Raw genomic sequence first — 55,459 nt, 5'->3', positions numbered from 1 at the left:
CTCGAAGGTGATCCCCGACACCAGCTTCTCCGGTTGCGGCGCGCCGTCGGCCACCGCGACCGCGTAGGCCAGCCGCAGCGTCTCCCCCGCCTCGACCGGCACCTCCGACGCGAAGAACGGCGCCGGGCACACGCACGCGAACGGCGTCGCCCGCACGAACCACATCGTCGGGTGCCCCGGGTTTGTCGGCGCGTCCACGAAGACCAGCGTCGACGAGCGGCCGTGCCCGTCGTGGCGGCCTCGGTAGGCGAGCCACGGCGCGCGGCTGCCCATCAGCTCGTCACCGCCCGCGCCTGTCGGCAGCAGGACCTCGCCGTCGGTGAACGAGCGCGGACCGCGCCACATCAGCCCGCCGTACCCGGCGTTCGGACGGCCCTCGGTGGTCGGGCTGCCGATCGCGATCGGCGCCTCGGACACGTTCGTCATGCCGGTGGCGAAGGTCAACGCCCACCCACCGTCCACAAGGGACAATTCGAGGGTGCGGACCTCGGTGAACAACAGCGAACCGTCCGCCGCGTGCCAGTCCAGCCGCTGCGTCACCGTGCCGCCGTCGACCGACAGCGTGCGGTGTGCCTGCGTGCCGTTGTTGGCCAGCTGCACGTAACCCTTGTCCCGCACGAAGGTCGGGCCGCCCCAGAAGTTCTGCGTGCCCACGTTCGGCAGCGACCACGCGAGGCCCTTGTGCCAGACGTGGTCGTGCGGGCGGTAGATCGACACCACGTCGCCGGTCAGCGTGCGGACCGGGTGGAAGTACGGCCGAGGCGACTCGAGGTCCGGCTCGGGCGGCCGGTAGACGTACCGGCACAGCTCGATCCCGTCGTGTGTCGCCAGCAGCGCGGCCCCGTCGTCGGTCAGTTCCACGGCGCACCCGTCCCGTCCATCCGGTGGTAGAACGGAGAATCCGGCCTCAGCGTACCCCGGCGGACCCGTTCACCCGTGAAGGCCGACGCGTAGATCGCGGCGATCAGCTCGACCGTCAGCCGCGTGTCCGGCAGCGTCACCGGTGGTGCGGCACCCGTCTCCAGCGCGTCCAGCACCACAGCGAACTGGGCCTTGTGCCCGCTCGCCACCCCGGCCGGGCCGGGCGCCCACGCCGCCGCGACCTCGGACTCGTGCCCAGGCGCGGCCGTGACGCGCCAGTTGTGGTCGGCGTAGCCGTAGACGTGGTCCAGCTCGATCGTCGCGTGCTCGTAGTCGAACCGCAGGTAGCTCTGTTCTCTCGGCGACACCACGCTGTTCACGATCGTCGCCACCGCACCGCTGGCGAAGGTGACGATGGCGCACGACAGGTCCTCGGTCGCGGTCGGCTTCGCCTGCCGCGCCGCGACCGCCACCACCTCGGTCCACTCACCCATCACCGACAGCAGCAGGTCGAACTGGTGGATCCCGTGCCCCATCGTGGGACCGCCGCCCTCGACCTCCCAGTTTCCTCGCCACGGCACGGCGAAGTACTCGTCGGGGCGGTACCACAGCGTGTGGCACACGGCGGTGACCTGGCGGCCGAGCCGGGGGTCGCCGGCCAGGCCGCGGAGGCGGACGGCGCCGCTGCCGAACCGGTGCTGGAACACGGTCGCGAAGAACGCGTCACCCGCCGCCGCCTCGATCGCGTCCAGCTCGGCAAGGCTGCACACCGGCGGCTTCTCGCACAGCACCGACACCCCGCGGGACAGGCACGCAATCGCTTGCGGCGCATGCAGTCCCGGCGGCGTGCACAGCGTGACGAGGTCCGGTTGCTCGTGGTCAAGCAGCTCGTCCAGGTTCGGGTACACCGAGGGCACCGACCACTTCGCTGCGTACGCGCCGAGCGCGACGGCGTCGATGTCGGTCGCCGCGACGATCCTTGCCCGGCCTGCCTGCGCGGCCAGTGCCTCCCCGTGGAAACCCGCGATCACCCCGGTGCCCACGACCGCGCACGACAGCTCCATCAAGTCACCGTAACGCGCGTGTCACGCTCCTCGTCCGGGCCGATCTCCCGTTCCGGGCCGTCGATGCCGGCGGGCAGCACATGCCGCACGTCCGCGCTCGACGCGCCCAGCCACAGCTCCACGTCGCCCGGCTCCACGACACGTTTCCCGGACAGCCCGGTGAACGCGGTCGCCTCCGGCGGCACCTCGAACCCGACCCGCCGTGACTCGCCCGGCGCCAGCCACACCTTCGCGAACCCGAGCAGCCGCCGAACGGGTCTGGCGACCTGCGCGACCGGATCGTGCAGGTACAACTGCACCACCTCGGCCCCGTCGCGCGCACCCGTGTTGGTCACCGTGACCGAGACGGTCAACCCGTCGCCGGTGACGTCCGTCCACTCGAAACTCGTGTACGAAAGCCCGTGCCCGAAAGGGAAGGCCGGTGTCGGGTCGACCGAGCTGCTGCCGTTGCGCATGGCCAGCGGTGCCCCGAGGTACGGCGACGGCGACGCGAACGGGTCGGCGGGCACGCTCACCGGCAGCCGCCCGGACGGTGAAACACGTCCGGTCAGCACCCCGGCGACCGCGGGACCGCCTTCCTCGCCGGGAAAGAACGCCTGCACGATCGCGGCGCACCGGCCCGCGTACTGGCCGAGCGCGTATGGCCGCCCTGTCAACAGGACCAGCACCACCGGGGTGCCGGTCGCCAGCACCGCGTCCAGCAGCGCGAAGCCCGGTATCCGGAGGTCGGAGGCGTCGCAGCCCTCACCGGACGTGCCACGCCCGAACAACCCGGACTGGTCGCCGAGCACCACCACGCACACGTCGGCGTCCCGTGCCGCGGCGACCGCCTCGTCACCGCCCTCGGCGTACACGGCGGCAGGCAGCGCGGACCGCAGCGTCGGGATCTCGACGCCCTTCGGCGCCGACGGGATGTGGCGCGGAAACGTGTAGCAGCCGAGCATCGCGGCGTCCGTGTCCGCCTGCGCCCCGACGAGCGCGACCTTCACGTCGTCGCGCAGCGGCAGCACGCCGTCGTTCGACAGCAGGACAACGGACTCCTCGGCGAGCGTCCGCGCGATCGCCCTGCCCGCGGGCGGGTCGAAGTCCACAGTGGACGGCGCGGACGGCGCCCAGTCCGCGTCGAGCATGCCGAGCACGCACTTCTGCCGCAGCACGCGCGTCACCGCGCTGTCCACCAGGGACTCCGGCACGTCCCCCGCGAGCACCGCGTCCAGCAGCGGCGTGCCGAAACACCGCACCTGCGGCAGCTCCACGTCCACCCCGGCCGCGAGCGCGATCCTCGCCGCACCACGGGCATCGGCGGCGAGCCCGTGCTGCTTCTCGATGAACGTGACGCCGAAGTAGTCCGAGACGACCGTGCCGTCGAACCCCCAGTGTTCCCGCAGCAACCCGGTGAGCAGTGCGTGGTCGGCGACCGGCGGCACCCCGTCGACGTCGGCGTAGGAGTGCATGACCGACTCCGCGCCTTCCTTCAGCGCCGCCAGGAACGGCGGCAGCAGCACGTCCGCGACCTCACGGGGACCGGCCGCGACCGGCGCGAAGTTGCGGGCGCCACGCGAGGCCGAGTAACCGACGAAGTGTTTGAGCGTCGGCATGATCCCGGCCGACCGCAGGCCGCGCACGTACGCCGTGCCGATGGCCGTGACCAGGTGCGGGTCCTCGCCGATGGTCTCCTCGGTGCGGCCCCAGCGCACGTCCCGCGTCACGTCGAGAACCGGCGCGAGCCCTTGGTGCACACCGACTTCCCGCATGGTCGCGCCGACGGTCGCCGCCATCCGCTCGACCAGCGCGGGATGCCACGCGGCGCCCCACGCGAGCGCGGTCGGGTAGATCGTCGCGCCGTGGGCCATCAGCCCGGAGAGGCACTCCTCGTGGACGACGGCGGGGATGCCGAAGCGCCCCGCGCCCATGATCTCCGCCTGTAGCCCCGCGAGCCGTCGCGCGCCATCGGCGGGTTCGACCGGCGCGGTGCCGAACGGCCGGGTCAGCTGGCCGAGCCCGTTCTTGATCAGCTCGGGCCAGTTGAGGTCGTCGTCCACCAGCTCGTGCTGGAACGGCGCCACCTGTTCGTCCGAAGTGGACTGATTGAGCCACACCCCGTACAGCTGGCCGAGTTTCTCGCGCAGCGTCATCCGGTCGACCAGGTCGGCGACCCGCTCGTCGACCGAGCGCGTCGGATCCCGCCACGGCTCGTCGCGCATCGCGCACTCCAATCCCGAAAGTTTCGACCGGCCAGAACCGGTTGAATTCCAAGCTAACCGTGACATGTACCGGTAGCAAGGGATTGACCTTGGTGTGACGCGCGTCGTAATCTCCTGCCAACTACCGGATGTACTCCGAAACTTACGGCAGGTTGATCGCGCTGTGGCGAGCGGCTGTCCGCCCCGGCGCGCGGGCCACTTCCTGAAAGGCGCGCCCATGGTTCCCCAGCGGCTACCCAGACGATCCTTCCTCGGGCTTCTCGGCGCCGGTGTCGGCGCGAGCGTCCTCGGCACCAGCGCATGCGGCACCGATGCCACCTCGGGCGGCGGTGGCGGCACGTTCCAGGTGTGGGTTCTCCAGGAGGAGAGCCAGAACGTGGCCCACCAGGGCGCCGTCGACCGGTTCAACAAGAACTCCGAGGTCAAGGCGCGGATCGTCGCGTCCCCCAACGACGGCTACGCCGACAAGCTGCACGTCTCGATGGGCAGCGGCAACAAGCCCGACGTGTTCTACAACTGGGGCGGCGGCAGCATCCGCACGTACGCGCGGGACGAGCTGCTTGTCGACCTGACCTCGTACTTCGACAAGGACAAGGCATGGAAGGACAGCTTCCTCCCGTCCGTCCTCGAAGCCGGGACGATCGACGGCAAGTACTACGGCGTGCCAGCACGCGGCATGCAGCCGATCATCCTGTTCTACAACAAGAAGGTCTTCTCCGACCACGGCGTGCGGCCGCCAGGGACGTGGACCGAGCTGATGGCGGCCGTCGACCGGTTCAAGTCGAACGGCATCATCCCGTTCGCGCTGGCGGGTGGCGACTCGTGGACCGAGCTGGTGTGGCCGGAGTACCTGGTCGACCGCATCGGCGGCGCAGAGGTGTTCAACCGCATCGCCGCCGGTGAGAAGGACGCGTGGCGCGACCCGGCCATCACGAAGTCCATCGACATGATCCGCCAGTTGGTCGACCGGGGCGGCTTCGGCGACAGCTACGCGTCCGTGCGGTGGGACGGCGCGGGCGCGTCGACGCTGATCGCGCAGGGCAAGGCGGCCATGCACCTCATGGGTTCGTGGGAGTACACGAACCAGGTCACCGACCAGCCGGAGTACGCGAAGAACGACCAGGGCTTCATCCCGTTCCCGACCGTCGATGGCGGGGCGGGCGACCCGAAGGCCATCGTCGGCAACCCCACCAACTACTTCTCGGTCAGCAAGGACTCGAAGAACGTCGACGCCGCGATCGAGTTCCTGAAGCAGGAGATGTCCTCGGACGCCTACGTCGACCAGTGGCTCAAGGCTGGCGACGTGCCCGCGGTGACCGGCCTCGAATCCAGGATGGACAAGGCGGCGGACCCGGCGTTCGCCAAGGTGGTCTACGACATGGTCAACGACGCGCCGACGTTCCAGCTGTCCTGGGACCAGGCCATCGACCGCGCGCAGGCACAGCCGATGCTCGACGCGCTCGCGAAGGTGTTCCTCGGCCAGTTGGACGCGGCCGGGTTCGTCAAGGCGAACGAGGACGCGGCATAGATGGCTGTCGTTGTGGAGACGCGGGCGCCCGCGCGACCGGCGCCCGCGCCACCGCGCCGGGGAAAGGGGCGGGTCAACCGCCCCGGAGCCCTGTACCTGCTGCCCGCGCTGGTGTTCTTCGGCCTGTTCGCGGCGCTCCCGCTGGTTCTGGTGCTGTACCTGTCGTTCACCGACTGGAACGGCATCGGCACGCCCGGCTTCATCGGCGTGGACAACTGGGTGCGGATGATCGAGAACGAGGCGATCTGGGACGTCACGTGGACGACCCTGTTGCTGACCGTGCTGTGCTGGGTGACGCAGACGCCACTGTCGATCCTGCTCGGCGTGTGGGCGGCGGGCAAGCAGCGCAACCGTGCGGTCCTGTCGGCGCTGTTCTTCCTGCCGCTGCTGCTGTCGACCGCCGCGATCGCGTTGCTGTACAACCGGTTGTTCGACCCGTATGTCGGCATCGGCCGCGGGTTCGAGCCGCTGCGCAACATCCTCGGCACCACGAGCGGTGCGCTCACCGCGATCGTGATCGTGGTCGGCTGGCAGTTCATCCCGTTCCACACGCTGCTTTACCAGGCGGCGGCGAGGAACATCCCGAAGGTCCTGTACGACGCGGCCTATGTCGACGGCGCCGGGGGCTGGCACCAGTTCTGGTACATCACGCTGCCGCAGCTGAAGAACACGCTCATCACGTCGTCCACGATCATGATCGTCGGGTCGCTGACGTACTTCGAGACCATCTTCCTGCTGACCAACGGCGGCCCGGCCGCGTCGACCCGCACACTGCCGCTGGAGATGTACTTCCGGTCGTTCCGGTCCTACGAGTTCGGCTACGCGTCGACGATCGCGTCGGTGCTGGTGATCGTGGCGACGGCGATCTCCCTGCTCATCGTGCGGTTCTCCGGGTTCGGGAAGATGCGCAGCACGTTGGAGGGACTGTGAAGGCCAGGCCGAACTACGCTGCGGGCGCACTGTCCGCGATGTGGCTGGTGATCGTCGGGATCCCCATCTACGTGATGATCTCCTGGAGCCTCCAGACCAGGGACAGCTTCCTGGACAGAGGCCCGCTGGCGATCCCGGGTTCCATCACGCTGAGCAACATCAGTGAGGTGCTGGACAGCGGCTTCATGCGCTACCTGCTGAACACGGTGATCGTCACGGCGGCGTCGGTGGCACTGACGCTCGTGGTGGCGATCCCGGCCGCGTACGCGATCGTCCGGTCGATGAGCTGGTTCTCCGGCACCATGTTCCGGATCTTCCTAGCCGGCATGGCCATCCCGGCGCAGGCCACGATCATCCCGCTTTACCTGATCATCAACCGGATGCAGCTGTACGACTCACTGACCGCGATCATCCTGCCCACGGTGGCGTTCGGCCTGCCACTGGTCATCCTGGTCCTGGTCGGCTCGCTCAGGGACGTGTCGACCGAGCTGTACGACGCGATGACGGTCGACGGCGCCGGCCCGTTCCGGATCCTGTGGCAACTGGTCATCCCCATGTCCAAGGGTGCGATCGCGGCGGTCGGGACGTACACGGCGCTGGGCGCGTGGAACCAGTTCCTGTTCCCGTTGGTGCTGACACAGGACCCGTCGATGCGGGTCCTCACCCTCAGCCTGACCAACTACAAACAGGAGTTCCAGATCAACGTGCCGGGGATGATGATGGCGGTGATGATGACCGCGTTGCCGGTGTTCGTCCTGTACCTGGTGGCACGCCGGTGGCTGATCGCGGGCCTCGCCGGGATGGGCAGCAAGTAGGATTCCGAAAGTTTCGGACCGTTTCGGGGAGTGCGACGTGGCGAGAGAACGCAAGGTGACGATCAACGTCATCGCGGCGGAAGCAGGCGTGTCGGTGCCCACTGTGTCCAGGGTGCTGAACGGCAGGTCAGACGTGTCCCCGACAACCCGTGCGCGCATCGAGGCGCTGCTGACCCAGCACGGCTACCAGCGCAGAGGCTCCCGCCGGGGAGAGCACGCGGGGCTGGTGGACCTGGTCTTCAACGACCTGGACAGCCCGTGGGCGGTGGAGATCATCCGAGGCGTGGAGGACGTGGCCCACGCAGCGCAGGTGGGCACGGTGGTAAGCGCCATCCACCGCCACTCGGCCGCCACCCGCCAGTGGCTGGACAACCTCCGAGCCCGCAAGTCCGACGGGGTCATCCTGGTGACGTCCACCCTCCAGCCCTCTCACCAGGCAGAACTCCGCCGCCTCAACGTCCCGGCCGTGGTCATCGACCCGGCGGGCGGCCCGGCGCTGGAAGTCCCGACCATCGGCGCGACGAACTGGGCGGGTGGCCGAGCGGCGACAGAACACCTGACGTCGCTGGGCCACCGCCGAATCGGTTTCATAGCCGGACCCGCGTCACTGCTGTGCAGCCGAGCCCGCCTGGACGGCTACCGAGCCGCTCTCGACGCGGCGGGCCTGCAGGTATCGGACGAACTGATCCAGCCGGGCGACTTCTACCACGAGTCGGGCTTCCGGGGCGCGACAGCGCTGATGTCCCTGCCGGAGCCCCCGACCGCGATCTTCGCGTCGAGCGACCAGATGGCCTTCGGCGTGTACGAGGGCTTACGCCAACGAGGCCTCCGAGTCCCGGACGACGTGAGCGTGGTGGGTTTCGACGACCTCCCGGAGGCGCGCTGGGCATCGCCCCCACTGACCACGGTCCGCCAGCCACTGGCGGAGATGGGCACCCTCGCCGCCCGCATGCTGCTACGCCTGTCCCGAGGCGAGGAAACGGACAGCCCCCGGGTCGAACTGGCAACGGACCTGATCGTCCGCAACAGCACCGCCCCACTCTGATCAACGGTCCAGCTCCGCGGTAGCCACACGCGCGTTGATCTCGACACCTTCGCGCAGGTGCTCGGGCAGGTCGGCGCGCTCGATTAGCCACGCCAGCCAGTCGGGCAGCAACGACTTCACCGCGAGCGTGACCGGGTGATCCGGGATCGAGTCGCGGATCAGCGTGGCCTGCACCGCGATCCGGCCTGGTGACACCGCGTACCAGGTCTCGGGTAGCGCACCTTCCATCCACTGTTCCACCAGTCCGTCCACGCCCTCGGGATCGGGCTGTTCACCACGCTTGCCGGCGTACCAGGACGTGAACTCGTCGGCCATCGGAGTGAGGTCGAGATCGTGGTACAGCGATCCGGCCGAGGGCAGCGACGTGCCACGCGCCTTCAGTGCCTCGGCGAGATCGCGGACGCGACGCTGCGCCCGGAACCAGTTGTCCATCACGACACGGGACTCATCCCCGAAGATCGAGTCCTCGCCGATGTCGAGGTGTGTGAGGCACAACAGCTCCGATGGCTCCGCCACCGGTCGCGGCGTCGTCTCACCGGCCGTGTCGCCGATGTCGGCGAGCCACGCGGCCGCGGCCTGGTCGACGTCGTCGAAGACATCCGCGCGGACCAGCCTCACGATGGCGTCGGCCGCGTCGATGTCGAACAGGAACACCAACGGGGTGCCACCTTGCCCGTAGGAGAAGCCTGCCAGCACCGCGAACCGAGTGCCATAGGCGTCGCGCATCCGGTACACCTCGCCGGTCGCGACCGGCGACAACAGATCATCCAGCCAGGCGGGGCCGCCTGCGTTGCGCAGCTTGCGCAAGGCCGCCACCGCGATCGACGCACACGCGGGAGTGCCGACCGAAGCGAGGCCGTGCAGCAGTAGGACCGCGTCTTCTCCTGCCTGTTCCCGCGTCGCGCTGATGAGTTCCTCGAACCACCATGAGAACCAGAGCCCATCGTGATCTCCCTGGACGACCCGGTGCAGTTCGGCACCCAGCAACTCAGCCGTCATCTGTTCGAGCTCACGCGGACCGTTCGCCGAGCCGAGCGTCACGGCCCCGTCGAGCACGGTCTTGATCGCGGGATCGAACCATGCCGGCCGCGTCCTGCCGCCCAGCCCGAACAAATCGGCCATGGCAGGCATCACGTCGGCGACGCTCAGCGACCGAGCCGCACGCGGCGGCGTGGGACCACGCTTCTTGGCCTTCTTCGACTTGCGACCACGAGACACCGGAGACACGCGTCGACGATAGTGATCGCGCCAGAGGTAGGTCATCGCGACTCGCGCTCGGGTGAGTCCTTCGCGTCCAGCAGATCCAGATAGCCCTCCACGGCCTCCCACAGGGAGTTCTCCGGATACCGGTCGTTGCCGCGATTCTCCCGCCGCCAGTCGCGTTCCCAGTAGTTCGCGTGCACCTCACGCAGGCGGGACAGCGCCGCGTCCAGAGCCGTGGCCGTGTGGGCACGCACCTCACACGGATCAGCCGACAACCGAGGCAGGTCGGAAAACCGGCGCTCCGACAGGGCCCGCAACACGTCCTCGTCGGGACCATCGACAGACCAGAACCGCACCGGCTCACGGATGTAGTGGTTCCACACCGGATCGTGCCGGGAGCGCCACCAGTACGCGAACGCACCCTTGTTGAGCCTGAGCGTGTCGACGAGCCATTCCGTGCCACGCGGGTGGGACTCCCACGGCACCTCCTCGGACGGCAGGTTCACCACCATCGCGACTTTGACGAGTTCAATCGGGTCGTCGCCGTCCAGCACCTCGCCGAACACGTAGGACTCGCGCAGAACCAGCTCGTTGCCCGGCGGCCACGTCGTGGTCTGCTGACACGCTTCGGCCAGCATGCGGAGCCTCTCCACGGCACGCTGGTAACGCATGTCCACCGTCCTCTCAACGTCCGACTGTGATGAAACCAGCCTGTGACGAGACAGCCAGACGGCGGTTGGCGTCATCGGGATCGAAACGTGCCGGGTCGAACTGGTCGCGGCTGTCCAACCCGAGCCAGTCGAGCATGGACTGGTGCTCCTCGTGACCGGGATCGGCGAGGATCTCGACCAGCTGCTGGTATCCGCCCACCCCACCGGAGTCCTCCGGCGGACAGGCGCCCTGGCCCGCGACACACCACGGACAACGCTGACCGTCCTCGGTGACGGTCACTTCCTCGACGAGGATCTCGTGATCCCAGGTGTCACCGAGGTCGTAGGTGTACTCGATGCGGCCGCCCGGTGACACCAGCTCGTTCAGCTTCGTCGCGTGTTCGTCGTGGTACTCCAGCTCCGGATCCGGCACTCCGTACTGGGTCTGCCCGTCGCTGAAGACGTGCATATGCGCGTTCTGCCAGCCCATGACGGCCTGGATGACGCCGTGCAAGCGATCAAGCCGGATCGCGGCCGGCACCAGCACCCGCCGCCACACCGGCGGCTCGTCCGCGTCCACCAGGGTGATCTTGAGCTGGTAGACGGGTTCACCAGCGTCCGGCTCGTCCAGGAGCGTGCGCATACCGGACAGGCCGAGCGCGGTCATCGCCACCGTCTCGTCCTCGATCGTCACCGCACCCAACCGCCGCAGGACATCGAGCACGAACCTGACGTCGCGGTCGTTGCACTGACGCCACAGACCGAGCTGGAACTCGGTGGCATCGTCCAGAACGTACGGCGCGGTCACGACATCCCACACCATCGCGCACAGGCGGTCGACCGGCTGGCCGTCCTGGTACAGCAAGGTCAACATCGCACGGGTGCCGCTCACGAACTCCGTGCGCAGCGGCGACTCGCCGGGCCCGGCAGGCAGAAACGCCTCACCCATCCGGTCGAACGTCGTGAACAACGTCAGCCACAACGCCCGCTGGTCATCGAGGAGAGCCGCGTTCTTCTTGACCGCCACCAACCGGTTGCCAGTCCTGCGGACGAGCCGCGCCGCCTTCGCCCACTCCACAAGCAGCGTCAGGTTGTGCAGCTCCTGGCTCGAGTTGGTCCGGTACACGCGATCGCCGATGGCGGGATCGAGCACGTCGCCGGTACCCAGTGATTCCACCAGTGCCCGGGCATCGGTCAGGGTGATGCGCCCCGTCTGGGTCAGCTTGCGCCCCGTGCCCACCCCGCGCACGAATGCCCGCACCTGCTCGACCAGCTCCGACTCCATGCCGGCAGCCTAGGTCCGCCCCTGCTCACGCGGCCGCTTGGCCGCCCGCCATGCGAATTGGGCCAAATGGACTAGTCTTCGACGCGTGCCGATCGCCCTGTGTCCCAGCTCTGGCCGTACGTGTTGACGGAGGGAAGCTCGATGGGGCCTGCGGGTATCCGTCGTGTATCGGCGACGCGGCTCGGTCTGGCCGCCGCCATGACCGTGCTCGGTACGACGTTGTTCCTTACCGGTGGGGTATTGCCGCAGGTGGCCAGTGCGGCCACCGCACCGGTCGAACTTGGCACCGCGGGGACCTACTCGGTGCTGGCCGGGTCGACGATCACCAACACGGGTCCGACCGTGCTCGACGGTGACCTCGGACTGAGCCCGGGCACGGGATTGACCGGATTTCCGCCCGGTGTGGTGAACGGGACGACCGAGGTCGCCAACGCGGCAGCCGCGACGGCCAAGACCGACCTGACCACGGCGTACGGTGACGCGGCAGGCCGCGCCACGACGACCACCGTGCCGACCGAGCTGGGCAACACCACCCTGACCGACGGCGTGTACGACTCGGCCGACGGCACGTTCTCGATCACCGGCGTCCTGACCCTCGACGGACTGGGTGACGCCAACTCGGTGTTCATCTTCAAGACGGCGGCCACCCTCACCACCGCGTCCGGCAGTGCGGTGAACCTCGTCAACGGGGCGCGCGCGGACCATGTCTTCTGGCAGGTCGGCGATTTCGCGACGCTCGGCGTGGACTCCAGCCTCGCGGGAAGCGTCCTCGCCCTCACGTCGATCACCGCCGGTTCCGGGGCGGACGTGACCGGACGGCTGCTCGTCATCGACGGTGGGGCCACTCTGGAAGACAACACCATCTCCAGCATCTTCGAACTGTCGATCACCGCGACGGAAACGGCGTTCCTCGGCGTCGGGGATCCTGGCGACACGATCACCGGCCAGCTCGGCCCGGTGACGGTCGATGCCGTCGGGATCACCTACTGGACGGCCACCGTCTCCACGACGAGTTTCACCATCACCGGCGGACCGACGACCATCGCGAACAGCGCCGTCAGCTACTGGGCGGGACCGGCGACCACGCAGGTCGGCACCGACACAGCCACCTCAGGACAGCTCACGGAGGCGGAGGCGGTGGTTCTGGACGGCGAACCAACCGCGTTCACCATGGTGTCCGGTGCCAACGACACGACGGTGAGCTGGAACCCGACGCTCGTCATCTCCGTGCCTTCGTCCGCGGTGGCAGGCACATACACCGGCACGGTGACACATTCCGTCGCGTAACGGCAGGTCGGTGCACCCGGTTTCGCCAGCATACGTCGCCCGAATGGGGTCCAGTTTGAGTGTCAATATTACTCGGCGCGACAATTTAATCAGCATATTCACTCGGCTCGGTACGATACCGAATGCCTCTATCGCTCAAATCTCCCTCGACGATTCCTTGTCATATGCTGATCGGCGCCCCGAAACTCCGTGGGGGCACCGCTTCGTGCAAACCTTGAGAAAACAGAGGCACATTGCATGCGTATCGCAAAATTCTTCGTCGTGGGCGGTTCAGCCGCCGTGCTCATTGCCGGGGCGGCGATCCCAGCCGCCGCCCAACCCACGGACACCACGAACGTGACGTTCGAGGTTCTGGCCGGCACCCTCGACATCGTCACACCCGAAGCCGCCGACCTCGGTGAAGGTGCTCCTGGCGAAGACATCGCGGGTCCGCTCGGACCCGTCACGGTCGACGACACCCGATCGAGCGTCGATGCCTCGTGGGAGGCGACCGTGACCGCCACGGCCTTCCAGACCGGCGGCGGATCCGACCCCGAGACGATCACTCCCGAGGAGATCGACTACTGGTCCGGTCCCGCGACTGGCTCTGTCGGCAACGGGACGTTGACTCCTGGACAGGACGACGCCGCGGCGGCGGCGCCCCTCAGCGCGACGGTGCCCCTCGTTGCGTTCACCCACGTTGGAGGCACGGGTAACAACACGGCCACCTGGGAACCGGGACTCATCGTGCACCTCAGGCCGGAGAACATCGCGGGCGTCTACAACGGCACGGTGACTCACTCCGTTGCTTAGGTTCCGACTTCGGTCGATCGGTCTGGCGGTCGTCGCCCTGTCCTTCGCGGGCACGGGACTGACCGCATACACCGGAACCGCCCAGCTGGATCCCGACACACATGGTGTCGGGATCCAGCTGTTGGACGCGCCGGTGAGTCGCCGCCACGATCCCCGCGCATTGCGCTACATCGTGGACCACGTGCCACCGGGCACGCTCATCCAGCGCCACATTCTGGTGACGAACAAGTCCAGTGACCGGCGGATCATCGAGGTATACCCGGGGGCCGCGGCCGTGCAAGGAGAGCGGTTCCGCTTCGGAGAAGGCAGGGCCGCCAACGATTTGACCTCCTGGATCGGCGTCGAGCGGCCGCGGCTGGACCTGGCCGCCGGGGAGGAGGCGAAGCTGGCCGTGACGATCCAGGTGCCCCCGAAGGCCTCGTCAGGCGAACGATATGCGGTGCTCTGGGCCTCGACGGTGCCCGCGGCGGCCGGCCGGCCGACTGCCAACGTGACGCAGATCCAGCGAGTCGGCATCCGGATCTACCTCGACGTCGGTCCGGGGGGAGAACCCGCGTCCTCGTTCACCATCGGTCAGCTGATGCCAGCCCGTGACGAACAAGGCCATCCGTCGGTCGCCGTGCACGTCGACAACACCGGAGGGCGGGCGCTGGACCTGACCGGTTCGGCCACTCTCTCGGACGGTCCAGCAGGCATGGCGGCCGGTCCGTTCGCGGTGAAGAAGGGCACGACCCTCGGCAAAGGACAGTCCGGCACCGTCACCGTGTGGTTCCCCCGGGAACTGCCGAACGGCCCATGGACGATCCGGGTCGAACTCAACAGCGGGACGACAACGGCCGATGTGACCGCACACATCAGCTTTCCGGATCCCGGAATGGTCGGCGAACCCGGCAGCCTTCTGACCAGCCCGTGGCTCATGGCGGGTTTCGCTTTGCCGTTGGCCGCCGGCCTTGCCTACCTGATCCACCGCCGGACACGCGGATCCCGTCCCGGGAAAAGCGGCCAGGAAGGGGCACGATGAGGCGCAGAGAACCCGATCCGAACAGAGCGGTTCTGGAGCCCGCCGCGTGGAGACGAACCGCGACCGGGATCGTGACCGGGATCGTGTCGATGACCTGCCTACTGCCCATGTCGGCGGTTGCGAACGCCGAGGTCGGCCGCCCGCAGACGGCAGCTCGCAGCGCTGCCGCGCAGCCGACCCCGCCCACCGCCACCGACGACAGTGATGTGAGCTTCCGCGTCGTTACAGGCGGCGTGGGTGAGCCGCCTGTGACGACGACACCGCCACCGTCATCGCAGGCCCCTCCTGGTGCTCCTCCCGGTGCTCCTCCCGGCGCTCCACCCGACGCTCCACCCGACGCTCCACCCGACGCTCCTCCCGGTGCCTCTCCCAACACTCTTGGCAGCACAGGGCTGAACATGCCGGTGGCGGAACTGGTCGGCCTGGCAATGGCTCTGCTCGTGCTCGGCCTTATCGCCGTCGCGATCACCCGCACCAAACGCAAACGACAACGAAGGACAACGGAGACCGCTGAGCCCGGCTTCGACGGCGAGTAGACACGGTCTGAACGACAGGAAGGGCCAACACGAGTCAGTGGCACGGCGCTGCCTGTTGCTACGTCAGCCTCGGCTTCACGGATCCACGCAAGCTCAGGACACGGGCATGACATAGCCCAGCTTGCGCACCGCCACGCGGAACTTCAGCTCCGCGTCGGGCGGGACCACGAGGTGACGGTCGCCGACGAGCCGGCAAAGGGAACGCGTCGCGCGATCGCGAGCGATGAGCGTCGCCAGCGCCGGGTCGGCGCATTCGATCACGCGCGCGTGCCCGAGGTCAGTCAACTGCCCGGCACGACGGGTGACATCGCCGACGAGAACGTCCAGCGCGCTGGGCAACTCGTTCTCGGCACGCTGGGCAAGAAACGCGGTGAACTCGGTCGGGTCACGTCCGCTGTCCACCGCGGCCAGCAGACTCGCCGAGGAGATCGTCCACACCCGATCCGCGGTCTGCTTGGCATATGCCGACAACAGCAGCTCACCACCTGGGTCGAGCGAGCCGGTGACAACGACGTCGAGGTTCGGCAGGACCTTCAGAACCTGGGCCTGGCCGGTGGCGGCCGGTGGCTGGTAAGTGTCCACCAGGCCCAGGGCGAAGCAGCCCAGGGCGTTGAGCCGAACCGCCCGCAGACCGTCGTAGCGGCTCAGCGTGTCCAGGTCGTCGGCACCCCAGTTATCCCGGAAGTCGTCCCGCTCGCCGGCGGGATGCACATACTCCAGATCGACCAGACCCAGCGTGCCCGCATACTCGAACAACACCGCCAGCGTGTAGCGGCCTTCCAGGAGCTCCCACCGGTGGAAGCCGTCATAGCCGAGGCTGCCGTACTGCGGGTCTTCGAGGTACAGCTTCCACAACGCCATGTCATTACGGGCGATCGTGGGACTCAGGCGCTCACGCCGCATGGTGGTGAACAGCCCATCCACACCGATCCACTCGTCGGGCGAGCAACCGGCCAACGCCCTGGCGACGATCTGCCGGCGCGGCTTGGCGGCGCTCAGCACGTTCTTGCTCCGCTGCCCCTTGATCTCCTCGATTCGGCTGAACTCGTCAATCACCGCGTGAGTCAGCCACCGCTGCCACAACGCCCGAATCACCTCGGCAGGTGGCGTGCTCAGTGCGGCACGTCCCTTCGGAGTCAACCGCAACCGCCCACCGTCGATCCTGGCCAACCCGCCCGCCTGCAACACCAGCGGCCACGCGAACGCCGCGATCGGCTCATCCAGGTAGAAATCGCCGTCCACCAGACGTGAACTCACCGTGCGGATGGTCGCAGCCGACGGCCGAGCGGTCTTCTCACTGCACCGCACCTGGCCGGCCGCACACAACTCCAGCACGGCCCGCAGGTTCAGCAGGGCTTGCTGCTCGGTCAGCCGCACCTGATGCCCTCCGATGCCGCTCATGCACCAGACCAGTGACGGTAAGCCTCGATCCACTCGGCCCCTTCAGGCGGTGACGTCGGCAGGGGCAGGTCAAGGTTCGGAATCCGCTGCCGCGAACGACCCCGCGTGCACACCGTCACAATCGTTTCGTCATCGGTCAGATCGACCTTCGCCACGGTGACGTCAACCCCCAGCACGCTGGTCTGGAACGGCACAGCGAGATGATCCTCGAGCATCGTGTAGAAACCCGTCACACACTCGCTGTCGTGATAACAGTCAACCATCGCCTCCGCGACCATGGCATCCAGCGCTTTACGACTCAACGACTTCACCAGGCCGAGACTAGCGAGCCGTCACAACGACGCCGAACGCACGTCGCCACCGTTAGATCAGCTGTACGTGCGTCGTAGCAGTTCAGTGAGCTTGCCTGTGAGCAACTGAGGAGTGCCCGGCACAGCCGTGATCGCACGCTCGCCTCGACCGAACGAGGCGTACACCGCCCAGCGACCGTGCTCCAGGTCAAGCACGGAGATCCACTCTTGGGACCGAGTCCGGTTGCCGGAATCGTCACGGCTGGCGGCGTAGAGACGGGCGACGGCATGGCGCGGTGCCCGCAACAGCGTATTCAGTCGGCGAACCTGTTCCGGCAACGTCGCCGCCGACCGGCGCATGACGCTCCCCACGGACTTCCTCCGGGCCGAGGAGTAATCCGCCTCGCGAAGGGTGATCGACTCACCGTGCCCGGCCCGCGCCTCCGGCAAGCGTCGGAGCAGGGACTCGGCGAGCCTCGTCGAGTCAGCCCGCTCGACCCGCACGCGGTCACCGGTACGAATCAGCGCGGCTGAGATTCGCCCGACGCCCGCGACCAAGACCGCCGATATCTCGTCGCCGCGCTTCATCCATCCGTAGTACTCGGTGCGGGCACTCCGATGCACCAGGGCCAGCGTGTTCCGCAGTTCCCCGAGCTGGTCCTGATCATCCAGGCCGGCCCCGGTCAAGTCCTCGCGTAGCGCCCGCTCGGCGTCCCTGGCGAACCGGGGCGAGACATACAGCTCACCACCGGCCAAGACCGGGTGCGGGTCGCCGAGGTTGTCACGCCGCACCAGGCTGAGCAGCGCCCGCCGCGACACCTCCACCCCGCGTCTGCCACTCACCTATTCGTTGTCCTCGTACAGTGGGTCACCAATCACCTGCGGCGCGGTCAACAGCTCGTTGCCGAACGTGCTCTCCGGATCCGCCTCGATCAATACCTTGCGCTGATGCTCGCTGTCCTCGTCGCCCTTACCACGTCCGGCCGCGCCCCCAGGCACGCCGCTCATCCCCGCGCCGCCTCGCCCGCCGGACGCCCCAGCGAGGCCGCCGCGCTGGGCGGCTTGCTCGGCTGCCAACGCACCCGCACCGGCTCCCGGCCCACCACGCACTCCCGGTCCGCCACCGGCACTTCCACCACGTCCGCCGACCGCACCAGAGCCGGGGCCAGCACCACGCCCGACAGGACCACCCGTGCCGCCACCGGTCCCAGGTGGCGCGGCCCCGACCACCGGCCCGGCACCGACCAACCCGACAGGTGAACTGGTCGTGGGACCAGGTTGCGACATGTGCGGTACGACGCCGGGCCCTGGCGTGGTTGAGGGACTCACCTGCGAGGTCTGCGTGCCACCAGGCACACCGTGACCGTCGACTCGCGACCCGACTCCCGGTGAACCACCAGACGCGCCTCCATCACCCGAGCCGTCTTCTCCCGGCTCCGGGTCACCGCTCAAACCATCCTCACCGGAATCGCTGTAGCCATCGCTGTCGCTGGTCCCGCCGGGACCACGGACCGAAATCTCGCCGCCCGCGCTGGTGATGGTCGAATACTCACGGGCCAGCGGTTCTTCGTGGCCCAGGCTCGTCGTGTCATACCTGCCGAACACGTCGATGTTGTGTTGCGCGTCCGACTGGTAGCTCCGAATCTCCTTGTCGAGGTCGGTCTCCCACGGAATCACGTCGTTGAGAACCGTGCTCTCCGGAGGCTCTTCCGGCACCGGCACCACGCTGTTCGACGCCGAATGGAAGCCCTCAGTCTGCCGATTGAGCAACTCCTTCGAGATGTGCAACCGGACGGCACCCACAAGGGCGGACTCGGCCAACGGACCGGCCGCACCATGCGCCGCATCGCCGGCCTGACCATCCCATCCCGACTTCATGTCGGCGGCCAACGCTCGGATTTCTCTCGCCCGATCCTCTTCGCGCTGCCACTCCTGGCTTGCGGCGTCGCTCGCATCACTCAGCCGACCACTGCCCGGCCCGTTGGTGAGCTGTTCGTAGATCTGATGCGGAGTCAAACCCCAGAACGGAACGTCATCACGACCACTCATGAGTTCGCCTTCATCGTCTGCAACACCAACGCTGTGACCTGAACCGCTGCATCACACGGATCAGTCTTTCCGATCTTGGCATCGGATAGCTTCGCACTCAGGGAAAAAGTGACCTCATCGCTAGTTCCAACCGTAATCGGACATTCGCCACTATCGCGAAGATCACGAATGTCGGCCACTACCGCAGGGAACCCTTCGATGGGTTCAAGTTTGATCCAGAGATCAAACTTTCCTGCCTCGTTTCCCGCGTAAACGGCGGTCAGCCCACGACGCCCCGGATCACCAACTTGAAGGTTAATATTCGCGCCAGATTCGCGGTTCCGCCAGTTGCAGGAGGGACCGAAGGCCCCCTCCCCTTGCTCCCCGGGGGGAACGAGACCGGCCTGACGCACTTGGTCGTCTGTGAGCGCTAGGCACGGCTGTTGCTCGAACTTCGCGACGTCGATCGGGTTCTCGACCTTGGGTGCGCCATTTGCTGGCAGGTCGTCCTCACCTGAGCCGCTGGAGGTTGTGGGCACCTCTTCGCTCGTCGTCGTCGACTCGCCGGTATCCCTCTCCGGTCGGGGTGTGCCCGCCTGACTGTCCGAACAACTCGCGAGTGCCAGGGCAAGGGTCGTGATCCCAAGCAGTATCACCGCACGAGAGTGTCGCATTACAAGATGCCCCCGCCGCTGTCGCCGGTCTTGTTGATGTCCTCAGCGGCGGCTTGGTCAACGCCGAGGTACTCGTTGAGGGCTTGCTGGAACAATTGGGCTTGGGCTCGGCACTCGTTCTGCTGGTGGATCAGGTAGTCGTAGTAGGAGCTGCCACCCTGGTTGGCGGCGTTCGCCACAGACTGGCTGGCGTAGTCCAGCCCCGGACCTTCGACCACTGACATCCGCCGCGCGTTTCGAAGTGAGTCTTCGTAGCTGTCGGCCAGGCTGGTGTAGCGGGTGATGATGCGACGCATGGTGGGCTCGTCGCAGGAGAACCCGCCGTTGGAGATGACGCCCTGCGCGCTTCCGGTGATTCCGCCGAGTGCGGAGGTGATTCGCCCCAGGTTCTGCTCGCCCACGATGCCCCTCGCCGCAGTGTTACTTACCGCTTCGACAATGAACACGGTAACGCACCGAGACACGCGAACAAGCCGAAACGACTCGTCTCGGCTAACGCCCTGCGCAGCAGCAGTTGTGAGCCGGCAGCGTCGTGCCGGCTGTTTGTCTACGTCTGTGCGGCACCACCCCCATCGCTCCGGTCAAGCACGACTTGGCCGCGACAACTCCGCGCCGCTGAGCTGAGCTCGTCGGCCAACTCGGCCCAGTCGACAGGTTCTCTGGCCATCACGCGGCGGTTGTGGTCGAGGATGGCCCGCGCCAGTGCGGCGAGTTCGATGACGAGGTCGACCTGGTCGGGCCTGGCCGCCGTGATCCGCTGGCGGGCTCTGGACTGGGCGGCCGCACGCAGCCATCTTGGCAAACCAAGCCGAGTCACCCACCAGAAGTAGTGCAGGGCGAGAGTGGCCTGGCCCCATGTCCTCTCATCTGCTGTTCGCGCGGTGGGCCCAACGCAGCACACCCGAACTCTCGGGTCGGAGGGTTCCGGTCGGGAGGGCGTTAGAAGGAGAACGGGGCGCAGTCAGGTCCGGCTGCGGCGTCCCGCATCGCGGCGGACACCATCACTCCGGCGAACGGGTCCGCTGCCCTGACCGCAGCGTCCGGCCAGACCTTGCCAAGTACTTGTCCAAGACGCTGTTCGCTCGCGTCCGTAGGCAGCGCATCCAATTCGTCGCGGCCGCGGACCAGCGCGTCCCGAAGGTCGGTCAGCTCGTTACCTAGCTGGGTAACGGCCGTGTCCCCACCGTCGACCGGTGCGGGTGGCATGGCAGCGAGTTCGTCGAGCGCTGCGTCGACCTCGCCAGCGGCGGTGTCAAGTTGGTCTCGCAACTGTTGGCGTAGCGGCTCGATGTCCTTGGCGCTGGTCCACAACCCAGTACGCAGGTCACTGGCGGTTGTGCAAAGGTCCGCCATCCACTCCGCCGCGCCGGGTGATGGCCTGCCCTCGGTCGTGGTGCGTGGCATCGTCGAGTCCGCCGACGTCGTACAGCTCGCCGCGGCGACCAGCACTACCAGCCCAAGTACAAGTCGGCTCATCGCCGCCTCTTTTTGAGGATGGGACGCGGCTCCTCCCATTCCTCCTCGTTGTCCGGCCGTGGCCGAGAGCGGGACCTCGGCGGTGCGGGGGCAGCGGCCTCCCGGCTCGCATCCTCGGCGAACTGCTCGGCACTGCGCTCGTGCTCGGCCAACTCCTCTGCAGACAGCTCGTGGTACCAGGCGGTGAATCTGCCGACCTGCTCGTCGAGCACCGCGGTAGCCCGTGGGTCGGCCATCGCGCCACGCAGGTTCATCCGCCCGGACAGCACTTCGCGAGCCAGGTCACGCAACTCGGGGTGGCGGGTCTGCTCGGCGAGCTGGTCCAGTTGCTTGCGCGCGGCGGCCTTGTGCGCTGGGGAAAGGGCAAGGTCAGCCAGAGGGTCGAACGGACGGGTGCTCACAGCTCCCCCTTCTGTCGAGGCCGGGACGGTTCAGGTGCGATCCCGAGGTGGTCGTACTCCACCGCTGGCATCGGCAGCGGGGTGATCTCACGCAGAGTGATCTCATCTGGGGAGGTGGCCATTCCGACAAACCCGGTGATCAGTGTCTGGATGGTGGCGATCGCGGAACTCGCCTCCCCCCACAGCTTCATGATCTGCGAGCACTGCCAAGCCGCGACACTCCAGGAGATTCCCGCACCAATTCCGGTCCAGGAGAGTGACGCGGCGGCAAGTACGGCGAGTCCGGCCACGAAGGCCGCGTCCATGATGGCCTTGATGATGTCGGCCAGTGTCTTCGAGCACAGCCACACGTTCCGCGCGATTTCCACATACTTCTCGTGTAGTACACGAAAGACGTCAGCGTGGCTGTGCATTGCTTTACCGGCATAGTCGAAATAGTGCACCGCCGCGTCGCCGGCTTTGCCCTGCCAGTCCGCAGCCAGCCAGCGCAGCCCGTTGTCCAGGTTGTCGCCGATGTCATCAGCCGCGCCGGCGAGTTGGTCCCACATGGTCCCGCACCGGGCGAAGCCCTTCCAGTCACCGACGACGAGCTGGTTGACGTACTCCATAGGGTTCACGCCGATGGTGTCGTTGAGCACCTGGTTGATCCACCAGGTCGGGCTGAGGTAGTCACCCAGTGTGTTGAACAAGGCCATCGGATCGCTGAAATCGGGCGGCTCTCCCGGTTCGGTCAGGTGAGCCAGCGGATTGCGGATGTCGTCGCCCGCGACCGCCTCGGTCGGGCCCTGTTCACCTGGTCGCTGCGTGCTGACTGGCCCGGGTGCGCCGACCTGCGGGCGAGGTGAGGCGGGATAGGTGGCGTCCAGATTTGCTGCCTCGGTCTGGTCGACCGAGCGGTAGTGCGCGGCCGTGCGACCGAGTTCGTCAGCGCTGGCGCCCAGGTGGTGGAAGCCCTGCGCCATGCTGGTCAGCATCCGGTCGACGGTCTGTGTATGCGCGTCGAGCAGGTGCTGGATCCACAGCCCTTCGGTGTTCTCCAACTGTGATTCACCGGCGAGGTGGACATTCGCCAGCGACAGGTTGATGCCGTTGCGTTCGACGAGTTTCGCGTAATCGTCAAGCGCCTCCGGTCGGACGACGAAGCCCACGATTCCCCCTGTTCGGTCGTGTCGCGATGTTAGGTTCGCACAGCGGGTGGTGCGCCGCGGGAGGAATCAACTTGGCCGTGCGAATTGTCGCCCTAATGGAGGATGCGGTGAACAGTGACGTGTGGAGGCCACTGCGGCGCCGGGTGTCCGTGTTCACCGCTGCGGGTGGGCCGCTGTTCGCGGCTTACGTGATCACGCACAGTTCCACACTGGAGGGGATCGTGGTCGGGGTGCCACTGATGGCCGCCGGCGGGTTCGCAATAGGCGCATTGGTCGCCGGGACTGGGCGCCCCGCGGTCACGAGGGTGTGGATCGCGCTCGCGCTGGTGGTACTCGCCGTAGTGGCCTCGATCGTGTTCGCAGCGATCGGAGCGTGATCACTACCGGCTGACGCGACCTCAAGTTGTGGCTCCGTCGGACAGCGTTCGGATGATGGACGCCGTGATGACCCGGTAGCGAGGCACACCGCCGCCATGTTCCTTCTCGTACTGGGCGTCTCGGACCGCACCGCGATGGACGTCATGGGCTGGTCGAAGGCCGACATGGCGAAGCGCTACATGAACGTCCCGGACGAACTCTGGCGACCGCATCGCGGACCAGGTGGGCGGCCTGCTCTGGCCGTGGCCATACGACGGAGATGGTGCGCGCTGGTATCCGCAATCAGAGAAGTGCCAACTCAGGCAGGAACCAGACCAAACAACAGTCTGATGTCGCCTATCGCAAGCTCAACTACTGCACTATTTTCACATCAGCCAGGAAGGCAGCAGCGACGTTATCGGGGAGGTTGTGATGAGCGTCTGGACGATCGTGGCCATCGCGTCCTTTGCCGTGGCAATCGCGGTCTTCGCCATTGTGTTGGTGTCCGCACCAGATCGTCCCAGCACCGCCACTGAGAACGTGGGGCAGGCGCGAGATGGCACGGTCGGCAGCAACGCTTGGGCTCAGCAGGTCATGAGCAAGACGCGGTGCCGATCCTGTAGGAAGACCGGATACGACATGGAGAATCTCGTACTCGGCCCGCCACGGAGTTGGTACCGGGGGCGGTGCCAGAGTTGTGGAGAGGCCCGCGACTTCGAGTTCCCGGCGCCGGAGTGAACACGACGACAGTGAGCATCACCTCAAGCCCTGGACTGCACGACTGAGACGGAAGCTGAGACGGAAGCTGAGACGACAGAGGAGGTGTCCACCGGACACCCCCTCTGACCTGCGCGCCCGAAGGGATTCGAACCCCTAACCTTCTGATCCGTAGTCAGATGCTCTATCCGTTGAGCTACGGGCGCTTGTTCAGTTGTGGGCGGAGGCTCCGGGATTTGAACCCGGGAGGGGTTGCCCCCAACCGCATTAGCAGTGCGGCGCCATAGACCAGACTAGGCGAAGCCTCCCGGAGACCGCTCGGCAGTACCTTACACACGCCTGCCTCGCGGCTCCAAACCGGGTGGCTACCTGGGGATGAACGCTGACAGGGAGTCCGGGTTGGCCAGTGCGTCCAGGCTCACGGCGCGCTCCGGGGCCACGCCCGCGAGGATCTTCTTGACCGGGACCTCGCACTTCTTGCCGTTCAGGGTCCTGGGGACGTCGGTGACCACGATGAACCGGTCGGGGACGTGCCTCGGGGACAGCGCCGACCTCAGTGCCTTCCTCAGGCTTGGCTCCACGTCCGGCAGTGCCGCGCCCGGGGCCAGCACCAGGAAGCACAGCAGTTCGCCTTCTACGTCGGAGGAGGTGTCGATCACCAGGGAGTCCGCGACCTCCTCGAAGCCTTCGACCACCCGGTAGAACTCGCTGGTGCCCATGCGGACGCCGCCGCGGTTGAGGGTCGAGTCCGAGCGGCCGTAGATCACCGCGGAGCCTCTCGGGGTGATGCGGATCCAGTCGCCGTGGCGCCAGGTGCCTGGGTAGGGCTCGAAGTACGACTCGCGCAGCCGTTCGCCGGAGGGGTCGGCCCACAGGTACAGGGGCATGGACGGCATCGGTTTGGTGATGACCAGCTCGCCCACCTCGTCGCTCAGCTTCTCGCCATCGGGGGACCACGCCTCCACTGCCGCGCCCAGTGACCGGCAGGACAGTTCACCCAGCCAGACCGGCACGTCCGGGGCTGAGCCCACGAACGCCGTGCACAGGTCCGTGCCGCCGGACACCGAGCAGATCTGGACGTCCTTGCCCAGCTCGTCGGCTATCCACTGGAAGCCCTCCGGGCTCAGCGGGGCGCCTGTCGAGCCCAGGGCGCGCAGCGACGAGAGGTCATGGTCTGCCGCCGGCTTCAGGTGTTGTTTCAGGCACGACTGGATGTACGGCGCCGACGTGCCGAAGTACGTGACCTTGTGGCGGGCCGCCAGTTCCCACAACGTGTTCAGGTCGGGGTGCGCGGGGCTGCCGTCGTACATCACCACCGTCGCGCCAACCATCAGGCCCGAGACCAGGTAGTTCCACATCATCCAGCCCGTGGTGGTGAACCAGAAGAACCGTTCGCCTGGGCCGAAGTCGCCGTGGAGCGCCAGCTGCTTCAGGTGTTCCACCACGATGCCGCCGTGACCTTGGACGATGCCCTTCGGGAGCCCGGTCGTACCTGACGAGTACAGGACCCACAGCGGGTGGTCGAACGGGACCGGGTCGTAGGCCATCTCGACGCCTGGACGGACGAACTCGCGCCACGGGGTGGTGTTCGGCGCGGTCGCCTCCGACGACAGGTAGTCGATCAGGACCGTGGCCCGCAACGTGGGGATCTCGTCCTGGAGCTTGTCGATCGTGGGGCGGACGTCGAAGGCCCGGCCGTTGTAGCGATACCCGTCGACGGCGAAGAGGACCACCGGCTCGATCTGCGTGAACCGGTCGGCGACGGCCCGCACGCCGAAGTCCGGCGAGCAGGACGACCACGTCGCGCCGAGGGACGCGGCCGCCAGGAACGCCACCAGCGTGCGTGGGGTGTTCGGGGCCAGCGCCACCACCCGGTCGCCTCGCCGCACGCCCAGGTCGACCAGCGCGGCCCGGACCGCGGCCACCTCCGCGCGCAGTTCGCCGTAGGTGAGTTGCTCCGCGTAGCCGTCCTCGCGTTCGAAGACCACCGCCGGGTCGTCGTCCGCGCCTGCCGAGAGTGCCTGTTCCGCGTAGTTGAGCGTCGCGCCGGGGAACCACTGCGCGCCCGGCATGTCGGCCGACGCCAGGACTCGCTCCGCCCTTGTGTGGAAACGCACCCCCAGGTACTCCGCCAGCGCGCCCCAGAACGCCTCCAGATCACCCGTGGACCACTCCCACAGTGCCTGGTAGTCGGCCACCTCGACGCCCCGCTCCGCCGCCAGCCACCGGCGGAACCCGGCCATCCTGCTCTCCTCGACGCGGCCTGGGTCCGGACGCCACAACAGCGTGGCCTCGTTGTCACTCATGGCCTGTTCCTATCCCATATCGCGGGCCCTTGCCATGGTGTCCGCCCACACATCGCGCAGCGTGGGCGGTGGGCGACGCCACCGACCGTGCGTGTTCCGCCAGACGGTCGACAACAGCTCGGCCAGCGCCCGCCAGTCATCGGCCGCCGAGCCTGGCAGGTCGAGCAGGTGACCGACGGCCACATCGGTCAGCACCGCCCTGCCCAGGTCGTCGAGCATGACGGTCGACGGGCTGAGGGTTCGATGCCAGACGCCGTGCTCGTGGAGCGCCGTGAGGGCCCCGGTGAGCCCCGAGCCCACCCGCAGCAGCTCGTCGGTCCCCAGGCGGGCGCGGCGCAGAGACCTGCCGAGTACGGCGTCGGCGGCGATGGCGACCCGGCCGTCGACGAGGACGTCACGCACGGTCGCCAGGTTCGGGTGGCGGATGCCGGTGATCAGATCGATGACCGCGCGGCGGGGCGCGGGACGGTCCGACGCCAGTACGCGGACCGTCACCGGGGTGCCGTCCCGACTCACGGCGATGTGCGTCATGCCGTACCGATCGCCCCAGGTCGGGTGCAGTAGCCGGTAGCGGTCGGCCTGTAGCGCAGCCATGGGCGCAGTGTCGGCAGTGGACACGGACGGGACATGGATTGGACGTGGATTGCCAGGTCACGGTTGACTTGCGAAGTGGTGGGCGAGTGGGCCGGCAGAGGCTGGGAGCAGTTGACCTCCGAGGTGCGGTTCACCTCAGGGTGGTTCGAGGTGCGCCGGGACGAGGCACGCAGGCCGGACGGTTCGGTCGGGCCCTACGACCATGTGCGCGCGCCGTCCGCGGTGACCGTGCTCGCCCTCGCGGACGACAGCCAGGTCGCGGTCACGCGGCAGTGGATCTACACACACGGCGAGCCGCAGTGGCGGCTGCCCGCCGGGCGGATCGATGACCGCGACAGCTGTCCGGAGGAGGCGGCCCGCCGTGAGCTGGCCGAGGAGACCGGCGTGGTCGCGCGGAAATGGTCCACGCTCGGCGCGATCAACTGCGCCGACTCGCTCACCAACCACCGCGACCACGCGTTCCTCGCCACCGGGCTCACGTTCGGCGAACACTCCCTCGAGCCGGGCGAGTCCGACCTCGAGCTGCACTGGTTCCCGGTCGATGAGCTGTTCGGGATGACCCTGGACGGGCAGCTCCCGCATGCGGGAAGCACGTTCGCGGTGCTGTCCGCGAAAGCACGCGGCCTGCTCTGAAGGCGTTTCCCGTTTCCTGTTGAATCGTGAAACAGGAAACTCATTGTTGTCCAGAATCGCGTCCTGAATTCTCTTGGTAGGCGCCAATCCGGCGCCGGGAACAATACCAGGAGGAATCATGTCGCACTCCCGTGCTGCCGTTTTCACGACCCGGATCGCATTGCTCGCGAGCACCGCTGCCCTCGCGGTCGCCATCCCGTTCCTCGGCGCCACCTCGGCGTCCGCCGGTGAGGACCCGCCGCCCCCGCCCCCGCCGACCACCGCGACGACCAACGGGCACGACTGGAACAACTGAGCGGAATCCGGCGCCGGGAGAAATCCCGGCGCCGGCGTAACATTGCGCTCGGTTCTTGGCGATGGTGTACTCGGCAGGGAAAAGCTGGGGAGGCGCCGGTGACCGAGTTCGGCACATTGTTGCGGAATTTGCGAGTGGCGGCGGGTATGTCACTCGGAGAGCTGGCCAGGCAGACCAACTACAGCAAGGGCCAGGTCAGCAAGATCGAGAACGGGCACACGAGGCCCAGCGCGGGGTTCGCCAGATTGTGCGACAACGTGCTGGGGACGGGTGGCGCGCTCGCGGCCGCGGTGCGGCCCGCACCGCGGCGGGCCGAGCAGGCGCCGCCCGAGGACGTGTGGGTGCTCGAGCTGGACGAGGACGGCACGCTCCGGTATTCGGAGATGCCGCGCCGCCAGGTCCTCGCCGGTGCGGGCGCCCTGCTCGGCTACGCGATGACCCGCTCGGCCAGGCCCGCGATCGACGACCGGACGTTCACCGTGCTGCGCGGGTCGTTCGACCAGCACCGCCAGCTCGGCACCATGACGAGCCCGTCACTGGTGATCGGGCAGGTGATCGCACACCTGCACACGCTGCGCACCCTCGCGCTCGACAACCCGGAACCCATGCGGACGGAGCTGGTACTGCTCGCCGCGCGGGTCGCCGAGTACGCGGGCTGGATGAGCCAGGAGGCCGGCCGCGAGGCCGACGCGCTGCGATGGACCGACCGCGCGGTCAGGATCGCCGCGGAGCACGACCCGCACCTCGCTACCTTCGCATTGATCCGGCACGCGGAGATCGCGCTGCACCGGCAGGACCCGGCAGGCACCATCGAGCTGGCACAGAGGGCACAGCAGGACCGGACCGCCGGGCCGCGCATCCTCGGGCTCGCCGCGCGGTGCGAAGCACAGGGCCACGCGCTCGCGGGTGACGTGAGCAGTTGTGAGGACGCGCTGGACCGCTCCGCAGCACTGCTCGCCGTCCGCGAACAGAACGGGCAGCCGGTGCTGGGCGCGGCCTCCGTGCCGGACGACCTGGCACTGGTGCGCGGCCTGGCCCTGTTCGACCTCGGCAGGCCCCGCGAGGCGGCCGAGCTGCTCGACCGGCAGATGCTCGTGATCCCGCCGACCGCGCGGCGGGCACGGGCCCGGTTCGGGGTGCGCCGGGCACTCGCGCACGCTCAGGACGGCGAGATCGAGCAGGCGTGCCTCGCGACCAGGGAGGTACTGGCCGATGTGGCGGTCGTGGACTCGGCAACCGTGCGGATCCAGCTGCGTGAACTGAACCGGACCCTGAACCGGTGGCGCAACCACCCCGCGGTCGGTGAGCTGCAGGGCGAACTGCTCCCGCTCCTGCGCTAACCGGCACTAGCACAGTCGCAGGTCAGCTTGTCCAGCTCGGCGCGGATCTCGTCGGCTTCCAGTAAGCCGAGTTCGGTGTACTCGGCGAGGGCGTCGCGCCAGTTGGCCGGATGGTGGCGGCCGGTGTCGTGGAGGACGTGTGCGATGCGGTGGTTGGCCCTGGCGCGCTGTGCCCGCTCTCCCATGCCCGCCGACAGGTCGAGCGCGGCGCGGTAGGCGTGCAGTGCCGCCGTGGCGTCGCCGGTCGCCAGGGCGGTCTCGCCTCGGTCGAGGTACAGCTGGGTGCGCAGGTTCGGGTCGATGACGAGGTCCGCGACCCGCCTGGCCTGCTGCTGGCACTCGACGGCCTTGTCGTACCGGCCCGCGAGGCGGTGGGTGTTGCCGAGGTTGTTGAGCGCGTACGCCTCGCACGCCCGGTCCCCAAGCTCGATGGCCAGCTCGCGGGACTCGGTGTGGTCGGCGAACGCCTCGTCGAGCCTGCCGAGCCGCTGCCGCACGCAGCCCAGGTTGTCCAGGGAGTGCGCGAGGCCCTCCCGGTGCCCGAGGCCGCGTAGCAGCGCGATGGCCGCCAGGTGGTGGTTCTCGGCGGCGATCAGGTCGCCTCGGCGCTCGTTCACCACCCCCAGCAGGTCGAGCGTGTGTGCCTGGCCGCTTTCGTCCCCGATCAGCTCGTACCTGGCCAGCGCCGTCGCGTAGTGCTCGACGGCGGCTTCGAAGTCGCCGAGCTTGTGGGCGGTGGACGCGATCACGACGTGGGTGCCCGCCTCGCCGAGCGCGTCCCCGATCGCCACCCACAGCGGCAGCGTCTGCTCCGCGAGCGTCCTTGCCTCGGTGAGCGCGCCGGAGCGCCACCGCGCGTTCGCCAGCCGCAGCCGCACGTGGGCGAGGCCCAGCGTGTTGTCCGATCCGTCGAGGACCGCCGCCGCGCGTTGCAGCGTCTCGGTCCAGTCGCGCAGATGGCCACCGACGTAGAAGTACCGCCACAGCAACACGGACAGCTGCCAGGTGTGTTCCGTGCGGTTGTGGCCCGCTGCGTGGTAGACGGCGGCCACCAGATTGTGCCGCTCGTCGTCGAGCCACCCCCTGGCCGCGTCCTCGTCGGGGAACGACAGTGCCACCGGGCTGGTCGCGGTCACCGCGGGATGGCGGTCGCGGTCGTAGGGGAACAGGGTGTCGATCGCGGCTTCCGTGGTGACCAGGTAGAAGTCGAGCAGGCGGTCCACCGGGGTGACCCGGTCCCCCGGCGGGTGCGCGGCGAGCACGTAGTCCCGGAGCGGATCGAGCATCTGGAAGCGTTCCGGGGCGGACTCCTCAAGCAGGCTCACCCGGTGCAGGTCCTCGAGGAGGCCCCGCGCCCGTTTCACCCCCATCAGTGCGGCCGCCCCCGGCGCGGACAGGTCAGAACCGGGGGCCAGGGCGAAAAACCGGAACAGCGTCCGTTGTTCCTCGGTGAGCTGGTCGTAGGACACCGTGCAGGCCATGGTCGCGGCCTGGGAGAACGTGGTGTCCGGGCTGACCGGCGACACCTCGCGCAGCAGGCCGAGCAGGTGGGTCAGCGGCCAGCGCACGTGCCGCTGGAACTGGGCGGCCACCAGGTGGACCAGCAGCGGCACGTGCCCGCACAACGCGACGACCTCGCGGACCTGGTCGACGTGGCCGTGCACGCGTTCGGTGCTGACCAGCTTGCGGAACAGCTCGACGGCCTCGTGCGGCGGCAGCGGTTCGAGGCGGAGGTGCTCGGTGGCGGTCAGCGCGCCCTGTTCACGGCTCGTGACCAGCGTGAGCGTGCCGCCCAGCAGCGGCTCGACCTGCTCGGCCGACCCGGCGTTGTCCAGCACGACAAGGGTTCGGGTGCCATCGACGGTCGACCGGTACAGGTCGGCGCGGGCCGAGGTGGACTCCGGGATGGCCTCCGGTGGCACGCCGAGATCGGTGAGCAGGCGGGCCAGCGCGGCCGCCGGCGTCGCGGGCGCGACGTTCGGGGTGAAGCCGGTGAGGTCGACGAACAGGCGGCCGTCGGGGAAGACCTCGCCGAGGCGGTGTGCGGCGTTCACCGCCAGCGCGGTCTTGCCGACGCCGGGCATGCCGGAGATCCACAGCACCGACGGGCCGTCCTCCACCGAGGACCGGGCCACCGAGTCCACGAACGCCAGCTCGTCCGCGCGGCCAGTGAACCTGCCCTGCCGCATCGGCAGCGAGCTGAGCCGGTCCCCGTACTGCGCCCGCCGCATCGCTTCCCGCAGCTCACGGGACACGTCCATGCCGTACTCGTCGAGCGCCTCACGGGTCTGGTGGTACACCTCCACCGCCCGCACGTGATCCCCCGACTGGATCAGCGCCCGCATCAACGCCGCCGCGATCCGCTGCTGGGTGCGGTCCTCCTCCCACACCGGACGCAGCCGGTCGCGGATCCGGCGGTGCTGCCCCGCCGCCAGCTCCAGCTCGGCCAGATCCACCAGCGCGTCGACGCGCTCCTCGTCAGACGGCGCCACCGTCGGGCCGCCGACCCGGTCCACGTCCATGTCGGACAGGAACCGGCCGCGCCACAGGTCCAGTGCCGCGTGGTAGGTCGCGACGTCGCCGGTCCTGTGCGCCTGCCTGTACAGGGTGCGGAAGCGGTTCAGGTCGACCAGGTCAGGGTCGACGCGCAACAGATAGCCCGTCGGGGTTTTGTCTATCACTACCTCGTCGGTGTCCTTGAAGACCTTCCTCAGCCGCGCGATGTAACTCGTGATCAGGTCCGAACGGGGTTGGTCCTGCCCGCGCCACACCCATTCCTGCAGGTATTCCCTTGTCACCGCCCGGTTGGCGTTGAGAAGCAGGATCACCAGCACGTAGCGCTGCTGGAGGTCCCCCGGGTCCACCGCCGCACCGTCGTGCCACACCTCGAACGGGCCGAACAACCGAAAGTCCATATCTGATCCAGATCTGGTGCGGGTGCGCGCGTCATCCTCCCCGGCGGGAGGGCCGAGAATGCCAGAACAAATACTGCCGTTTTACGTGGTGTGCGACCAGTCCTATTCGATGGCCGACCACCTCGACGCGTTGAACGACGGGTTGGCGCAACTGCACGCCGCCGTCGGCACCGACCCCGTGGTGGCCGACAAGACAAGGTTCTGCCTCATCGGGTTCGCGGGAATCGCCGAGGTGTTGCAGCCGCTGTGCAGCCCGAGCGACGTCGTGCGACTCGTCGGGCTGGCCTCACAGGCGGGCACGAACTTCGGTGAGGCGTTCACGCTGCTCCGCGAGGCCATCTCCGAGGACGTGGCGAGGCTGAAGGCCGACGCGTACCAGGTGTACCGGCCCGCCGTGTTCTTCCTGTCCGACGGGCATCCCACCGACCCGGCGGCCTGGCCCGCCGCGTACGAGCGGCTCACTGACCCGGAATGGCGCGCACGGCCGAACATCATCGCGTTCGGGATCGGCGACGCGGACGCCGCAACGATCGGCCGGATAGGCACGTTCCAGGCGTTCATGAGCCGCGGCGGCGTGAGCCCGGCCGCCGCGCTGCACGGGTTCGCGCGGGCGCTCACCACGTCGGTGGTCCACTCCGTCAGCGACAGCGACCTGCTGCTGCGGGTCCCGACGCATGTGGCGGGCTTCACCGCGCTGAGGATCGATCGGCTGTGATGACCGACGTGTGGGGCGACCGGGGCGTCTTCCGGCCCCGGGAGCTTGGCCAGCCGTCCCGCGCGGCCGGGCAGCCGTGGCGGCTGGACGCGGTGGCCGACGTGCCGGACACCGTGCTCGACGCGGCCCGCGTCGGCACGCTCGAGGTCAGGGCGGCCTCGGCGCGCGGTGCCGGACACCGCAGCCTCGGCGAGGTCCGGCAGGACGCGATGGCCGTCGCCGACCTCGGCGGCCGGTACGTGCTCATGGCGGTCGCCGACGGGTTCGGCGCCGCGTCCCACGCACACCGCGGCGCACAGCTCGCGGTCCGCCACGCGCTGAGCTACCTGACGTGGGCACTGCCCGGCGCGGACCTGGACGCCGTGGACATGGTCAGCGCGCTGCGGCAGGCGGACCGCGTGGTGCGGGAGGCAGGGCCGAACCCGGAGTGCAGGCGGACCACCCTCACGGTCGCGGCCGTCGAGCTGGGCTGGTCCGGGCAGGGCCACCGGTACCGGGCGGTACGGGTCGGCAACAGCCCCGCGATGATGCTGAGCGACGAGGTGTTCCTGCCGCTGTTCGGCAATCGCGGCGCGGACGCGGACCTCCTGCCGTCGCCGCGTGGCCCCGCCGACGGGGTGCGCGGGGTGCTGCGGCCGGGTGAGGCGCTGGTGATCGCGACGGCCGGGCTCGGCACCCCGGCACGGAAGTCGCCGATCGGCACCTATCTGACGCAGGCGTGGGCGGAACCGCCGGGCCCGGTCGCCTTCCTGCATCACCTCCAGTTCGACCTCCGCGCGTTCGACGACGACCGGACGGCGGTGGTGGTGTGGGCCCGCTAGGGGACACGCAGCTCACCGACCTGACCGCGGCCGCGAAGGTCGCGGAAGGCGGGCAGGGCACCGTGTTCCGGCTGGCGCGGCCATCGGGCACGCTGCTGAAGCTGTACCACCGCGAGGTGGCCGTGCTGGCCACCGAACTGGGGCGCCTGATCGACCTGCCCGCACGCGACGTGGTCGCCACCCGCACGGCGTGGCCGAGCGGGCGCGTCTTCCACCACGGCCGGTGCGTCGGGCTGCTGATGCCGGAGGCACCCGACCGGTTCGCCACGACCATCGCGGGCGGCAGGCGGCTGCTGGAGTTGCAGTACCTGCTGTACCCGCGGCGCGCGATGTGGGCGGACCTGACGCTGCCGACGGAGGCGGAACGGCGCGGGCTCGCCGCGGGGTTCGTGGAGCTGTTCCGGACGCTGCACGACCACGACGTCGTGGTCGGCGACGTGTCCATGCGGAACCTGCTGTGGACCCTTTCCGGTGGCCCCGGCGTGTTCGCGATCGACTGCGACGGGTTCCGCCTCACTGGCAGGCCGCCCGCGGTGCGGCCCGCGGACACGGCAGGCTGGGCGGACCCGGCGTGCCCGCGCGACGTCACGCTGGACACCGACCGGTACAAGCTGGCGCTGCTGACACTGCGCCTGCTGCTCGGCAACCACCGGGTCACCCCCGAGGAGGTACGCGCGAAACCGTTGCTGCGCGGGCGACTCGGGCCCGCGCTGACCCTGCTCGCCACGCGCGCGGCTGAACCGGGCCGCCGACCGGCGGCGGAGTGCTGGCTCGGTGCGTTGCCGTGAGGAGCCCGTGCGATGCGGCTGTGCTGGGGGTAGCCGCATCGCACGGCCCGTTTCCCGTTGCCTGTCCCGGCAGGCAACGGGAAACGGGTGTCCACCCGGGAGATTCGGACGCATTCTTGTTGTGTGTCAACGAATCCGTGGAGGAAATGATGAAGATCCTCGTCTCGCTGCCGGGCATGCTCCGGCTGGTCGTGCTGTGTTTCGTACTGGGCATCGCGGTCGGCGTGTACTTCGGCGTCGGCGGCACCCCCGACCTCGCCCCGCCCACCACGGTCGACTCGACGTCGCACGTCGAACGGCTGGCCGCACCGAACTGATCCGTACTGCCGGAGGAGGACACGATGGCCACACACGCCGAGCTGGTCGGTGACCTCAAGACACTGCGCAAGGGCCGGGGCCTCTTCGCTGGCAACGTCGCCGACCGGGTCGGGCAGGCGCTGCGGGAACTGTGCGGCGTGACCGACCAGGCCAGCCCCGGCGAGATCCGCTACCGGGTCGGCCGCCGCGTCGCGTGCCTGGCCACCGAACTGCCGGACGACCTGCGCATGGCCGTGCTCGCCGCGTTCGGCATGCTCCCCTCGGCACGCCACCCGCTCTACCAGGACCGCGTGGCGTGGATAGCGGCCCGCATCGAGCGCGAACCACGCACCGCGCGGCGCCGGATCGACGAGGGCATCCATCAGCTGGCGCAGCTCGCCTGCACCCCGCTGCGTGTCGGGACGCCGACGGAAAACGGCTGGCACACCACGGAAACCCGGGTGATCGCGATGCTCGACCGGATGGTGCCGGAAGTGCTCGAACACCATCGTGTGGTGGCCGCACAGGAGCTGTGCGAACTCCACCTTCCCTTGCCCGCCGGCCGCGAGGTGGCGGTCGCGTACGGCGGCACGCTGCGGTCGGGGGTGCTCACGCTGCCCGCCCCGCTCCAGCCGGGCGAGGCGCACGAGTTCGCGCTGCGGACCCGGTTGCCGGTGCTGCCCCGGCAGCTCGTGCACGTACCCGGGCGACGGTGCGATTACCTCGAGCTACGGGTCCGCTTCGACCGCACCCGCCTGCCGCGCCGCGTGTCCCGCCTGCCCGGCGACGCCGCGTCCGTGCCGGTGGACGGCGCGGGCGAGATCCGGCTCACGTTCGCCGACCTGACCCGCGGCTTCACCTACGGCGCCCGCTGGGACTGAACATCGTCAGCGTTTCCTCTGGCGCTTGTTCCGCCGTCTCCGCCGCGCCTTGGCCTCGCGCCGCTGCGTCTCCGCGCGTTGCGCCTGCCGTTCGTCCTCGCGCCGCTGTTTCGCCGCATGTCGCTGCTGTGCGGCCGCGCGCCGCAGGGCCTTCTGGTCGGTGGAACGCCACGTCGCGTCGCGCCGCTCGGCCACCGCCTTCTCCCGGGCGGCGATCCGCGCACGCATGCGCTCGACCGACACCGGGACCCATCGCGGTCGCGGCGCGCTGCCCACCTCCCGTTCCCGAGCGGCCGGATTGATGCCCACCTCCCATTCCAGAGCGGCAAGACTCTCCTCGACCGCGGCCCGATCCGTCCCGGTCGTCGCGGTCTCGAAATCCCGCAGCAGGAGCACGTACGCCTTCGCGACCCTCACCCGTTCCCTGGGTGTCCCGCCGGGTTCGTCGACGCGCATGACCAGGTCGGCCAGCCGGTTGAGCCGGGCGTTGCCGGCGGCCCCCCAACTCTGCTTCCGTAGAAGAGCCTCCCGCCTTGCCGCCCACACTTCCCGGATCAGGAACCACAGGACCACCAGGAACGCGATGACCATCGCACCCGACGCGATCAGAACCACGGCCCGGTCGCCGTTGAGCCAATCGTCGTCGGCCGGTGGCACCGGATCGCGACGCGGTGGCGGCACACCGGGGAACGTCGCCGCTACGTGCGCGTCGAACACGCGCACGTACTCCTCGACGTACGGCGTCCGGTCGCGGCCGACATCGGCGAACGTCGCGGCCCTCAACGTCGCGGTCAGCAGCGTGACGTTGTAGTAGCGAGATGCGCCATCGCAGTCGGCAACCGGCCAGGCGTCTTCGCCACTCACCATGAGAACAATCAGGCCAGGCAGTGCGTCAGCGACCTTGTAGCACGTGGTACCCGTGAAGTGCCGTTCCGCCACGACCACGATCGGGCGGTCGCCGACGATCCGCCTGGCGCGATCCGCGTCGAGGATTCCCTCCGCGCCGGGCGTGACGTGGACCGACGTGTAGCCGAGCCGTTCGCTCACGACGTCCTCGATGGCCTCCTGGTCGCCTATGACAGCGGCGAGGACGATCGCCCCCATGACGAGGAGATAGAAGAACACGGCCAGCCAACCGACCAGGCGGCGCCGTGTCGTCATCGCTTCTCCTCGCGACCGGCCGACAAACCTTCGTCGGCGATCTCCCTGACCGCGGCCATCGCCTCGGGCGTGTGTGCCTGGTCGAACAGCGTGCGTGCGGTGGCGAGCCGCTCCGCGATCCGCGGGTCGACAGCCTGGCCGTTGCTCTCGACCTCGATCAGCAAGTCACCCAGCTCCTCGAGCCGCAGGTATGCCTCCGCCCGTTCCTCGCGCATCGCCACCCCCGCGTCGAGACGGCGCAGGGTCCGCCGCAGGTACAGGAAGAGCAGCCACATACCGATCGTGGCCGCCGCGGTCCCCGCCGCGACGTACATGACAACGGACTTGAATTCGAACCGCTCCGGTCGTGGCAGGTCGAAGATCGGGCGTGCGGGCTCGGCCAGCCGGGCAAGGACGGTGTCCACCACGTCGGTTGGGCGGCCGCGGTTCAGGAGTGCCGGGCCGTAGGTGGCGTCGCGGGCGTGCTCGGCCTGGTCCGCGCCCGGGCCGGCGAACTCGAGCCAGTCACCATGCGCGACGACGATCAGCACGCCCGGGGAGCGGGCGGCGAGACCGCTGGCGTAGTCGACGAACGGCTCGGGTGATCTCGCCACCCGGACACCTGCCCGGGGCCGGCTCACCGGCAGCTGGTCGAGCTGTGCTGCGGTGGCCGGGACGGTCGCCGGTGCGGGCGACTGTTTGCCAAGCACCGCGTCGGTGACGTCGTGGGTGGTGAGTACCCGGCGCAGCGTGTTCTCGTCGGCCGTTGCCAGTGGGAGCTTCCTCAGCGGGCTCTCGATCCACAGTCCTTCGACCACGGTCAGGCCGACGCCCGCGGCGTGGGCCCACGACCGCAGCGCGCCGAGGTCCGGCAGGCCCGATGTGGGTGCGAGCAGCACGCGGCCGTTCGCGGGCAGGCCCGCGAGTACCCGTGCGTCGTCGAGGGTGGCGACCGCGCCCGGCAGTCGCACGATCCGGTTCTGTTCGAGTTGCTCGATCACCGTCGGCGGCTGGGCGGCCGCCGACGGTGCTCCGGACAACAGCAGGGTGCCCGCGACCGCGAGCACCGCCCCCAGTGCGTGCATGCCGAGCAGTTTTCCACGCGGTCCGGCGTCAGTCGTCAGGAACCGTCACCCGCGCACCACAGCGAGCGCAGGTCGTCGGTGGTTCCTCCTCGGTGAGTGCGCCGCATTCCTGGCACACGCTGGCGAGCCAGCACGCCGACTCGCCACCCTCGTCCGTCACGCCTTCATTGTGCGCTACGGGGCGAAGTAGCCCGCCAGGTCGGCGATCAGGTTGATCGTGCCCGCGTTGTTGTACAGCCACACGTCGCGGTTCGGGCCCAGTGCCACCGACGACAGGTTCGGGAGGATCTGGCCCGCCGTCAGGTTGAGGTTCGACGTGGTCGGGCGCGCTGGGGTGGCGCCGGTCTTCGGGTAGGCGCTGACGTAGGTGGCCGTCGTCGGGGCGATGCCGGTCAGGTTCATCACCGCGGCCGTGGCGCCGGACGGGACGGGGCCCGCCATGCTCAGGGCGACCGCGGTGCCGCCGCCGGTTACCGGGACCCACGCGGTCGCCGCCGCGCGGGTGTCCAGTACCCGCATCGGGGACAGTGCCACGAACTTCGCACCGCTGTCCGGGCGGTAGTAACCCGCCAGGTCGGCCAGCAGGTGGACCTGGCCCGAGTTGTTGTACAGGTCGACGGACCGGTTGGTGCCGAGCTGGACCGTGACCAGGTTGGACGTCGGGTTCGCGTTGGCCAGGTTCAGGTTCGACGTGGTCGGGCGGGCGGCGCCGGTTGGCCACGCCTGCACGTACGTGGACAGGCTCGCGCCGAGGCCGGTCAGGTTCAGCGTCACCGCGGTCGCCGAGGCCGGCACCTGGGACGACAGGTTCAGCGTGACCTTGCCGCCCGCGCCGACCGCGCCCGTGGACCTCGTGTCCAGCACGCGTTGCGGCGCCAGCGCCGTGTTCAGGCCGGGAGCGTCCGTCGCGTACCAGCCCGCCAGGTCCGCGAGCAGATGGGTGCTGCCGGAGTTGTTGTACAGCTGGACCTTGCGGTCGGCGTTGAGCTGCACGGTCACGAGGTTCGGGCGGATGTCACCCGCGACCAGGTTGAGGTTCGACGCGTTCGGGCGGGTGGCGCCGGTCGGCCACACGGTGACGAACGTGCCCGACGTCGCGATGCCGGTCACGTTCAGGACCGCCGCGGTCGCGGTGGCCGGTAGGCGGGACGACAGGTCGACGGTGACCGACGCGCGTGCGCCCAGCGCACCGGTGGACGTCCTCGTGTCGAGGACGCGGGCCGGGGCGATCGCGGTGTACCCGGAGGGCTCGGACGCCTTCGTCGCCAGCGCGGCCAGTGCTTCCTCGCCGCCCCGCACGTAGTTGCCGTCCACCGGGCCGGTGATGCCGGGGACCGTGACGCTCTGGCTGTACTGCCACAGCTCCCAGTCCGACCAGCCGCCGGGCAGCACCGGGCTCGTCGCGTACGACGCCACCCACAGCGGGTAGGAGGCGAACGCCGCGCTGTTGCCGACGCAGTCCCGCCAGAACGAGGCCACCGTGTAGATGAGCGGCTCGACGCCGGTGCGGCGCTTGATCTCGTCGACGAACTCCCGGATCCAGGCGACGAGCTGTGCGGGGGTCTTGTCGTAGCAGTCGTTCGCGGTGTCGTACGGGTTGGCCTCGATGTCGAGCGCGGGGCGCAGTGTCGCGCCGTTCGGGGTGAAGCCCGCGTAGTCGAGGAAGTAGTCCGCCTGCTCCAGCGCGCCGGAGTCGTTGGGCGTCGCGAAGTGGTAGGCGTACGAGTACATTCCGGCCGCCTGCGCGCCGGTCATGTCGGACGAGTAGAACTCCTGGCGGTTGTAGTTGCCCTCGGTCGCCTTGACACCGACGAACCGGACCCCGCTGCCCGCCACCTGCGACCAGTTGATCGGGGTGTCGTGCTGCCACTTCGACACGTCGATGCCACGCACGTAGTCCGCCGCGATCCGTAGCCCAGGACCGTCGAACTCCTCATCCATCGACGGGCCGTGCGGCTTGTCGACGTTGTCGCGGACCACGCCACCGACCACCGGATACTCACCCTGCTCGGCGGTCGCGAGCGGTGGTGTGACCACCAGTGCCCCCGCCGCCAACGCCACCACCGCGCCAAGACAACGCCGCATCAGCACGTGCTCCCCCAGTTTCGAGCTACCTGTCCCGCCTCTCTATCGCTGTGCCGCCGCAAGGGTTACACCCGATAGCGTCACATCAGGCGAATTGTCGCCCGGACCGACAGGCTCGGCTGTACCGAGGGCACTGTCCATGTGAGACTCGCCGCGTGGTGCTGACCGCTGTTCTCGACTACGTCGGTGTCGCGACCTTCGCCATGGTCAGCACGATCGGCGCCCGCGACCGGCGGCTCGATCTGGTGTCGTCGGCGCTGCTGGCCGCGGTGGCGGGCGTCGGCGGCGGCACGCTGCGCGACCTGCTGCTCGACCGGACCGTGTTCTGGCTGCACAACCCCGGTTACCTGTACGTCTGCGGCGGCGCGGCGACGGTGGTGTGGTTCGTCGGGGCCGGGCCGCGGCGGCGGCAGACGCTGTTGTTCCTGGACGCGCTGGGGGTCAGCGCGTTCGCGGTGGTCGGCACGCTGATCGCCAGGGAGACCGGTGTGCCCGCGCCGGTGGCGGCGGTGATGGGCCTCCTGACCGCGACCTGCGGCGGCATCCTGCGGGACGTGCTCGCCGCGGAGCATGTCGTGCTGGTGCGCAGAGACGTCTACGTCACCGTGGCGCTGCTGTCGTCGGTGGTGTTCCTGGTGGCGGTGGAGCTGGGCATGCCGCTGGTCCCGGCCGCGATCTGTGGCGCCTCGGTCGGGTCCGTGCTGCGAATACTGGTGATCACGCGCCGCTGGCAGCTGCCCGCCCCACCCCGCACCTAGTGCCTAGCCGGGCAGCACCGAACTCGCCGCGTCGCGAGCCGACTTGGCGGTGTCCTGGACCGCGTTCGCGGCCGTGCGGGCGGCGTTCTTGGCCAGCCATGCCGCCGACGGCTTGCCGTGGGTGTCGGCCGAGGCGAGGAGGAGACCGCCGAGCAGGCCCACGTTCTTGAGGAAGTGGATCTGCTGCTGGGCACGCTCCCCCGGGTCCTCGGTCTCCCAGAAGCGGTGGCCCGCGAGCGTGGTCGGGACGATGCTCCCGACCAGCACCAGCGCGGAGAGGCGCGGGAGCTTGCCGAGGGCCAGCGCGATGCCTGCGCCGATCTGCGCGGCGGCGTTGATCTTGACGAGGGACTCCGCGTCGGTCGGCACCTTCTCGACGACCTTGTCCGGGATCTTCTCCAGGAGCTGGTCGGGGATCTTGTCGAGGGCCTGGTCGGCCGCCTTGCCGACGGTGGGCCCGGCGGCGTCGACACGTGGTTTGGGGTTGCGCAGCGTGTCGATGCCGCCGGACACGAAGACTGCCGCGAGCATCGGACGTGCGATCCGGCGCAGGATCATGGACTCGAACCTCCTGTGGTCAGGAGGCCGAGATACCCGGAAACGGCCCCGCTCACACGCCGAGCCGCACCGGCAGCTCCGTCAGGCGCCAGGTGCCGGGGTCCGGCGCGCGCACCGGCTCACCCGCCAACGCGAGGTCGAGGCCGAGTAACGCGGCGAGCGCGACCTCGGCCTGCACGTGGGCGTGCGCGGCCCCGAGGCAGAAGTGCGGGCCGTGGCCGAAGCCGAGCTGGGTCGCGGCGCCGCGACGGAGGTCGAAGCGGTCCGGGTCGGCGAAGACGCCCGGGTCGCGGTTGGCGGCCGCGATGGCGACCACCACCGGCTCACCCGCCTTGACGCGGACGCCGTGCAGGTCGACGTCCGCACCCGCGAACCTCGGCACGGTCAGCAACTGCGGGCCGCACCAGCGCATCACCTCGTCGACCGCACCCGGCAGCAGCGACGGGTCCGCCCGCAGCGCGGCGAGATCGGCCGGCCGCGTCCACAACGCGGCCACCGCGTTCGCGATCAGGTTCGCCGGGGTCTGGCCCGCGAGCACGATGTGCCACACGAGTGTCACCAGCTCGGTGTCGGTCATCCGGTTCTCCGCGCGGATCAGGTCCGCGAGCAGGCCCGTCTCCGGCCGCGCGGCGACCACCGACTTCGCACCCTCGACGATGCCAGGGATCGCCTCGGCCAGCCCCTGGATGTCACCGGCCGCGATGATCGCGCCCCACTCGACCCAGTCGCCTCGGTCCGCCTCCGGGATGCCGACCAGCTCGCAGATCACGAGCATCGGCAGCGGCTTCGCGAAGTCGCGCAGCAGGTCCGGCTCAGGTGGCAGGCCCGCGATGAGCTTCTCGACGACCGGTTCGACGCCCGGCCGGAAGTCCTGCGCGCGGCGGGCGGTGAACGCGGGCGCGGCGAGCCTGCGCAACCGCAGGTGGTCCGGGCCGTCCATCTCGGACATCGTCCGCAGGTACCGCTGGTAGGCCGCCGGCACGCCGGGAATGCCGACGAAGCTGGCGGCCCGGATCGCGAACCGCGGGTCGGCGAGGAAGTCTCGCGCGTCGTCGTGCCTGGTCAGCGCCCACATCGGCATGCCGGGAATGTTCAGCCGCGCCACCGGGCCCGCCTCACGGGCGCGGTTGTAGGCGGTGAACGGGTCGGCGATGACGGCGGGATCGGTGAGGTCCACCTCGTGCATGCGCGCTCCATATGTTGACATCATATGATCCCATCATCTGAATGATGAGGATATCTTGTCAACCATGAGCCGGCTCACCAGAGTGGAGGCGCAGGAGCGCAACCGCACGCGGGTACTGGCGGCCGCGCGGGACGAGTTCGCCGAGCGCGGGTACCGGGACGCCAAGATCGACGCCATCGCCGAGCGGGCCGAGCTGACCCGCGGCGCGGTGTACTCGAACTTCCCCGGCAAGCGGGCGCTGTACTTCGCGGTACTGGCCGGCCTGGCGGAGCAGGCCCCCGCGCTGTCGCCCGCGCCAGCACCGGGGCGCACGACCGGTGACGCGCTCGCGGCGCTGGCACGGGCGTGGCTCGCGCGGCTGCCGACGAGCGCGGAGTCGGCGCGGCTGGGCATGGACGTGCTGGGTGAGGTCATGGCCGACGAGGCGACCCGGCAGCCGTACGCGCAGCTGATGTCGCTCGACGCGGTGCTGCTGGGGCTCGCGCTGGAGCGGCTGCGGCCGGACGGGCGGCTGGTGCGCGTCGCCGAGACGGTGCTGACGGCACTGCACGGCGCGAGCCAGCTGGCGGCCGCGGCACCGGGGTTCGTCGAGCCGTTCAACGTGGTGAGCGCGTGCGAGCAGCTCGCGTACCTGAACGTCGACGACGGGTGGCTGGAGCTGCCGTTCACGACCAGGGTGCAGACGGTCGACGAGCCATGGTCACCGCCCGCCGCGTGGGACTCGGTGCGGGCCGAGGAGGTGTCGCTGGACGCGGACGGCGTGGTGGCGGTGCTGGGCCTGCACCGCGCGGCGTCGGTGGAGCACGCGGTGCGGGCCGCCCCGGCGGACACGGCGGTGACGGCGGTGCTCGTGTCGGGGGCGCCGCGCGAGCTGATCCCGCTGGCGCGGCTCGCGGTGGCGGAGCTGACGGGGTGCCTTCGACAGGCGTTCCCGGAGTACGCGTGGCCTCGGCTGCGCGTCGTGTGCGACGGCACTGGCGAACTCGCCGCTGCCGTCGGGGTGCCCGCGGTGAGCGACAGCACGGAGGTGGCCGTTCGCATCGCATGCGGCCGGGTCGTCGCCCGGTCGGACGGCTACGGCGCGTGCCACGTCACGGCGGCCGCGAAGGCCCCGGCGCCCTGACCGTTCAGCTGGCCGTGCCCGCCAGGCGGGCTTCCGCCAGGGCGTGTTGCAGCAGCGCGACCAGCACCTGCTTCGTCGACTCGCGTTCGCGGGCGTCGCACAGGAGGACCGGGACGTGGTCGTCAAGGTCGAGGGCGCCGCGGACCTCTTCCGTGCCGTAGCGGTACGCGTTGTCGAAGCAGTTCACGCCCACCACGAACGGCAGGCCGCGCCGTTCGAAGAAGTCGACGGCCCCGAAGCAGCTGTCGAGCCGCCGGGTGTCGGCCAGCACCACGGCGCCGATCGCGCCGAGGGCCAGTTCGTCCCACATGAACCAGAAGCGGTCCTGGCCGGGGGTGCCGAACAGGTACAGGATCAGCTCCGGGCTGATCGTGATGCGGCCGAAGTCGAGTGCGACCGTGGTGGTGCGCTTCTGCTCGACACCCGACAGGTCGTCCACCCCGGCGGACGCCTCGGTGATCAGCTCCTCGGTGCGCAGCGGCGCGATCTCGCTGACCGAGCCGACCATCGTCGTCTTGCCGACGCCGAAGCCGCCCGCGATCACGATCTTGGTGGCTCTCGCCGACCGGTCAGAGTTTCCGTATGCCATCGAGGACCGCCTGAAGGACGTATTGACTTGGTGGCTCGGCCCCCTGGGTGGCGGGCGAGCGGAAAATGATCAGCCGCTGGGTGATGAGGTCGCTCATCAGGACCTTCACCACCTGCAACGGCAGGTCCACCTTGGCCGCCACCTCGACCACCGAGGTGGGGTTCTTGCAGGCGGACAGGATGCCCGCGTACTCCGGCTCCACATCGACGTCCGTGGCGGTGTGCGACGCGACGACGAGCGTGATCAGGTCGAGACCCAACGTGTCCGACCGGGTACGCCCGCCGGTCATCGCGTACGGCCGGACCAGTGGCCCGGCTGCCTCGTCGAACCACTCCTCGTCGGGGGCGGTCATGGCACCGGACGCTCCATGAACTCTCGCGGCTTGGCGGTGAGCGCCGCACCGACGCGCTTGACCATCAGGTTCATCTCGTAGGCGATCATGCCAACGTCCGCGTTCTCACCCGCGAGCAATGCGAGGCAGGCGCCGTGGCCCGCCGCGGTCACGAACAGGAACGCGTGGTCCATCTCGACCAGCGTCTGCCGCACCTGACCGCCACCGAAGTGCCTGCCGGTGCCGCGCGCGAGGCTCTGGAACGCCGACGCGACGGCGGACAGGTGCTCCGCGTCGCCGGTCGACAGGTTGCTCGACCTGCCGATCAGCAGCCCGTCCGCCGAGAGCACCACGGCACGTTCCACGCCTGCGACCCGCTTGACCAGCTCGTCGAGCAACCAGTCGAGCTCATTCACTGCGGTGTTGGCCATTGCGCGTGCTCCCCACGTGATCGTTCCCGTTCAGCGGCTGTCCCGGCATCGGCTCGTCCCGACCCCGTCTCGTGCCCGACTGGAATGCGGCCAGGCGGCTGCGTGCCTGGTCCGGGGTCTCCTCCCGATCGTGCTCCGTCTCCGCGTCCGGCGACCTCGACCAGGACGGAGACGTGTCCTCGTGCAGCTGCGGCGCCAGGTTCTGCTGGCGGCGGCGCTGCGGCAGCTCCGGCCTGCCGGGTGCCATCCCGGCGGTCTCCGGCTGCGACTGTGCCTGGGCGCGGGTGTCGGCGTCCCTCGGCGCGGGCCGGTTGATCTCCGGCGCGACCTGGTGCAGCTCGACGGGCCTCGGCGGAAGATACGTCTCGCCGTTCCGCTCGCCGTTCCGCTCCGCGTGGCGAGGCTCGCGGTGCAGCGCATGGCTCGGCTCGTGCTCCGCGTGGCCGTTCCGCTGCGGCAGCGGCGGCTTGCTCGCGTCGCGGTGGCGCTTGGGCAGGGGCTCGCTGGTCTCGGGCTCGGCGTGCTGCGACGGCCGGTTCTGGCGCAGCGGCTGGCTCGGCTCGTGGTCGGCGCCGACCGGCCGCTGCGGGCGGAACAGGTCCTCGCCCGGCCGTCGCTCCACCATCGGCAGCGCGGGCAGGTTGGGCAGGCTGACCGCACCAGGGATGGTCATGCGCACGGTCACCCCCGGCGCCGGCATGCTGCCGTTCGTGGACAGCCCCACGGGGCGCAGGTTCGTCTCGGTCTTGCCATCGACGGGAAGGACCGGCAGCTCCAGTTCCCCGGACCGGTCATCCTGCGGCACGGCCGAGTCCGGACCGAGCAGCTCGTTGCGCACCAGCACGATCGCCCTGGTGCCGCCGTACGCCGACTCACGCAGCGTGACCGCGATGTCGTGCCGCCCCGCGAGGCGGGCGACCACGAACAACCCGAGGCGCGGCTCGCTGGAGAGCGCCATGATGCCGAAGTCCGGCGGGTTGGCCAGCATATTGTTGAAATCGTCGAAGCGGCCCGGTTCGATACCGAGTCCCTGGTCCTCGATCTCGAGGATCACCCCCCTGGCGACGACGCTGCCGCGCACGTCGACCCGCGCGGCAGGCGGGGAGAACGTGGCGGCGTTGTCGATCAGCTCGGCGAGCAGGTGCACGAGGTCGCCGACGACCGGGCCGACGACCGTGAGCGCGGGCAGCTTGGCCGTCTTGACCCGCGCGAAGTCCTCGGTCTCGGCGGCCGCGCCGCGCACGATCTCGGCGAGGCTGACCGGGTTGCGCCAGCGTCGGCCGGGCTGCCCGCCACCGAGGATGATCAGGTTCTCCGCGTTGCGGCGCTGGCGGGTGGTCAGGTGGTCGAGCTGGAACAGCAGCTCGAGCTGCTCGGGGTCCTCCTGCTTGCGCTCGGCCTCGTCCAGCGTCTTCAGCTGGCGGTGCACGATCACCTGGCTGCGGTGGGCGATGTTGAGGAACACCTTGTTGGTGCCCTCGCGGGTCTTCGCCTCCTGCACGGCCGCCGCGACCGCGGTCTGCTGCGCCTTGTTGAAGGCATCCGCGACCTCACCGATCTCGTCCCGGCCGTAGTCGCGGAGCCGGATGTCGTCGACGTGCACCTCGTCGCCGGTCCGCACCTTCTCGACCAGCTCCGGCAGGCCCTTCTCGGCGAGGTCGAGCGTCTCCGACCGCAGGCGGACGAGCCGCTCGATCAGCTTGCGCGACAGCCGCAGCGCGAACAGGAACACCCCGACGACGAGTGCCAGCACCAGCACACCCGCGATGATCGACTGGGCGAACGTGCTGTTGACCTTCGACAACGCGAGGTCGTTGGTGTGCCTGCTCTGCGTCTGCAGCATGGCCATCAGCGCGTCGCCGACATCGCTCGCGGCGGCCCGCCACATGTCCTCGCTGATCGGGAGGTCGACGCCGCCGCGGAGCAGCACCTCCTCCACCGACATCAGCCGCAGCCACGGCGGTGAGCCGGTGAGCTTGCGGAACTGCGCCTGCACCTCCGGCTCGGCGAGCGGGATGGTCGAGCCGAGCTGCAGGTGGTAGGAGCTGACCTGGCCCTGGTAGACGCTGAAGTCGGCGTCGGTGAGGCCGCCGCCGACCAGGTTCGCCGCGGCGAGGGCGTCCGAGCGCTGCATGAGGTCCGCGCTGGTCAGCAGGGGTGCGACGACCAGCTGGAGGTAGGCGATCTCGGCGTCGGGCGCGAACTGCGCGAGGCCCTTCGTGCCGTCGATGAACTGGTCGATGATGTCGTTGTAGAGGTCGAACGACTCGGCGATCGAGACCTGGCCGCCGTCGACGCGGGCACGCATCGCGGGCAGTTCGCCCATCAGCTCGGTGAACTCGCGGACGGCGCGGAACACCGAGTCCGGCGCGATCTCCGACAGCTCGGTGAGGCTGGCCGTGGCGGCGCCCGCGAGCGCGTCGGTGCGGCCGCGCTGTTTGATGAGTTCGGACTGAAAGGTGCCGAAACTCGCGAGACGACGAAGCGTGAGGCGGCGTTCTTCCTGCAGTGAAACGATCAGTGGCAGTGACTGCCGTTGTGCCTCGCTCGCGAGCTGGAAGTAATTCCTCGTCTGCGCGGCGTCGAAGATCAAATAACCGGATCCCGCGACCCCGGCGAGCAGGAATACGATGCAGGGAACCAGTGCCAGAGTCAGCACTCGTGTCCGAATGGACAGGGCCCGGCTAGGCCGGATGGACGTCTTCTTCACAGCGGTCCGCTTTCCTTCCGGCGTTCCCCAAGCTCTTGAACGGGCGCCGCACATGCACCCCCGGACCCCGCGGGGAACGGTAAACACCCTGCGTCATCGAGTCAATTGCATGTTTCGGTGACTTTTTACCCACCGAGGAACCAGTAACGGAAAAGCGGCAACGTATGCGCTGTCAAAATGTGCGCCGAGCACAGATCAATTAGGCCGAACGGCCGAATATCCAAGAAATTCGTGGCTATTAGCATCCGGTCGATCACTCACCGGATTGGTCTGAACCTATCCGAAGACGAGCCGCCAGACTGGCTTGCCATTGGGACGTTTAACACAAATCACCGGCTCGTAACGCTGCGTGAACGTGCGTGCCCCGGGTGTGTCGCACGCGCGGCCGACGACCGCGAACCGGTCAGCGCGCCCCGGAGGCCCTGGCGGCGGCGCCGGCTGGGTGGTCGCGGGCGGGGCGGTGGGTGTGATCACCGCGGTGTGGCTGCGCACCTCGGGAGCGACGATCTCGGCGGGCGGCGGTGTGGTGGTCGGCGAGGACGGCACGTTGCTCGCCTCGATCTCGGGCACGGCGGGCGCCTCGGCATCGCGCTTGTCGTCACCACCCGCGGTGGTGAGCAGGATGACGGCGCCGACCAGGGCGATGACGAGCGCGAAGGTCACGGCCTTCAGCACCACGACGACGTTGTCACGCTTCGTCTCCTGGCGGTGCCCGGCGGACTCCGTCTTCGCCGGACCGCCCTTCGGCTCCTCGAAAACCAGCCGTGGCATGGTCATCCGTCCCGTTGGTCGGCTGCGCTCAATGAGCCAGGGTAACCGCCACGTCAATCCGACCATTCATCAGGGCGCCCGGCAATTCCGATAAATCGTTGACGACGCCCCCGCACTGGGTCACGATGGTGACAACACCGATCAGAGGAGCAGTCATGACTCGCGAGACCCGGCGACCGCGGCGGATCGTCCGCTGCTGCGTGCCGCCGTGCGAGCGACCGCTTGAGCTGCGGAAATGGCGGCCTGGCTCCCCACCGTGACCTACGTGTAGGCACACACGGGAGCCACCCACCGGAATACCGGAAAGGGTGGCTCTTCTATTTGTCATGCAATTTCGACGAATCGGCGAGCTGCGGCAGCGGCGCGGCCTCCGCCCTGTCCGATGGTTCGCTCCGCAAGCTCCGCTCACGACGCAGCCAGGAGGTTCGGCTCCTTTCGCCGGTGCTTTTCGAAGGACATTCACACCCCTGTAGCTCAGTGGACAGAGCAGCGGCATCCGACGCCGCGGGTCGCCGGTTCGACTCCGGCTGGGGGTACGCGAGCCCCTGTAGCTCAGGAGGAAAGAGCGCGCCGCTACGAACGGCGAGGCCGCAGGTTCAAGTCCTGCCGGGGGTGCTCTGCGAACGGAAGGGAAGGGAGGGAGGTGATGACCGGCGGACTGCTGCTGCTCGACGTCGACGGGCCGCTCAACCCGTACGCGGCGAACAAGAACCGGCGGCCCGCGGGCTACACGACCTACCGCAGGACGCGGACCGGCGGCTGGCACACGGGCCGGGACGCGCGGCGGTTCAAGGGCCTGCGGGTGTGGCTGAACCCCGCCCACGGCGCGCGGCTGCTGGCGCTCGCCGAGGACACGGGACTCGAGCTGGCGTGGGCCACGACGTGGCGGCACGAGGCGAACGACCGCATCGGCCCGGCGATCGGGCTGCCCGCGCTGCCGGTGGTCGAGTTCCCGGACTACGACCACGGGTGGAAGTGGCGCGGCGTCGCCGAGTTCGCGGCGGGCAGACCACTGGCGTGGTTCGACGACGAACACGACGAGCACGCGGGCGCGGCGGAGTTCGCGCGGCTGCGGGCAGGCACGCCCACGCTGCTGTGCCACGTCGACCCCAGGCAGGGGCTGGGGTCGGCACACCTGGCGGCGGTGCGGGCGTGGGCTTGACAAAGCGGGTGCGAGGGAGACGGCAACCCACCTGATCTGGGCTCAGGAGACACCGCGTTCGACTCGCGGGCACCCGACTCGGCCAGACCCCGGCGCGTTGTCCAGCGGCATGGACACCGGCTTCTCACGCCAATTCTATTATGGTGTTCCGCCCAGCAATTTCGGGTGCTTCTTCGCCGCGTCCCGCAGCTTCCGTAGCGCCGCATCGGCGGCATTGAGGAATACTGGTTCTCCGCCGGAAGTAACGACCGCAGCCACGCGGCTTATCGCCGCGAGTTCTGCCGTGGTGAGCTGAACTGTCACAGCAATGAGTGGGGTCAAACTTCGACCTGGGTTGTGGTTTTTGTTCACGCGATGCGACGAACCTCCGGAACCGCCAGTGCGGCAATCTGATATGCGTTTAGTCGAGCCACCGCGACCCATCCAGTACCGCAGGCACCAAATCTGCGTCTTGCTTCGGTGCAATAAGGTGCGCGATGGTATTGAACCTCCACTAGAATTGCGATAACCAGCGAAGGTGACTCACATGAGCAAGAGCCCTGTTCCCGAGTTGGCCCAACGCGTTGTGAGCCTGGTCGCCGCCATGATGGTTGAGGTGCGGCCCCGCCTCGTTCGAGCGGCTCTGACTGGTCGCCGCGCAGAGAATGAGAACGTGCGCCACGAAGACAACTTTTTGTCTGATTATGACCTGTGGATGCATCGGCACTACAAAGAACGTTTGAACGACTTCATTCCGTCATTCATCTATGCATCAGAGGAGGATGACCCGCAAGTCATCGGCCCTGATATGGACCCGGATTTGTGTGTTCTGGTGGACCCGTTGGACACAAGCGAACTCGCCGTTCGCGCCTTGCAGGGGTACACCCATGTGATGCTCTACTCTCGATCCTTGAAACGCCCCGTTGTCGCGGTCGTGGGCGACATTTTTCATCACGTCCAACTCTACGTTTCGGCACGGGATGATGACGGCACGGACCGCGCTTTTGTTGTTACGGCAGAAAGCGAATGGCACGAGCTTAACCGGCCCTCGAGGGCACAGCTTTCAGGAGCGTTGGTTACGAATTATCTGATGCGCCCAGGTGAGCGTTTCGGGCCACTTGCGAGGCAGCAAACGTTTCTGGACGAGCTAGGCGCACCGGATGAACACGGAAAACGGAAAGGCCGAATAGGTGTCGACTTCGGTTCCGTGAGCCTGTGCCACGTCGCCGCCGGATTCACGGACGCCACCGTCGAGTTTGCCAAAGGTTTCGCGGTTTGGGATCTTTCGCCAGGCCACTACATCTTGCACGCCGCCGGGGGCGTCACAATTGATCTTGACGGCAATCCCGTCGCCCTGGACTACGGACTTAACAACCTGCCAGAAATCAACGAAGCGATGGGCACCAGGCGTAAGTTTATTGCCGCCGGTAACCTCGATCTGGCCGAAGAGATCCGCCGCGCTATCCGGCTCTAGCGCGGCGCCATGAAAGACGGGTCGTTGAGCGTCTCGAAAGCGTCGTTCGGGACACCGGCTATGTCCCGCCCCCGGCCGACATGAGGTTCACCCGTGGAGAGGCATACGTCCGGTTCGTGTGGCACCATCGCGCACGTGACCAGCAGAACCGTCGACGCGCAGCGCCTGCGCGACCTCGCGCTGCTGCGCCGCGTCCGCGACCGGATCGACCGGGAGTACGCACAGCCGCTGGACGTCGAGGCACTCGCCCGCGGCGTCAGCATGTCGGCGGGGCACCTCAGCCGCGAGTTCCGCCTCGCCTACGGGGAGTCGCCGTACTCCTACCTGATGACGCGGCGCATCGAGCGTGCGATGGCGTTGCTGCGCCGTGGCGACCTGAGCGTCACCGAGGTGTGCTTCGCGGTCGGCAGCTCGTCGCTCGGCACCTTCAGCACCCGGTTCACCGAGCTGGTCGGCATGCCACCCAGCGCCTACCGGAACCAGGCCGCGCTGGCGACCGCCGGGCTGGCGCCGTGCGTCGCGAAGAAGGTCACCAGACCGATCAGGAATCGAGAAGCGCGCTCACCTGCGCGTACCTAGTGTGACCGGCATGGACATCACCATTCATTCGACGTACCTGCCCCACACCGACCCCGCCGCCTCCCTGGCCTTCTACCGCGACACCCTCGGCTTCGAGGTCCGCCAGGAGGTCGAGTACGGCGGGATGCACTGGATCACCGTCGGCTCCCCGGACCAGCCCGGCACGTCCATCGTCCTGCACCCGCCCGCCGCGGACCCCGGCATCACCGAGGACGAGCGCCGCGTGATCGCCGAGATGATGGCCAAGGGCACCTTCGCGGGCCTCAACCTGGCGACCAAGGACCTCGACGACACGTTCGCACGCCTGCAGGCCGGCGACGCGGAGGTCGTTCAGGAGCCGACCGACCAGCCCTACGGCGTCCGCGACTGCGCGTTCCGCGACCCGGCGGGCAACCTCCTGCGCATCCAGGAAGTGCGCTGACGCGGTGGCGCGACGGGCGTCATCGGCGCCCCGATCGGGTAGAACATGGAGGCCGCGAAGGCTGCCGTCGGAACAACGTTGGAGACACGATGAGCAAGGCCACCATGACGGACAAGCACGATGCCGACAGCCATGACCTGATCCGTGTGCACGGTGCCCGCGAGAACAACCTCAAGGACGTCAGCATCGAGCTCCCGAAGCGCAGGCTGACGGTCTTCACCGGTATCTCCGGTTCCGGCAAGAGCTCCCTGGTGTTCAGCACGATCGCGGCCGAGTCCCAGCGGTTGATCAACGAGACCTACAGCTCCTTCGTGCAGGGCTTCATGCCGACCCTGGCGCGCCCCGACGTCGACGTCCTCGACGGGTTGACCACCGCGATCATCGTGGACCAGCAGCGGATGGGCGCCGACCCGCGCTCCACCGTCGGCACCGCCACCGACGCGAACGCCATGCTGCGCATCCTGTTCAGCAGGCTGGGCAAGCCACACATCGGCTCGGCGCAGGCGTTCTCGTTCAACGTCGCCTCGATCAGCGGTGCCGGCGCGGTCACCATGGAGAAGGCGGGCCGGACCACGAAGGAACGCCGCAGCTTCAGCATCACCGGCGGCATGTGCCCGCGCTGCGAGGGCCGGGGCAAGGTCAACGACTTCGACCTGAGCGAGCTCTACGACGAGAACAAGTCGCTCAACGAGGGCGCGGTGACCATCCCCGGCTACAGCATGGAGGGCTGGTACGGCCGCATCTTCCGCGGCTGCGGCTTCTTCGACCCGGACAAGCCGATCAAGAAGTACACCAAGAAGCAGCTGAACGACCTGCTGTACAAGGAGCCGACCAAGGTCAAGGTCGAGGGCATCAACCTGACCTACTCGGGGCTGGTTCCGACTATCCAGAAGTCGATGCTGTCCAAGGACGTCGACGCGATGCAGCCGCACATCCGCGCGTTCGTCGAGCGGGTGGTCACGTTCACGGTCTGCCCGGACTGCGACGGGACCCGGCTGACCGAGGCTGCGCGCTCGTCGAAGATCAACGGGATCAGCATCGCCGACGCCTGCTCGATGCAGATCAGCGATCTCGCCGAGTGGGTGAAGGGCCTGGACGAGCCGTCCGTCAAGCCGCTGCTGAACACGCTGGAGCGCACCCTCGACTCGTTCGTCGAGATCGGGCTCGGCTACCTGTCCCTCGACCGGCCCGCTGGCACGCTGTCCGGTGGCGAGGCGCAGCGCACCAAGATGATCCGGCACCTCGGGTCGTCGCTCACCGACGTGACCTACGTCTTCGACGAGCCGACGATCGGGCTGCACCCCCACGACATCCAGCGCATGAACAACCTGCTGCTTCTGCTGCGGGACAAGGGCAACACCGTGCTGATGGTCGAGCACAAACCGGAGGCGATCGCGATCGCCGACCACGTCGTCGACCTCGGCCCCGGCGCGGGCACGGCAGGCGGCACCGTCTGCTTCGAAGGCACCATCGAGGGGCTGCGGGCCAGTGACACCGTCACCGGCCGTCACCTCGACGACCGGGTCACGCTCAAGGAGACCGTGCGCACGCCGACCGGGAAGCTGGAGATCCGCGGCGCGGACACCCACAACCTGCGGAACGTCGACGTCGACATCCCGGAGGGCGTGCTGGTCGTCATCACCGGGGTGGCGGGCTCGGGCAAGAGCTCGCTGATCCACGGCTCGCTGGCCAAGCGGGACGGCGTGATGTCGGTCGACCAGGCGCCGGTCCGCGGCTCGCGGCGCAGCAACCCGGCGACCTACACCGGGCTGCTCGACCCGATCCGCAAGGCGTTCGCCAAGGCCAACGGCGTGAAGCCGGCCCTGTTCAGCGCCAACTCCGAGGGCGCGTGCCCCAACTGCAACGGCGCGGGCGTCATCTACACCGACCTCGGGATCATGGCCGGGATGTCCACCACCTGCGAGGTGTGCGAGGGCAGGCGGTTCGACGCGTCGGTCCTGGAGTACACGTTCGGCGGCCGCGACATCAGCGAGGTGCTCGCGATGCCGGTGGCCGAGGCCGAGGCGTTCTTCGGCGACGGTGACGCGAAGACCCCGGCCGCGCACAAGATCCTCGAGCGGCTCACCGACGTCGGGCTCGGCTACCTCGCCATCGGCCAGCCCCTCACCACCCTGTCCGGCGGCGAACGCCAACGCCTCAAGCTCGCCACCCACATGGGCGACAAGGGCGGCACCTATGTTCTCGACGAACCGACCACCGGCCTTCACCTCGCCGACGTCGAGCAGCTCCTCGCGCTGCTGGACCGGCTCGTCGACGGCGGCAAGTCCGTCATCGTGATCGAGCACCACCAGGCCGTCATGGCACACGCGGACTGGATCATCGACCTCGGCCCCGGCGCCGGCCACGACGGCGGCCTCGTCGTCTACGAGGGCACCCCGGCCGACCTGGTCGCCAACCCCACCACCCTCACCGGAGAGCACCTCGCGGCGTACGTCTCATGACGCCTGCCGGTGCGGGACTCGCCGACCAAAGAGGCGACCCGTCCTGACCTTGGTCGCGATCGGCGGGCGACGCGGTCCCGGCTCGGTACGTTCGAGCCATGAGACGCGGCGTGCGCGTCCAGATCGCGATCCTCACCCACGACGCGGGCCTGCTCCCCGACCAGGGCCTGTCCCATAGATCTTTGCGCGTGGGCCTGGACCCACCCAAAGGTGACCTCAGGGGAACGTGACGACACCCAGCCACCAACCACCCACGATCCGAGAATGCGCTGGGCCAGGACCAACACTTTGAATTCCGGGGAGGCGGACTAGTGGCGGTACCCAACCACCCACGGTCCGCGGGATGCGCTGGGCCGGGCCCAACACTTTTAATGCCGGGGAGGCGGACTAGTCAGCATCTCCTCCGCCATCGCGGTCAGGCGGGTGGTGTCGGCCGGGGTGAGGGTGACCCAGGCGCCGTTGCGGCGCAGTGCGTAGCGGCCTTCCGGGGTGTCCAGCCAGTTGACCAGGCTGTACGTACGCGTCCGGCCCGTCGCGCCGAGCTGGCCGCCGCCCGTGCGGCTGGTCAGCGCCTGCGTGAGCGTGCTGACCTCCTCGGCACGCACCCCCGCGGCGTGCAGTGTCCTCGTGAAGCCGGACACGCCCTCCTCGGCGCCCTCCGCGCACGCCGCCTCGTAGTCGGCGGCGCTCACGTTCACCGGGCGGCCGGCCGCCGCGGGCAGCTGGGTGAGCGAGCCGAGCAGCGACGACGCGAGTGCGGTCGCACGGACGGCGCCCAGCCTGACCTCGTCGCCGACGCGGGCCGCGATCGCGGCGCCCGGCCCGCCGACCGCGGCGAACGCGAACAGCGGCGAGCCGGTGCCGTACACACGCATGTCCAGCGACGCCGACGGACTGCCGAGCGACCGCAGCATCGCGGCCAGATCGCGGGCGGGTGTCTCGACGGTGCCGAGGTCGCGGGCGGTCAGCGCGCGGGACGCCTCCTCGACCAGTTCCGCCCGCCGGTCGCGGGTGCGGCCGACATGCAGCACGTCGAGCACCTCGGGCACCGGGCCGAGCCCCATCGCCGACCACAGCAGGTACAGCTCGACGACGCTCAGCTGGATCCACCCGGAGCCAGGGTCACGCACGGCGGTTGACCTCTCCGATCACCGGCGGCATCACCCGCTGGTCGTTCGCACCCCAGATCTCGGGGTCCTGCTCGACGTACTTGTTGCTCTTGCGCTCGAGGTCGTCGTCACCGCGGCCGCCCGCGCCGCCGCCCATCGGCATGCCACCCGCCATGCCCGGCGCCTGACCACCCGGCCGGGCAGGCGC

The 55,459-nt window shown here is 68.9% G+C and carries 57 protein-coding genes, 4 tRNA genes and 1 pseudogene (1 of these 62 cut by a window edge); 27 read left to right on the top strand and 35 right to left on the bottom strand.

What is annotated here, in order from left to right:
- The 3 genes in view from WBA97_RS26695 to WBA97_RS26685 are tightly spaced (each overlapping or abutting the next) and all read right to left on the bottom strand, a layout consistent with a single transcriptional unit that may run on beyond the window.
- Positions 1–861, bottom strand: partial view of a PmoA family protein gene (locus tag WBA97_RS26695; protein ID WP_424233676.1) — the 5' portion only. Its footprint begins 3 nt before the window's first position; only the first 861 of its 864 coding nucleotides appear in the window; its start codon is at positions 859–861; its stop codon lies off the left edge, out of view.
- Positions 852–1,925, bottom strand: a complete 1,074-nt coding sequence (locus WBA97_RS26690) for a Gfo/Idh/MocA family protein (protein WP_424233675.1) — start codon at positions 1,923–1,925, stop codon at positions 852–854. The genes WBA97_RS26695 and WBA97_RS26690 overlap by 10 nt, the downstream gene beginning before the upstream one ends.
- Positions 1,925–4,129, bottom strand: coding sequence for a glycoside hydrolase family 3 N-terminal domain-containing protein (locus WBA97_RS26685; RefSeq protein WP_424233674.1), 2,205 nt, complete (start codon positions 4,127–4,129; stop codon positions 1,925–1,927). The genes WBA97_RS26690 and WBA97_RS26685 overlap by 1 nt, the downstream gene beginning before the upstream one ends.
- A 217-nt stretch (positions 4,130–4,346) precedes the next feature.
- Here WBA97_RS26685 and WBA97_RS26680 point away from each other — a divergent pair, with 217 nt between their 5' ends.
- Genes WBA97_RS26680 through WBA97_RS26665 form a run of 4 tightly spaced genes read left to right on the top strand, consistent with a single transcriptional unit; the run spans position 4,347 to position 8,447 of the window.
- On the top strand, positions 4,347–5,657 hold the full coding sequence (locus WBA97_RS26680; protein ID WP_424233673.1) for an extracellular solute-binding protein: 1,311 nt from the start codon (positions 4,347–4,349) through the stop codon (positions 5,655–5,657).
- Positions 5,658–6,587 (top strand): carbohydrate ABC transporter permease, encoded by a 930-nt coding sequence (locus WBA97_RS26675; RefSeq protein ID WP_424233672.1) that lies wholly within the window; start codon positions 5,658–5,660, stop codon positions 6,585–6,587.
- Positions 6,584–7,402 carry a carbohydrate ABC transporter permease gene (locus tag WBA97_RS26670; protein ID WP_424233671.1) on the top strand — a complete coding sequence of 273 codons (819 nt, stop codon included), beginning with the start codon at positions 6,584–6,586 and terminating at the stop codon, positions 7,400–7,402. The genes WBA97_RS26675 and WBA97_RS26670 overlap by 4 nt, the downstream gene beginning before the upstream one ends.
- A 37-nt stretch (positions 7,403–7,439) precedes the next feature.
- A complete protein-coding gene (locus tag WBA97_RS26665) occupies positions 7,440–8,447 on the top strand; it encodes a LacI family DNA-binding transcriptional regulator (protein ID WP_424233670.1) in 1,008 nt (335 codons plus the stop codon).
- Here WBA97_RS26665 and WBA97_RS26660 read toward each other — a convergent pair whose 3' ends face one another.
- The 3 genes from WBA97_RS26660 to WBA97_RS26650 are packed head-to-tail and all read right to left on the bottom strand — an operon-like array spanning position 8,448 to position 11,585.
- Complete coding sequence (locus tag WBA97_RS26660; protein ID WP_424233669.1) at positions 8,448–9,674, bottom strand: hypothetical protein; 1,227 nt, start codon at positions 9,672–9,674, stop codon at positions 8,448–8,450.
- A 32-nt stretch (positions 9,675–9,706) separates the two neighbouring features.
- Positions 9,707–10,321: a DUF7711 family protein gene (locus tag WBA97_RS26655; protein WP_424233668.1), complete on the bottom strand. Its 615-nt coding sequence runs from the start codon at positions 10,319–10,321 to the stop codon at positions 9,707–9,709.
- 13 nt (positions 10,322–10,334) lie between these two features.
- Entirely contained in the window at positions 10,335–11,585 is a 1,251-nt protein-coding gene (locus WBA97_RS26650; RefSeq protein WP_424233667.1) for a plasmid pRiA4b ORF-3 family protein, read from the bottom strand.
- A 141-nt stretch (positions 11,586–11,726) separates the two neighbouring features.
- Between WBA97_RS26650 and WBA97_RS26645 the strand changes: the two genes are divergently transcribed.
- The 3 genes from WBA97_RS26645 (at position 11,727) to WBA97_RS26635 (ending at position 14,685) form a co-directional block, all read left to right on the top strand.
- Entirely contained in the window at positions 11,727–12,872 is a 1,146-nt protein-coding gene (locus tag WBA97_RS26645) for an ice-binding family protein (RefSeq protein ID WP_424233666.1), read from the top strand.
- 189 nt (positions 12,873–13,061) lie between these two features.
- Positions 13,062–13,664 carry a hypothetical protein gene (locus tag WBA97_RS26640; protein ID WP_424233665.1) on the top strand — a complete coding sequence of 201 codons (603 nt, stop codon included), beginning with the start codon at positions 13,062–13,064 and terminating at the stop codon, positions 13,662–13,664.
- Positions 13,665–13,785: 121 nt separating this feature from the next.
- Entirely contained in the window at positions 13,786–14,685 is a 900-nt protein-coding gene (locus WBA97_RS26635; protein ID WP_424233664.1) for a hypothetical protein, read from the top strand.
- Between the two features lie 222 nt (positions 14,686–14,907).
- On the opposite strand, the gene WBA97_RS26630 is transcribed toward WBA97_RS26635, so the two are convergent.
- On the bottom strand, positions 14,908–15,030 hold the full coding sequence (locus WBA97_RS26630; protein ID WP_424233663.1) for a hypothetical protein: 123 nt from the start codon (positions 15,028–15,030) through the stop codon (positions 14,908–14,910).
- Between the two features lie 53 nt (positions 15,031–15,083).
- On the opposite strand from WBA97_RS26630, the gene WBA97_RS26625 reads away from it, so the two are divergent.
- Positions 15,084–15,221 (top strand): hypothetical protein, encoded by a 138-nt coding sequence (locus WBA97_RS26625; protein ID WP_424233662.1) that lies wholly within the window; start codon positions 15,084–15,086, stop codon positions 15,219–15,221.
- Positions 15,222–15,314: 93 nt separating this feature from the next.
- Here the strand turns inward: WBA97_RS26625 and WBA97_RS26620 are convergent, their stop codons facing one another.
- From WBA97_RS26620 to WBA97_RS26575, 10 genes are all read right to left on the bottom strand, one after another.
- Positions 15,315–16,598, bottom strand: coding sequence for a helicase-associated domain-containing protein (locus tag WBA97_RS26620; RefSeq protein WP_424233661.1), 1,284 nt, complete (start codon positions 16,596–16,598; stop codon positions 15,315–15,317).
- A gap of 20 nt (positions 16,599–16,618) precedes the next feature.
- A complete protein-coding gene (locus WBA97_RS26615; protein WP_424233660.1) occupies positions 16,619–16,933 on the bottom strand; it encodes a calcium-binding protein in 315 nt (104 codons plus the stop codon).
- A 57-nt stretch (positions 16,934–16,990) separates the two neighbouring features.
- Positions 16,991–17,737 carry an ESX secretion-associated protein EspG gene (locus tag WBA97_RS26610; protein WP_424233659.1) on the bottom strand — a complete coding sequence of 249 codons (747 nt, stop codon included), beginning with the start codon at positions 17,735–17,737 and terminating at the stop codon, positions 16,991–16,993.
- A gap of 18 nt (positions 17,738–17,755) precedes the next feature.
- On the bottom strand, positions 17,756–18,961 hold the full coding sequence (locus WBA97_RS26605) for a hypothetical protein (protein ID WP_424233658.1): 1,206 nt from the start codon (positions 18,959–18,961) through the stop codon (positions 17,756–17,758).
- Positions 18,958–19,614 carry a DUF3558 domain-containing protein gene (locus tag WBA97_RS26600; protein ID WP_424233657.1) on the bottom strand — a complete coding sequence of 219 codons (657 nt, stop codon included), beginning with the start codon at positions 19,612–19,614 and terminating at the stop codon, positions 18,958–18,960. Before WBA97_RS26600 ends, WBA97_RS26605 begins: the two co-directional genes overlap by 4 nt.
- Complete coding sequence (locus tag WBA97_RS26595; RefSeq protein WP_424233656.1) at positions 19,614–20,015, bottom strand: hypothetical protein; 402 nt, start codon at positions 20,013–20,015, stop codon at positions 19,614–19,616. Before WBA97_RS26595 ends, WBA97_RS26600 begins: the two co-directional genes overlap by 1 nt.
- Before the next feature lie 146 nt (positions 20,016–20,161).
- A complete protein-coding gene (locus WBA97_RS26590) occupies positions 20,162–20,431 on the bottom strand; it encodes a hypothetical protein (protein ID WP_424233655.1) in 270 nt (89 codons plus the stop codon).
- 122 nt (positions 20,432–20,553) lie between these two features.
- Positions 20,554–21,090, bottom strand: a complete 537-nt coding sequence (locus WBA97_RS26585; protein ID WP_424233654.1) for a hypothetical protein — start codon at positions 21,088–21,090, stop codon at positions 20,554–20,556.
- Positions 21,087–21,491 (bottom strand): hypothetical protein, encoded by a 405-nt coding sequence (locus WBA97_RS26580; protein WP_424233653.1) that lies wholly within the window; start codon positions 21,489–21,491, stop codon positions 21,087–21,089. The genes WBA97_RS26585 and WBA97_RS26580 overlap by 4 nt, the downstream gene beginning before the upstream one ends.
- Positions 21,488–22,639, bottom strand: a complete 1,152-nt coding sequence (locus WBA97_RS26575) for a hypothetical protein (RefSeq protein ID WP_424233652.1) — start codon at positions 22,637–22,639, stop codon at positions 21,488–21,490. Before WBA97_RS26575 ends, WBA97_RS26580 begins: the two co-directional genes overlap by 4 nt.
- 107 nt (positions 22,640–22,746) lie before the next feature.
- Here WBA97_RS26575 and WBA97_RS26570 point away from each other — a divergent pair, with 107 nt between their 5' ends.
- Positions 22,747–23,016, top strand: coding sequence for a hypothetical protein (locus WBA97_RS26570; RefSeq protein WP_424233651.1), 270 nt, complete (start codon positions 22,747–22,749; stop codon positions 23,014–23,016).
- Between the two features lie 830 nt (positions 23,017–23,846).
- Here WBA97_RS26570 and WBA97_RS26565 read toward each other — a convergent pair.
- The 4 genes from WBA97_RS26565 to WBA97_RS26550 form a co-directional block, all read right to left on the bottom strand.
- Positions 23,847–23,919 (bottom strand) — tRNA-Arg (locus WBA97_RS26565).
- Between the two features lie 15 nt (positions 23,920–23,934).
- A tRNA-Ser gene (locus WBA97_RS26560) sits at positions 23,935–24,021 on the bottom strand.
- 57 nt (positions 24,022–24,078) lie between these two features.
- The gene (locus tag WBA97_RS26555) at positions 24,079–26,019 is read right to left on the bottom strand and encodes an acetoacetate--CoA ligase (RefSeq protein WP_424233650.1); all 1,941 of its coding nucleotides are present in this window, start codon (positions 26,017–26,019) and stop codon (positions 24,079–24,081) included.
- A gap of 9 nt (positions 26,020–26,028) precedes the next feature.
- Positions 26,029–26,613 (bottom strand): hypothetical protein, encoded by a 585-nt coding sequence (locus WBA97_RS26550; RefSeq protein ID WP_424233649.1) that lies wholly within the window; start codon positions 26,611–26,613, stop codon positions 26,029–26,031.
- A gap of 75 nt (positions 26,614–26,688) precedes the next feature.
- Between WBA97_RS26550 and WBA97_RS26545 the strand changes: the two genes are divergently transcribed.
- The 3 genes from WBA97_RS26545 (at position 26,689) to WBA97_RS26535 (ending at position 28,881) form a co-directional block, all read left to right on the top strand.
- Positions 26,689–27,246 (top strand): NUDIX domain-containing protein, encoded by a 558-nt coding sequence (locus WBA97_RS26545; RefSeq protein WP_424233648.1) that lies wholly within the window; start codon positions 26,689–26,691, stop codon positions 27,244–27,246.
- Positions 27,247–27,364: 118 nt separating this feature from the next.
- Positions 27,365–27,541, top strand: coding sequence for a hypothetical protein (locus tag WBA97_RS26540; RefSeq protein WP_424233647.1), 177 nt, complete (start codon positions 27,365–27,367; stop codon positions 27,539–27,541).
- A 98-nt stretch (positions 27,542–27,639) separates the two neighbouring features.
- Positions 27,640–28,881: a helix-turn-helix domain-containing protein gene (locus WBA97_RS26535; protein WP_424233646.1), complete on the top strand. Its 1,242-nt coding sequence runs from the start codon at positions 27,640–27,642 to the stop codon at positions 28,879–28,881.
- On the opposite strand, the gene WBA97_RS26530 is transcribed toward WBA97_RS26535, so the two are convergent.
- Complete coding sequence (locus tag WBA97_RS26530; protein WP_424233645.1) at positions 28,878–31,796, bottom strand: tetratricopeptide repeat protein; 2,919 nt, start codon at positions 31,794–31,796, stop codon at positions 28,878–28,880. The genes WBA97_RS26535 and WBA97_RS26530 overlap by 4 nt on opposite strands.
- 58 nt (positions 31,797–31,854) lie before the next feature.
- Between WBA97_RS26530 and WBA97_RS26525 the strand changes: the two genes are divergently transcribed.
- From WBA97_RS26525 to WBA97_RS26505, 5 genes are all read left to right on the top strand, one after another.
- Positions 31,855–32,511: a vWA domain-containing protein gene (locus tag WBA97_RS26525; protein ID WP_424233644.1), complete on the top strand. Its 657-nt coding sequence runs from the start codon at positions 31,855–31,857 to the stop codon at positions 32,509–32,511.
- A complete protein-coding gene (locus WBA97_RS26520) occupies positions 32,511–33,332 on the top strand; it encodes a protein phosphatase 2C domain-containing protein (protein ID WP_424233643.1) in 822 nt (273 codons plus the stop codon). Before WBA97_RS26525 ends, WBA97_RS26520 begins: the two co-directional genes overlap by 1 nt.
- Complete coding sequence (locus WBA97_RS26515) at positions 33,320–34,120, top strand: hypothetical protein (RefSeq protein WP_424233642.1); 801 nt, start codon at positions 33,320–33,322, stop codon at positions 34,118–34,120. Before WBA97_RS26520 ends, WBA97_RS26515 begins: the two co-directional genes overlap by 13 nt.
- 146 nt (positions 34,121–34,266) lie before the next feature.
- Positions 34,267–34,437: a hypothetical protein gene (locus WBA97_RS26510; RefSeq protein WP_424233641.1), complete on the top strand. Its 171-nt coding sequence runs from the start codon at positions 34,267–34,269 to the stop codon at positions 34,435–34,437.
- A 24-nt stretch (positions 34,438–34,461) separates the two neighbouring features.
- Positions 34,462–35,298: a hypothetical protein gene (locus tag WBA97_RS26505; protein ID WP_424233640.1), complete on the top strand. Its 837-nt coding sequence runs from the start codon at positions 34,462–34,464 to the stop codon at positions 35,296–35,298.
- A gap of 6 nt (positions 35,299–35,304) precedes the next feature.
- On the opposite strand, the gene WBA97_RS26500 is transcribed toward WBA97_RS26505, so the two are convergent.
- From WBA97_RS26500 to WBA97_RS26485, 4 genes are read right to left on the bottom strand one after another with little or no spacing between them, the layout of a single operon-like run.
- Positions 35,305–36,459, bottom strand: coding sequence for a hypothetical protein (locus WBA97_RS26500; RefSeq protein WP_424233639.1), 1,155 nt, complete (start codon positions 36,457–36,459; stop codon positions 35,305–35,307).
- The gene (locus WBA97_RS26495; RefSeq protein WP_424233638.1) at positions 36,456–37,523 is read right to left on the bottom strand and encodes a hypothetical protein; all 1,068 of its coding nucleotides are present in this window, start codon (positions 37,521–37,523) and stop codon (positions 36,456–36,458) included. The genes WBA97_RS26500 and WBA97_RS26495 overlap by 4 nt, the downstream gene beginning before the upstream one ends.
- 28 nt (positions 37,524–37,551) lie before the next feature.
- Positions 37,552–37,683, bottom strand: a complete 132-nt coding sequence (locus WBA97_RS26490) for a hypothetical protein (RefSeq protein WP_424233637.1) — start codon at positions 37,681–37,683, stop codon at positions 37,552–37,554.
- A 14-nt stretch (positions 37,684–37,697) separates the two neighbouring features.
- Positions 37,698–39,608: a GH25 family lysozyme gene (locus WBA97_RS26485; protein WP_424233636.1), complete on the bottom strand. Its 1,911-nt coding sequence runs from the start codon at positions 39,606–39,608 to the stop codon at positions 37,698–37,700.
- Between the two features lie 155 nt (positions 39,609–39,763).
- Between WBA97_RS26485 and WBA97_RS26480 the strand changes: the two genes are divergently transcribed.
- Positions 39,764–40,366, top strand: coding sequence for a trimeric intracellular cation channel family protein (locus WBA97_RS26480; protein WP_424233635.1), 603 nt, complete (start codon positions 39,764–39,766; stop codon positions 40,364–40,366).
- A 3-nt stretch (positions 40,367–40,369) separates the two neighbouring features.
- Here the strand turns inward: WBA97_RS26480 and WBA97_RS26475 are convergent, their stop codons facing one another.
- Both WBA97_RS26475 and WBA97_RS26470 read right to left on the bottom strand, forming a co-directional pair.
- On the bottom strand, positions 40,370–40,924 hold the full coding sequence (locus WBA97_RS26475; protein ID WP_424233634.1) for a DoxX family membrane protein: 555 nt from the start codon (positions 40,922–40,924) through the stop codon (positions 40,370–40,372).
- Positions 40,925–40,976: 52 nt separating this feature from the next.
- Complete coding sequence (locus tag WBA97_RS26470; protein ID WP_424233633.1) at positions 40,977–42,110, bottom strand: cytochrome P450; 1,134 nt, start codon at positions 42,108–42,110, stop codon at positions 40,977–40,979.
- Between the two features lie 64 nt (positions 42,111–42,174).
- On the opposite strand from WBA97_RS26470, the gene WBA97_RS26465 reads away from it, so the two are divergent.
- Positions 42,175–43,233, top strand: a complete 1,059-nt coding sequence (locus WBA97_RS26465) for a TetR/AcrR family transcriptional regulator (RefSeq protein ID WP_424233632.1) — start codon at positions 42,175–42,177, stop codon at positions 43,231–43,233.
- A 4-nt stretch (positions 43,234–43,237) separates the two neighbouring features.
- Here WBA97_RS26465 and WBA97_RS26460 read toward each other — a convergent pair whose 3' ends face one another.
- From WBA97_RS26460 to WBA97_RS26440, 5 genes are all read right to left on the bottom strand, one after another.
- A complete protein-coding gene (locus WBA97_RS26460; protein ID WP_424233631.1) occupies positions 43,238–43,822 on the bottom strand; it encodes a GTP-binding protein in 585 nt (194 codons plus the stop codon).
- Positions 43,803–44,174, bottom strand: coding sequence for a DUF742 domain-containing protein (locus WBA97_RS26455; protein WP_424233630.1), 372 nt, complete (start codon positions 44,172–44,174; stop codon positions 43,803–43,805). The genes WBA97_RS26460 and WBA97_RS26455 overlap by 20 nt, the downstream gene beginning before the upstream one ends.
- Positions 44,171–44,584: a roadblock/LC7 domain-containing protein gene (locus WBA97_RS26450; protein ID WP_424233629.1), complete on the bottom strand. Its 414-nt coding sequence runs from the start codon at positions 44,582–44,584 to the stop codon at positions 44,171–44,173. The genes WBA97_RS26455 and WBA97_RS26450 overlap by 4 nt, the downstream gene beginning before the upstream one ends.
- Positions 44,562–47,243, bottom strand: coding sequence for a nitrate- and nitrite sensing domain-containing protein (locus WBA97_RS26445; protein ID WP_424233628.1), 2,682 nt, complete (start codon positions 47,241–47,243; stop codon positions 44,562–44,564). Before WBA97_RS26445 ends, WBA97_RS26450 begins: the two co-directional genes overlap by 23 nt.
- A gap of 327 nt (positions 47,244–47,570) precedes the next feature.
- Positions 47,571–48,065 carry a hypothetical protein gene (locus tag WBA97_RS26440; protein WP_424233627.1) on the bottom strand — a complete coding sequence of 165 codons (495 nt, stop codon included), beginning with the start codon at positions 48,063–48,065 and terminating at the stop codon, positions 47,571–47,573.
- A 463-nt stretch (positions 48,066–48,528) separates the two neighbouring features.
- Here WBA97_RS26440 and WBA97_RS26435 point away from each other — a divergent pair.
- The 8 genes from WBA97_RS26435 to WBA97_RS26400 all read left to right on the top strand — a co-directional run bounded on the left by WBA97_RS26435 (position 48,529) and on the right by WBA97_RS26400 (position 54,372).
- Positions 48,529–48,601: transfer RNA gene (locus WBA97_RS26435), tRNA-Arg, on the top strand.
- Positions 48,602–48,606: 5 nt separating this feature from the next.
- Positions 48,607–48,680 (top strand) — tRNA-Arg (locus WBA97_RS26430).
- Positions 48,681–48,711: 31 nt separating this feature from the next.
- Entirely contained in the window at positions 48,712–49,227 is a 516-nt protein-coding gene (locus WBA97_RS26425) for an HAD domain-containing protein (protein ID WP_424233626.1), read from the top strand.
- A 526-nt stretch (positions 49,228–49,753) separates the two neighbouring features.
- Positions 49,754–50,680, top strand: coding sequence for an inositol monophosphatase family protein (locus tag WBA97_RS26420; protein ID WP_424233625.1), 927 nt, complete (start codon positions 49,754–49,756; stop codon positions 50,678–50,680).
- A 135-nt stretch (positions 50,681–50,815) separates the two neighbouring features.
- A complete protein-coding gene (locus tag WBA97_RS26415; protein ID WP_424233624.1) occupies positions 50,816–51,259 on the top strand; it encodes a helix-turn-helix transcriptional regulator in 444 nt (147 codons plus the stop codon).
- A gap of 10 nt (positions 51,260–51,269) precedes the next feature.
- Positions 51,270–51,680 (top strand): VOC family protein, encoded by a 411-nt coding sequence (locus tag WBA97_RS26410; RefSeq protein WP_424233623.1) that lies wholly within the window; start codon positions 51,270–51,272, stop codon positions 51,678–51,680.
- An 89-nt stretch (positions 51,681–51,769) separates the two neighbouring features.
- Positions 51,770–54,142, top strand: coding sequence for an ATP-binding cassette domain-containing protein (locus WBA97_RS26405; RefSeq protein ID WP_424233622.1), 2,373 nt, complete (start codon positions 51,770–51,772; stop codon positions 54,140–54,142).
- A gap of 98 nt (positions 54,143–54,240) precedes the next feature.
- Positions 54,241–54,372 carry a hypothetical protein gene (locus WBA97_RS26400; protein ID WP_424233621.1) on the top strand — a complete coding sequence of 44 codons (132 nt, stop codon included), beginning with the start codon at positions 54,241–54,243 and terminating at the stop codon, positions 54,370–54,372.
- 138 nt (positions 54,373–54,510) lie between these two features.
- Here WBA97_RS26400 and WBA97_RS26395 read toward each other — a convergent pair whose 3' ends face one another.
- Together WBA97_RS26395 and WBA97_RS26390 are read right to left on the bottom strand one after the other, a co-directional pair.
- Complete coding sequence (locus WBA97_RS26395; protein WP_424233620.1) at positions 54,511–55,272, bottom strand: ESX secretion-associated protein EspG; 762 nt, start codon at positions 55,270–55,272, stop codon at positions 54,511–54,513.
- Positions 55,265–55,459: pseudogene (locus WBA97_RS26390) on the bottom strand (hypothetical protein); the annotation flags it as partial. The pseudogene WBA97_RS26390 and the gene WBA97_RS26395, both read right to left, overlap by 8 nt.

It is taken from the genome of Actinophytocola sp. (genome assembly GCF_049647105.1).
Taxonomy (GTDB): Bacteria; Actinomycetota; Actinomycetes; order Mycobacteriales; family Pseudonocardiaceae; genus Actinophytocola.
Note: the sequence above shows the minus strand (reverse complement) of the source record. Positions and strands in the feature narration are given on the sequence as shown.

Excerpts from the sequence above, each read along its gene's own strand:
- WBA97_RS26525 (WP_424233644.1), top strand. The coding sequence starts at position 31,855 with ATGCCAGAACAAATACTGCCGTTTTACGTGGTGTGCGACCAGTCCTAT.
- WBA97_RS26655 (WP_424233668.1), bottom strand. The coding sequence starts at position 10,321 with ATGCGTTACCAGCGTGCCGTGGAGAGGCTCCGCATGCTGGCCGAAGCG.
- WBA97_RS26510 (WP_424233641.1), top strand. The coding sequence starts at position 34,267 with ATGATGAAGATCCTCGTCTCGCTGCCGGGCATGCTCCGGCTGGTCGTG.
- WBA97_RS26645 (WP_424233666.1), top strand. The coding sequence starts at position 11,727 with ATGGGGCCTGCGGGTATCCGTCGTGTATCGGCGACGCGGCTCGGTCTG.
- WBA97_RS26680 (WP_424233673.1), top strand. The coding sequence starts at position 4,347 with ATGGTTCCCCAGCGGCTACCCAGACGATCCTTCCTCGGGCTTCTCGGC.
- WBA97_RS26550 (WP_424233649.1), bottom strand. The coding sequence starts at position 26,613 with ATGGCTGCGCTACAGGCCGACCGCTACCGGCTACTGCACCCGACCTGG.
- WBA97_RS26470 (WP_424233633.1), bottom strand. The coding sequence starts at position 42,110 with ATGCACGAGGTGGACCTCACCGATCCCGCCGTCATCGCCGACCCGTTC.
- WBA97_RS26520 (WP_424233643.1), top strand. The coding sequence starts at position 32,511 with ATGACCGACGTGTGGGGCGACCGGGGCGTCTTCCGGCCCCGGGAGCTT.
- WBA97_RS26690 (WP_424233675.1), bottom strand. The coding sequence starts at position 1,925 with ATGGAGCTGTCGTGCGCGGTCGTGGGCACCGGGGTGATCGCGGGTTTC.
- WBA97_RS26400 (WP_424233621.1), top strand. The coding sequence starts at position 54,241 with ATGAGACGCGGCGTGCGCGTCCAGATCGCGATCCTCACCCACGACGCG.
- WBA97_RS26485 (WP_424233636.1), bottom strand. The coding sequence starts at position 39,608 with ATGCGGCGTTGTCTTGGCGCGGTGGTGGCGTTGGCGGCGGGGGCACTG.
- WBA97_RS26410 (WP_424233623.1), top strand. The coding sequence starts at position 51,270 with ATGGACATCACCATTCATTCGACGTACCTGCCCCACACCGACCCCGCC.
- WBA97_RS26650 (WP_424233667.1), bottom strand. The coding sequence starts at position 11,585 with ATGGAGTCGGAGCTGGTCGAGCAGGTGCGGGCATTCGTGCGCGGGGTG.
- WBA97_RS26450 (WP_424233629.1), bottom strand. The coding sequence starts at position 44,584 with ATGGCCAACACCGCAGTGAATGAGCTCGACTGGTTGCTCGACGAGCTG.
- WBA97_RS26675 (WP_424233672.1), top strand. The coding sequence starts at position 5,658 with ATGGCTGTCGTTGTGGAGACGCGGGCGCCCGCGCGACCGGCGCCCGCG.
- WBA97_RS26440 (WP_424233627.1), bottom strand. The coding sequence starts at position 48,065 with ATGCCACGGCTGGTTTTCGAGGAGCCGAAGGGCGGTCCGGCGAAGACG.
- WBA97_RS26505 (WP_424233640.1), top strand. The coding sequence starts at position 34,462 with ATGGCCACACACGCCGAGCTGGTCGGTGACCTCAAGACACTGCGCAAG.
- WBA97_RS26530 (WP_424233645.1), bottom strand. The coding sequence starts at position 31,796 with ATGGACTTTCGGTTGTTCGGCCCGTTCGAGGTGTGGCACGACGGTGCG.
- WBA97_RS26585 (WP_424233654.1), bottom strand. The coding sequence starts at position 21,090 with ATGAGCCGACTTGTACTTGGGCTGGTAGTGCTGGTCGCCGCGGCGAGC.
- WBA97_RS26495 (WP_424233638.1), bottom strand. The coding sequence starts at position 37,523 with ATGCACGCACTGGGGGCGGTGCTCGCGGTCGCGGGCACCCTGCTGTTG.
- WBA97_RS26475 (WP_424233634.1), bottom strand. The coding sequence starts at position 40,924 with ATGATCCTGCGCCGGATCGCACGTCCGATGCTCGCGGCAGTCTTCGTG.
- WBA97_RS26625 (WP_424233662.1), top strand. The coding sequence starts at position 15,084 with ATGCCGGTGGCGGAACTGGTCGGCCTGGCAATGGCTCTGCTCGTGCTC.
- WBA97_RS26500 (WP_424233639.1), bottom strand. The coding sequence starts at position 36,459 with ATGACGACACGGCGCCGCCTGGTCGGTTGGCTGGCCGTGTTCTTCTAT.
- WBA97_RS26405 (WP_424233622.1), top strand. The coding sequence starts at position 51,770 with ATGAGCAAGGCCACCATGACGGACAAGCACGATGCCGACAGCCATGAC.
- WBA97_RS26425 (WP_424233626.1), top strand. The coding sequence starts at position 48,712 with ATGACCGGCGGACTGCTGCTGCTCGACGTCGACGGGCCGCTCAACCCG.
- WBA97_RS26455 (WP_424233630.1), bottom strand. The coding sequence starts at position 44,174 with ATGACCGCCCCCGACGAGGAGTGGTTCGACGAGGCAGCCGGGCCACTG.
- WBA97_RS26555 (WP_424233650.1), bottom strand. The coding sequence starts at position 26,019 with ATGAGTGACAACGAGGCCACGCTGTTGTGGCGTCCGGACCCAGGCCGC.
- WBA97_RS26460 (WP_424233631.1), bottom strand. The coding sequence starts at position 43,822 with ATGGCATACGGAAACTCTGACCGGTCGGCGAGAGCCACCAAGATCGTG.
- WBA97_RS26605 (WP_424233658.1), bottom strand. The coding sequence starts at position 18,961 with ATGAGTGGTCGTGATGACGTTCCGTTCTGGGGTTTGACTCCGCATCAG.
- WBA97_RS26540 (WP_424233647.1), top strand. The coding sequence starts at position 27,365 with ATGTCGCACTCCCGTGCTGCCGTTTTCACGACCCGGATCGCATTGCTC.
- WBA97_RS26685 (WP_424233674.1), bottom strand. The coding sequence starts at position 4,129 with ATGCGCGACGAGCCGTGGCGGGATCCGACGCGCTCGGTCGACGAGCGG.
- WBA97_RS26420 (WP_424233625.1), top strand. The coding sequence starts at position 49,754 with ATGAGCAAGAGCCCTGTTCCCGAGTTGGCCCAACGCGTTGTGAGCCTG.
- WBA97_RS26600 (WP_424233657.1), bottom strand. The coding sequence starts at position 19,614 with ATGCGACACTCTCGTGCGGTGATACTGCTTGGGATCACGACCCTTGCC.
- WBA97_RS26465 (WP_424233632.1), top strand. The coding sequence starts at position 42,175 with ATGAGCCGGCTCACCAGAGTGGAGGCGCAGGAGCGCAACCGCACGCGG.